This window comes from Streptomyces sp. NPDC058221 (assembly GCF_042882365.1).
Lineage (GTDB): Bacteria > Actinomycetota > Actinomycetes > Streptomycetales > Streptomycetaceae > Streptomyces.
Genome location: NZ_JBHVWF010000049.1, coordinates 1 through 51196, shown reverse-complemented (window position 1 = coordinate 51196; position 51196 = coordinate 1). Strand labels below are relative to the sequence as shown.

52 protein-coding genes are annotated in these 51196 nt (G+C 68.3%); 34 read left to right on the top strand and 18 right to left on the bottom strand.

Translation table 11 applies throughout. The features are described from left to right. Window positions 1-296 precede the first annotated feature (296 nt). The 4 genes from ACFVW8_RS17865 (at window position 297) to ACFVW8_RS17850 (ending at window position 3995) form a co-directional block, all read left to right on the top strand. Window positions 297-1139 (top strand): CPBP family intramembrane glutamic endopeptidase, encoded by an 843-nt coding sequence (locus ACFVW8_RS17865; protein ID WP_389690938.1) that lies wholly within the window; start codon window positions 297-299, stop codon window positions 1137-1139. Beyond that, the gene (locus tag ACFVW8_RS17860) at window positions 1136-2290 is read left to right on the top strand and encodes a sensor histidine kinase (protein ID WP_389690936.1); all 1155 of its coding nucleotides are present in this window, start codon (window positions 1136-1138) and stop codon (window positions 2288-2290) included. Before ACFVW8_RS17865 ends, ACFVW8_RS17860 begins: the two co-directional genes overlap by 4 nt. Continuing rightward, window positions 2287-2949: a response regulator gene (locus ACFVW8_RS17855; RefSeq protein WP_389690934.1), complete on the top strand. Its 663-nt coding sequence runs from the start codon at window positions 2287-2289 to the stop codon at window positions 2947-2949. Before ACFVW8_RS17860 ends, ACFVW8_RS17855 begins: the two co-directional genes overlap by 4 nt. Window positions 2950-3101: 152 nt before the next feature. After that, entirely contained in the window at window positions 3102-3995 is an 894-nt protein-coding gene (locus ACFVW8_RS17850) for a serine protease (protein WP_389690932.1), read from the top strand. Between the two features lie 55 nt (window positions 3996-4050). On the opposite strand, the gene ACFVW8_RS17845 is transcribed toward ACFVW8_RS17850, so the two are convergent. Both ACFVW8_RS17845 and ACFVW8_RS17840 read right to left on the bottom strand, forming a co-directional pair. Continuing rightward, window positions 4051-4899 carry a DUF1206 domain-containing protein gene (locus ACFVW8_RS17845; RefSeq protein WP_389690930.1) on the bottom strand — a complete coding sequence of 283 codons (849 nt, stop codon included), beginning with the start codon at window positions 4897-4899 and terminating at the stop codon, window positions 4051-4053. Between the two features lie 122 nt (window positions 4900-5021). After that, a complete protein-coding gene (locus tag ACFVW8_RS17840; RefSeq protein ID WP_389690928.1) occupies window positions 5022-5846 on the bottom strand; it encodes a TetR/AcrR family transcriptional regulator C-terminal domain-containing protein in 825 nt (274 codons plus the stop codon). Between the two features lie 90 nt (window positions 5847-5936). Here ACFVW8_RS17840 and ACFVW8_RS17835 point away from each other — a divergent pair, with 90 nt between their 5' ends. Then, a complete protein-coding gene (locus ACFVW8_RS17835; protein WP_389690926.1) occupies window positions 5937-6776 on the top strand; it encodes a siderophore-interacting protein in 840 nt (279 codons plus the stop codon). 9 nt (window positions 6777-6785) lie between these two features. Here the strand turns inward: ACFVW8_RS17835 and ACFVW8_RS17830 are convergent, their stop codons facing one another. Together ACFVW8_RS17830 and ACFVW8_RS17825 are read right to left on the bottom strand one after the other, a co-directional pair. After that, on the bottom strand, window positions 6786-8405 hold the full coding sequence (locus tag ACFVW8_RS17830) for an amidohydrolase family protein (protein WP_389690924.1): 1620 nt from the start codon (window positions 8403-8405) through the stop codon (window positions 6786-6788). Window positions 8406-8528: 123 nt separating this feature from the next. Continuing rightward, window positions 8529-9827 (bottom strand): alanine racemase, encoded by a 1299-nt coding sequence (locus ACFVW8_RS17825; RefSeq protein ID WP_389690922.1) that lies wholly within the window; start codon window positions 9825-9827, stop codon window positions 8529-8531. Between the two features lie 168 nt (window positions 9828-9995). Between ACFVW8_RS17825 and ACFVW8_RS17820 the strand changes: the two genes are divergently transcribed. From ACFVW8_RS17820 to ACFVW8_RS17805, 4 genes are all read left to right on the top strand, one after another. Continuing rightward, window positions 9996-11105 (top strand): sugar kinase, encoded by a 1110-nt coding sequence (locus tag ACFVW8_RS17820; protein WP_389690920.1) that lies wholly within the window; start codon window positions 9996-9998, stop codon window positions 11103-11105. Next, window positions 11102-11860, top strand: coding sequence for an IclR family transcriptional regulator (locus tag ACFVW8_RS17815; RefSeq protein WP_389690918.1), 759 nt, complete (start codon window positions 11102-11104; stop codon window positions 11858-11860). The genes ACFVW8_RS17820 and ACFVW8_RS17815 overlap by 4 nt, the downstream gene beginning before the upstream one ends. Window positions 11861-11866: 6 nt before the next feature. Next, window positions 11867-12277 carry a RidA family protein gene (locus tag ACFVW8_RS17810; RefSeq protein ID WP_389690916.1) on the top strand — a complete coding sequence of 137 codons (411 nt, stop codon included), beginning with the start codon at window positions 11867-11869 and terminating at the stop codon, window positions 12275-12277. Between the two features lie 126 nt (window positions 12278-12403). Beyond that, the gene (locus ACFVW8_RS17805) at window positions 12404-13879 is read left to right on the top strand and encodes a GntP family permease (protein ID WP_389690914.1); all 1476 of its coding nucleotides are present in this window, start codon (window positions 12404-12406) and stop codon (window positions 13877-13879) included. Between the two features lie 138 nt (window positions 13880-14017). Here the strand turns inward: ACFVW8_RS17805 and ACFVW8_RS17800 are convergent, their stop codons facing one another. Then, entirely contained in the window at window positions 14018-15088 is a 1071-nt protein-coding gene (locus tag ACFVW8_RS17800) for a chitinase (protein WP_389690912.1), read from the bottom strand. Between the two features lie 625 nt (window positions 15089-15713). Between ACFVW8_RS17800 and ACFVW8_RS17795 the strand changes: the two genes are divergently transcribed. The 15 genes from ACFVW8_RS17795 to ACFVW8_RS17725 all read left to right on the top strand — a co-directional run bounded on the left by ACFVW8_RS17795 (window position 15714) and on the right by ACFVW8_RS17725 (window position 28536). Then, window positions 15714-16598, top strand: coding sequence for a hypothetical protein (locus tag ACFVW8_RS17795; protein WP_389690910.1), 885 nt, complete (start codon window positions 15714-15716; stop codon window positions 16596-16598). Window positions 16599-16836: 238 nt separating this feature from the next. After that, a complete protein-coding gene (gene cpaB / locus ACFVW8_RS17790; protein WP_389690908.1) occupies window positions 16837-17544 on the top strand; it encodes a Flp pilus assembly protein CpaB in 708 nt (235 codons plus the stop codon). Between the two features lie 7 nt (window positions 17545-17551). Beyond that, entirely contained in the window at window positions 17552-18823 is a 1272-nt protein-coding gene (locus ACFVW8_RS17785) for a CpaE family protein (RefSeq protein WP_389690906.1), read from the top strand. 16 nt (window positions 18824-18839) lie between these two features. Next, window positions 18840-19244, top strand: a complete 405-nt coding sequence (locus ACFVW8_RS17780) for a TadE/TadG family type IV pilus assembly protein (protein WP_389690904.1) — start codon at window positions 18840-18842, stop codon at window positions 19242-19244. Between the two features lie 2 nt (window positions 19245-19246). Further along, the gene (locus tag ACFVW8_RS17775; RefSeq protein ID WP_389690902.1) at window positions 19247-19618 is read left to right on the top strand and encodes a TadE/TadG family type IV pilus assembly protein; all 372 of its coding nucleotides are present in this window, start codon (window positions 19247-19249) and stop codon (window positions 19616-19618) included. Between the two features lie 61 nt (window positions 19619-19679). Continuing rightward, window positions 19680-21017: a CpaF family protein gene (locus ACFVW8_RS17770; RefSeq protein WP_389690900.1), complete on the top strand. Its 1338-nt coding sequence runs from the start codon at window positions 19680-19682 to the stop codon at window positions 21015-21017. A gap of 11 nt (window positions 21018-21028) precedes the next feature. After that, window positions 21029-21967 (top strand): type II secretion system F family protein, encoded by a 939-nt coding sequence (locus ACFVW8_RS17765; RefSeq protein ID WP_389690898.1) that lies wholly within the window; start codon window positions 21029-21031, stop codon window positions 21965-21967. Window positions 21968-21983: 16 nt separating this feature from the next. Next, a complete protein-coding gene (locus ACFVW8_RS17760) occupies window positions 21984-22871 on the top strand; it encodes a DUF5936 domain-containing protein (RefSeq protein ID WP_389690896.1) in 888 nt (295 codons plus the stop codon). 30 nt (window positions 22872-22901) lie between these two features. Further along, window positions 22902-24224 carry a sensor histidine kinase gene (locus ACFVW8_RS17755; protein ID WP_389690944.1) on the top strand — a complete coding sequence of 441 codons (1323 nt, stop codon included), beginning with the start codon at window positions 22902-22904 and terminating at the stop codon, window positions 24222-24224. A 40-nt stretch (window positions 24225-24264) separates the two neighbouring features. After that, window positions 24265-25344, top strand: coding sequence for a response regulator (locus tag ACFVW8_RS17750; protein WP_389690894.1), 1080 nt, complete (start codon window positions 24265-24267; stop codon window positions 25342-25344). A gap of 252 nt (window positions 25345-25596) precedes the next feature. After that, window positions 25597-25836 (top strand): hypothetical protein, encoded by a 240-nt coding sequence (locus ACFVW8_RS17745; protein WP_389690942.1) that lies wholly within the window; start codon window positions 25597-25599, stop codon window positions 25834-25836. Further along, on the top strand, window positions 25833-26516 hold the full coding sequence (locus tag ACFVW8_RS17740) for a pilus assembly protein TadG-related protein (RefSeq protein WP_389690940.1): 684 nt from the start codon (window positions 25833-25835) through the stop codon (window positions 26514-26516). The genes ACFVW8_RS17745 and ACFVW8_RS17740 overlap by 4 nt, the downstream gene beginning before the upstream one ends. Window positions 26517-26597: 81 nt before the next feature. Further along, entirely contained in the window at window positions 26598-27146 is a 549-nt protein-coding gene (locus ACFVW8_RS17735; RefSeq protein ID WP_389690892.1) for a hypothetical protein, read from the top strand. Between the two features lie 8 nt (window positions 27147-27154). Continuing rightward, the gene (locus ACFVW8_RS17730) at window positions 27155-27805 is read left to right on the top strand and encodes an OmpA family protein (RefSeq protein WP_389690890.1); all 651 of its coding nucleotides are present in this window, start codon (window positions 27155-27157) and stop codon (window positions 27803-27805) included. A gap of 218 nt (window positions 27806-28023) precedes the next feature. After that, a complete protein-coding gene (locus tag ACFVW8_RS17725) occupies window positions 28024-28536 on the top strand; it encodes an SMI1/KNR4 family protein (protein ID WP_389690888.1) in 513 nt (170 codons plus the stop codon). A 131-nt stretch (window positions 28537-28667) separates the two neighbouring features. On the opposite strand, the gene ACFVW8_RS17720 is transcribed toward ACFVW8_RS17725, so the two are convergent. Then, window positions 28668-30200, bottom strand: a complete 1533-nt coding sequence (locus ACFVW8_RS17720) for a S1 RNA-binding domain-containing protein (protein ID WP_389690886.1) — start codon at window positions 30198-30200, stop codon at window positions 28668-28670. Window positions 30201-30250: 50 nt separating this feature from the next. Continuing rightward, window positions 30251-30520, bottom strand: coding sequence for a hypothetical protein (locus tag ACFVW8_RS17715; RefSeq protein ID WP_389690884.1), 270 nt, complete (start codon window positions 30518-30520; stop codon window positions 30251-30253). A 127-nt stretch (window positions 30521-30647) separates the two neighbouring features. On the opposite strand from ACFVW8_RS17715, the gene ACFVW8_RS17710 reads away from it, so the two are divergent. Next, window positions 30648-31541, top strand: a complete 894-nt coding sequence (locus tag ACFVW8_RS17710) for a GNAT family N-acetyltransferase (protein ID WP_389690882.1) — start codon at window positions 30648-30650, stop codon at window positions 31539-31541. 477 nt (window positions 31542-32018) lie between these two features. Here the strand turns inward: ACFVW8_RS17710 and ACFVW8_RS17705 are convergent, their stop codons facing one another. Further along, complete coding sequence (locus ACFVW8_RS17705) at window positions 32019-32855, bottom strand: NAD(P)H-binding protein (protein ID WP_389690880.1); 837 nt, start codon at window positions 32853-32855, stop codon at window positions 32019-32021. Window positions 32856-32936: 81 nt separating this feature from the next. Between ACFVW8_RS17705 and ACFVW8_RS17700 the strand changes: the two genes are divergently transcribed. Both ACFVW8_RS17700 and ACFVW8_RS17695 read left to right on the top strand, forming a co-directional pair. Beyond that, the gene (locus ACFVW8_RS17700) at window positions 32937-33881 is read left to right on the top strand and encodes an AraC family transcriptional regulator (protein ID WP_389690878.1); all 945 of its coding nucleotides are present in this window, start codon (window positions 32937-32939) and stop codon (window positions 33879-33881) included. A gap of 219 nt (window positions 33882-34100) precedes the next feature. Further along, window positions 34101-34733, top strand: a complete 633-nt coding sequence (locus tag ACFVW8_RS17695) for a DUF2461 family protein (RefSeq protein ID WP_389690876.1) — start codon at window positions 34101-34103, stop codon at window positions 34731-34733. Window positions 34734-34805: 72 nt separating this feature from the next. Here ACFVW8_RS17695 and ACFVW8_RS17690 read toward each other — a convergent pair whose 3' ends face one another. Then, the gene (locus ACFVW8_RS17690) at window positions 34806-34997 is read right to left on the bottom strand and encodes a hypothetical protein (RefSeq protein WP_389690874.1); all 192 of its coding nucleotides are present in this window, start codon (window positions 34995-34997) and stop codon (window positions 34806-34808) included. Window positions 34998-35008: 11 nt separating this feature from the next. Continuing rightward, window positions 35009-35860 carry a helix-turn-helix domain-containing protein gene (locus ACFVW8_RS17685; protein WP_389690872.1) on the bottom strand — a complete coding sequence of 284 codons (852 nt, stop codon included), beginning with the start codon at window positions 35858-35860 and terminating at the stop codon, window positions 35009-35011. Between the two features lie 308 nt (window positions 35861-36168). On the opposite strand from ACFVW8_RS17685, the gene ACFVW8_RS17680 reads away from it, so the two are divergent. The 4 genes from ACFVW8_RS17680 (at window position 36169) to ACFVW8_RS17665 (ending at window position 41942) form a co-directional block, all read left to right on the top strand. After that, complete coding sequence (locus ACFVW8_RS17680) at window positions 36169-36708, top strand: ATP-binding protein (protein WP_389690870.1); 540 nt, start codon at window positions 36169-36171, stop codon at window positions 36706-36708. A gap of 1721 nt (window positions 36709-38429) precedes the next feature. Next, on the top strand, window positions 38430-40703 hold the full coding sequence (locus tag ACFVW8_RS17675; RefSeq protein ID WP_389690868.1) for a Tox-REase-5 domain-containing protein: 2274 nt from the start codon (window positions 38430-38432) through the stop codon (window positions 40701-40703). A 31-nt stretch (window positions 40704-40734) separates the two neighbouring features. Further along, window positions 40735-41448 (top strand): hypothetical protein, encoded by a 714-nt coding sequence (locus ACFVW8_RS17670; protein WP_389690866.1) that lies wholly within the window; start codon window positions 40735-40737, stop codon window positions 41446-41448. Beyond that, a complete protein-coding gene (locus ACFVW8_RS17665; RefSeq protein WP_389690864.1) occupies window positions 41442-41942 on the top strand; it encodes a hypothetical protein in 501 nt (166 codons plus the stop codon). The genes ACFVW8_RS17670 and ACFVW8_RS17665 overlap by 7 nt, the downstream gene beginning before the upstream one ends. A gap of 150 nt (window positions 41943-42092) precedes the next feature. Here the strand turns inward: ACFVW8_RS17665 and ACFVW8_RS17660 are convergent, their stop codons facing one another. Further along, on the bottom strand, window positions 42093-43208 hold the full coding sequence (locus ACFVW8_RS17660; RefSeq protein ID WP_389690862.1) for an alkene reductase: 1116 nt from the start codon (window positions 43206-43208) through the stop codon (window positions 42093-42095). A gap of 69 nt (window positions 43209-43277) precedes the next feature. On the opposite strand from ACFVW8_RS17660, the gene ACFVW8_RS17655 reads away from it, so the two are divergent. Then, on the top strand, window positions 43278-43634 hold the full coding sequence (locus tag ACFVW8_RS17655) for a MerR family transcriptional regulator (RefSeq protein WP_389690860.1): 357 nt from the start codon (window positions 43278-43280) through the stop codon (window positions 43632-43634). A 645-nt stretch (window positions 43635-44279) separates the two neighbouring features. Here ACFVW8_RS17655 and ACFVW8_RS17650 read toward each other — a convergent pair. The 4 genes from ACFVW8_RS17650 to ACFVW8_RS17635 form a co-directional block, all read right to left on the bottom strand. Beyond that, complete coding sequence (locus ACFVW8_RS17650; protein WP_389690858.1) at window positions 44280-44933, bottom strand: hypothetical protein; 654 nt, start codon at window positions 44931-44933, stop codon at window positions 44280-44282. Between the two features lie 301 nt (window positions 44934-45234). Next, on the bottom strand, window positions 45235-45771 hold the full coding sequence (locus ACFVW8_RS17645) for a hypothetical protein (protein WP_389690856.1): 537 nt from the start codon (window positions 45769-45771) through the stop codon (window positions 45235-45237). A 2-nt stretch (window positions 45772-45773) separates the two neighbouring features. After that, complete coding sequence (locus tag ACFVW8_RS17640; RefSeq protein ID WP_389690854.1) at window positions 45774-46496, bottom strand: hypothetical protein; 723 nt, start codon at window positions 46494-46496, stop codon at window positions 45774-45776. Between the two features lie 46 nt (window positions 46497-46542). After that, a complete protein-coding gene (locus ACFVW8_RS17635) occupies window positions 46543-46857 on the bottom strand; it encodes a Tox-REase-5 domain-containing protein (RefSeq protein ID WP_389690852.1) in 315 nt (104 codons plus the stop codon). Window positions 46858-47199: 342 nt separating this feature from the next. On the opposite strand from ACFVW8_RS17635, the gene ACFVW8_RS17630 reads away from it, so the two are divergent. Further along, window positions 47200-47469: a hypothetical protein gene (locus ACFVW8_RS17630; protein WP_389690851.1), complete on the top strand. Its 270-nt coding sequence runs from the start codon at window positions 47200-47202 to the stop codon at window positions 47467-47469. A gap of 170 nt (window positions 47470-47639) precedes the next feature. Here ACFVW8_RS17630 and ACFVW8_RS17625 read toward each other — a convergent pair whose 3' ends face one another. Continuing rightward, the gene (locus ACFVW8_RS17625; protein ID WP_389690849.1) at window positions 47640-48074 is read right to left on the bottom strand and encodes an Rrf2 family transcriptional regulator; all 435 of its coding nucleotides are present in this window, start codon (window positions 48072-48074) and stop codon (window positions 47640-47642) included. Between the two features lie 128 nt (window positions 48075-48202). On the opposite strand from ACFVW8_RS17625, the gene ACFVW8_RS17620 reads away from it, so the two are divergent. Next, entirely contained in the window at window positions 48203-48940 is a 738-nt protein-coding gene (locus tag ACFVW8_RS17620; RefSeq protein WP_389690847.1) for an SDR family NAD(P)-dependent oxidoreductase, read from the top strand. A 369-nt stretch (window positions 48941-49309) separates the two neighbouring features. On the opposite strand, the gene ACFVW8_RS17615 is transcribed toward ACFVW8_RS17620, so the two are convergent. After that, window positions 49310-50200 (bottom strand): hypothetical protein, encoded by an 891-nt coding sequence (locus ACFVW8_RS17615; RefSeq protein ID WP_389690845.1) that lies wholly within the window; start codon window positions 50198-50200, stop codon window positions 49310-49312. A 54-nt stretch (window positions 50201-50254) separates the two neighbouring features. Further along, window positions 50255-51196, bottom strand: a 942-nt coding sequence (locus ACFVW8_RS17610) for a helix-turn-helix domain-containing protein (protein ID WP_389690843.1), incomplete at its 5' end; no start/stop codon positions are given.

Genomic DNA, 51196 nt, shown 5'->3' with positions numbered 1-51196 from the left:
AGGAAATGGCGTACGACCCGGCCCCCCTCTCGGACCCGGGTGAACACGCCATTTTTGAGGAGACGCCCCGGAGGGGCACCGCCCCCCACCCACCGCGCAAGGGCGCACCCCCGCGGGGCACCCGCACCAGAGCCTGTCCGGCGATTGAGGACGGAACCGGTGAGCCCGGGCCCCGCCGTCCCCCGTGCGAGCTACGCGCAGGTGTCCACCGTGCGGTGACGATTCCGGACCGCCGGATCCGTAGCGTTCGAGCGAAGCCGCGGCGGGGTGTCCGCGGACCTGGCAAAGGAGTTCGCATGAGAGTCGTCTGGCAGCTGCTGACCGTCGTGGCGGTGTGGATGATCGGAGGCCAGTGCGTTGCGGCGGTCGACGGGAACCCGTGGCTCACGCTCGTCGGCGGCCTGCTGACCGCCGTCCTGGCCGTGTTCGCCTACCGGTGGGTGGTCGGGCGGACCGAGCGCCGTACCGTCGCGGAGATGTCCTTCGAGGATGCGGCGCCGGCCGTCGGCCGCGGGGTGCTGATCGGCGTCGCCCTGTTCGGGGCCGTCATCGTGAACCTGGCCTTCGCCGGTGACTACAAGGTCAACGGCCTGGGCTCGGTCACCGGCGCGGTGGGGCTGTTCGGCTTCATGGCGGCCGCCGCCGTGACGGAGGAAGTGGTGTTCCGCGGCGTCCTGTTCCGGCTGATCGAGGAGCGGGCCGGCACCTGGCTCTCACTGGTGCTGACCGGTGCGCTGTTCGGCCTGATGCATCTGCTCAACCCGAACGCCAGCCTGTGGGGCGCCGTCGCCATCGCCATCGAGGCCGGCGGCATGCTGGCCGCAGCGTATGCCGCGACCCGCAAGCTGTGGCTGCCCATGGGCCTGCACTTCGGCTGGAACTTCGCCGCGTCCGGCATCTTCAGCACCGAGGTCTCGGGCAACGACACCCAGAAGGGGATACTCGACTCCGCCACCTCGGGCTCGAAGTGGATCACCGGCGGTGACTTCGGCCCGGAGGCGAGTGTGTACTCCGTACTGTTCGGTGTGCTCCTGACGGCCGCGTTCATGTGGCTGGCCCACCGGCGCGGCAACCTGGTGCCCCGCCGCAGCCGGCGTGTTACCGAGACCGCGGCCGACACCACTACAGTCTCCCGGTGACCAATCTTCGGAAGTTCCCGGAGCTGTGGCGCCGGTTGGACGTCACGGTTCGCGATCTCCCGCTCGGGCTGGCCTTTTTCGTCGCGTCGCTCGTACCGGCGCTCCACAACCGTGGGACGGACGTCGGTGGCGTGCCCGGCCGGTCCCTCGATGCGCTGGCCGCCGTCGCCATCGCCCTCCAGTGCCTCCCGCTCGCCGTCCGGCGACGGTTGCCCGTGGTCTGTCTCGCGCTGGTCTCGCTCGGCTTCGCCCTGGACCAACTCCGCGGCTACCACCTGCTCGCAGGGACCGCGCTGCCCATCGCCCTGCTGAGCGCGGGGTCCCATCTGGAACGGCACCGGCGCGCCACCGTGCTCGTCCTCTCGGGGGCGTTCGTAGCGCTGGCGGTCGCGCTGGCCCAGGTCGGGCCCGGTGAGCCCGTGACCGACTACGTGGCGTTCTATCTGGCGCTGGCGCTCGCCTGGGGAGCCGGGTCGTGGCTGCGCTACACCCGCACCCTGGAGGCCGAACGCCGCCGCCGCGTCGCCGAGGACACCATCGTCGCCGAACGCACCCGCATCGCCCGTGAGTTGCACGACGTGGTGACCCACCATGTGACGGCGATGGTGGTGCAGGCCGAGGCGGCACGGTATCTGACCGCCGCACCCGAGCGGCTCGACGAGACCCTGACCACGGTCACCGACACCGGCCGGCGGGCCATCACCGACCTGCGCCACCTGCTCGACCTGCTCAACCCCGACCACGGCACCGAGGCCAGGACGCCGACCGTCGGCAGGATCCTCACCCTCGTGGAGCAGACCCGGCGGGCCGGACAGACGGTGGAGTTCACCGAGGAGGGCACACAGGCGGCATCGACCGGAAGCGCCGACCTCGTGGCCTACCGGGTCGTGCAGGAAGCCCTGACGAACGCCCTCAAGTACGCTCATGGAAGCCGTACTTCGGTGCAGGTGCAGCACAGCGAAAGAGAGATCACCGTGGAGGTCAGCACGGACGGCTCCGGATCGAGGACCAGGGTCCCCGGCGGGAGCGGGCGGGGCCTGGTGGGTCTCCGCGACCGGGTCGACGTCCTGGGCGGCGAATTCAGCGCCGACCCGAGCACGGGCGGCGGCTTCGTCGTCCGGGCCCGGATACCCGCGGGGAGCGCCTCATGACGGCCCCCCCGATCCGGGTCCTCATCTGCGACGACCAGGTGCTGGTCCGCACCGGGCTGGCCACGATCATCGACGCCCAGCCCGACCTCGAGGTGGCGGGCGAGTGCGGGGACGGGCAGTCCGCGGTCGACCTCGCCCGTGAACTGCGGCCGGACGTCGTGGTGATGGACATCCGCATGCCGGTGCTCGACGGCATCGAGGCCACCCGTCTGCTGGCCGGTGCCGGAGTGCAGCACCCGGTCAAGGTGCTCGTCGTGACCACGTTCAACCTGGACGAGTACGTCTACGAAGCGCTGCGCGCCGGGGCGAGCGGCTTCCTGCTCAAGGATGCGCCGCCCGCCCAGCTGCTGCACGGGATCCGGACCGTGGAGACGGGCCAGGCGCTGCTGGACCCCGAGGTGACCCGGAAGCTGGTGGGCAGGTACGCGGCCCGGATCAGGCCGACCGGCGACACCCCGGACGATCTCCCGCTGACCCCACGCGAACTGGAGGTCCTGCGGCTCATCGCGGACGGCTTCTCCAACAGCGAGATCGCCGTGACCCTGCTGATCAGTCCGGAGACCGTCAAGACCTTCGTCTCGCGCATCCTCACCAAGCTCGGACTGCGTGACCGTGTGCAGGCGGTCGTCTACGCCTACCGCCAGGGCCTGGTGACCTGAGCGCCCGGCCGGAAGCGTCGAAGCTCGCGCGGCCTGAATCCACCCCTTGTGCGACTCCCCTCAATGCGCCAACATGCGCATGTCAAAAACGGAAGAACTCCGGGCGCAGAGACCCCACATGCTCTGCGCAGGTCACTAGAGGGGACCCCCACATGCACAAGCCTCTCGTCGGTGCGCTCTTCGCCGTGCTGCTCCTCGGAGCAGGCACGGCGCCCGCAGTCGCGGCCACAAGCCACGACGCGGCAGCGCCCAGCACGGTCAAGGCATCGGCTTCATCGAGCCATGCCGCCGTCAAGAGCAAGGCCAGGACCAAGGCGGTCGGCTTCGCCGGCACCGTGGCACTCAGCAACTGTTCGGGCTCGGTCATCCGTACGCCCGACTCCCAGCCGGACGACCCCGCGCTCGTGCTGTCCAACGGGCACTGCCTGGAGTCCGGCTTCCCGGGACCCGGTGAGGTCGTGCTCGACCAGCCGTCCACCCGGAGCTTCACCCTGCTCGACGACGCGGGCGGCGACGCCGGCACGGTGCGGGCGAGCAAGGTCGCGTACGGGACGATGACGGACACCGACATATCGGTGTACCAGCTCACCTCCACCTACGCCCAGATCGAGAGCGACTACGGGATCCAGGCGCTGGAGCTCGACACCGCGCATCCGACGCAGGGCACCGCGATCACCGTGGCGTCCGGCTACTGGAAGCGCACGTACAGCTGCAACGTCGACGGGTTCGTCTACCGCCTCAAGGAGGGGGAGTGGACCTGGAAGGACTCGGTCCGCTACACCTCGGCCTGCGAGACCATCGGCGGTACGTCGGGCTCGCCGGTGATCGACGACGCCACCGGCAAGGTCGTCGCCGTCAACAACACCGGTAACGAGGACGGGCAGGAGTGCACGGACAACAACCCGTGCGAGGTGGACGAGGACGGCAAGGTGACGGTCCGCCAGGGCATCAACTACGCCCAGGAGACCTACGGCATCGTGCCGTGCATCGGCGCAGGCAACGCGTTCGACCTGGACCGCGAAGGGTGCGAGCTGCCCAAGCCGTAACACCGCCGAACGCGAGGGGCGGGGCGGGAGAACACTCCCGCCCCGCCTCGTCTCCTCAGATCCTGCGCCACCGGGCATTCGCCCAGGAGAAGAGGCCGAAGGCGGCCAGGCCCACCGCGACCAGCGCCAGCAGCCAGGGGCCGGCCGGTGTCGAGCTGAAGGAGCGCAGGGTGTCGTCCATGCCCTTCGCCTCACCGGACCGCGCCTTCACCGCGGCGGCCACGGCGAATCCGCCCGCGACGGCGAAGAGGACGCCGCGGGACACTCCGCCGAAGACTCCGGTGATGTCCACGCCACGTCGCTGGCCGGGTGACATCTCGCCCATCCGCAGATGCTTGTGGAACTTACGGAGCGCGGCCCGGCCGGCTATGTACAGACCGGCGCCGGCGACGGCCGCTCCGGCGGCACCCACCAGCCAGCGGCCGCCCGGCATGTCCAGCACCTTCGCCGTGACGTCCTGCGACCGCGCGTCGCTCGAACCGCTGCCGCTGCCCTTGTCGCCCGCGGCGAACATCAGGACCGAGTAGGAGACGAAGCCGTAGAAGACGGCGCGTCCCGCCGAGGCCAGCCGCTTGGACGCCTTCTGTCCGTCGGGGCCCGTGACCCCGAACGCGGCCTCGGACAGCCGCCACAGGGCCATGCCCACGAGCGCGATTCCCAGGACCCACAGCAGGACGGAACCGAAGGGCTTCTGGGCGATCTCGCTCAGCGCCCCGCCCCGGTCGGCCTGCTTCTTCCCGCCACCGCTGTCGGCGAATGCGATGCGCAGGGCGAGCACGCCGACGAGGACATAGATCACCCCGCGGGCCACGAATCCCGCACGGCCGCCCGCCTCGACCGTCGAACCGTTTCCTGCCCGTCTTGCCTTTCCGTGACTTTTCCGGGCTGTCGCAGAGATATTCATTCCACCCGGTTGCCCGGCAAACCGGAGGAGAAACCGATGCGGTCATGGGGTGTGGGATGCCCGGACCGGGGCACTCGCAATTCCGAAGGCTGATAAAGCGGTTCCTCCGGTGAACCGATGGGTCAGGGCGCGCCGGTGCGTCCGGCCCCCGGGGCCCGCCGGACCGCCGCCGCGATGCCGTCCAGCAGGACGTCCAGGCCTGCGGCGAACGTCTCCCTCGCCTCCCGCTCGGGATACGGCACCCCGTCGTCCCCGGACGGCTCCGGGGGCGCCGACTCCCGCTCCATCCGGCTCAACTCCGGGTAGCGGTCCCCGAAATCCGGGACCAGCTCGACGAACACCGCCGAGCGGTCGTACCACCACTCCTCGTCGGGCCGCCCCGTCGCCGACGCCGCGTCGCGCGCGTCGGCGACGGTCTGCGCGGCCCCCCGCACGCAATGGAACAGCGTCCCGACCAGGCGGCGCAGCACCCCGGCGTCGAGTCCGGTGCGGTAGAGGATGCCCACGAGGGTGTCCAGGCCCGCGTACTCGTGCGGGCCGAGCACCGGGCGGGCCTGGGAGACCTGGAGCACCCAGGGGTGGCGCAGCAGGAACGCGAGCGTGTCCTGCGCCCAACGCGTCAGATCCGTACGCCAGTCGGCCCCTTCGGGGTAGTGGGCGGGCAGCTCCGCGTGCACCGCGTCGTACATCAGGTCCAGCAGCTCGCTCTTGCCGGGAACGTAGGTGTAGAGCGCCATCGCCGTGCGCCCGAGCCGCTCGCCCACCGCCCGCATCGAGAGCGCCGCCATCCCGCCCTCGTCGGCGACGGCGACGGCGGCGGCCACGATCGTGTCCACCGTCAGCGCCGGCCTGGGGCCGGGGCCGCGGGGCGGCGGCTCGGGTGCGGGTGGGCGCCACAGCAGGGACATCGACCGTCGGGCATCGCCCTGCCCGGCATAGACCACCACGTGCGACTCCTTACGTCGTAAACTACCTTCGGTGCGGCAATTCCTTATGCCGTAAAGTACCAAAGTCGACGAGAGGCTGGTGTGGCAGTGGTGGTGCAGGGATTGGCCGTGTCCTATGTGCGGGTGACGGATGCCGAGCGGATCAGCCCGCGGATGCTGCGGATCCACTTCTCCGGTGAGGCACTGGCCCGGGTCATGGAGGACCGGCCGGATCAGCAGATGAAGCTCTGCTTCCCGAGGCCGGGACAGCGCGTGCCCCGGCTGCCGGAGCCCGACGCCGACGACACCTACGGGATGCGCTGGTACGAGGCGTTCCTCGCGATCCCCGAAGCGGAGCGGCCGCTCATGCGGAGCTTCACCGTCCGCTCGTACGACCCCGGATCGGGCCGGATGGCCGTCGACTTCGTGCTCCACGGCGACGGCGGGCCCGCCACCCGCTGGGCGTCCGGCGCGGCGCCCGGGGATGTGCTCGGCATGGTCGGCCCGTCCTCGGCGTACGCGCGCCCGCTGCCGCGGGCCGGCCATCTGCTGCTGGCCGGCGACGAGTCGGCGCTTCCGGCGATCGGGACGATCCTCGAATCCCTGCCGGCCGGAGCGCGGGCGACGGTCTGTGCCGAGGTGGCCGACGCGGCGGAGGAACAGCGGTTCGCCACCGCGGCCGAGGTGACCGTGCACTGGGTGCACCGGGACCGGGGCGGGTCGCTGCCGGACGCGGTCCGGTCGGCCGTACTGCCCGAGGGGGATGCGGCCGCCTGGCTCGCCGGGGAGGCCGGCACGGTCCGCGCCCTGCGCCGCCATCTCGTCGAGGAGCGCGGACTGCCCAGGACCGCCGTCGAGTTCAGCGGCTACTGGCGGCGGGCCCTCACCCAGGACGACGCACCCACCGAGGAAGACCTGGCATGGGCGCGGGAGCGGGCGGGCGAGGCCTGAGGGGGGCGGTTACGGGCGGCGGGCGGACCGCACCGACCGGCCGGCCAGGACCTGGGTCCGCTTCCCGTCCTCGATGACGAACCGGCCGTCGATCAGTACGTGCGGGATGCCGACCGGCAGGGTGCGCGGCTCGTCGAACGTCGAGCCGGCGGCCACCGTCGACGGATCGAAGAGGACCAGGTCCGCGCGGTAGCCCTCGCGCACCAGGCCGCGATCGGCCAGCCGCAGCCGGGCCGCCGGGCGTGAGGTGAGGTGGGCCACGCACTCCTCCAGCGAGAGGATGCCCAACTCCCGCGTGTACCGGCCGAGATACTGCGGAAAGGTGCCGTAGGCGCGCGGATGCGGCTTGTCGCCCTGGAGGATGCCGTCGCTGCCGCCGGTGTGGACGCGGTGGCGCATGATCTGCCGCACGTTCTCCTCGTGGCCCACGTGCTGCAGGATCGTCGTGCCGAGCCGGTCGTCGAGCAGCAGCTGCCGCGCGGTCACCCAGGGCTCCTCGCCGCGCAGCCGCGCGGACTCGGCCACCGTACGGCCGACGAGAGTGCTGAGGCCCGGCACGCTCACGCCGGAGATCTCGATGGCGTCCCACTCGATCGGCACCCCGTGGCAGCCGTCCGAGCCGACGACCTCCATGTCGTGACGGATCCGCGCGGCCGTCGCGTCGTCGGCCAGCCGGGCCAGGATCGGCTCGGGACCGCCCTCGCTCGCCCAGCTCGGCAGCATGGCGACCAGCGTCGTGCAGCCCGGGGTGTACGGGTAGGTGTCCAGTGAGATGTCGGCGCCCGCGTCGAGGGCCCGGTCGAGCAGCGCGAGGAGATCCGGCGCCCGGTCCTTGTTCACACCGAAGTTCATCGTGGCGTGGGCGAGGTGCAGGGCGCAGTCGGCGGTGCGGGTGAGCTGCACCATCTCCTCGTACGCCTCCAGCGCGCCCGCCCCGTAGGAGCGGTGGTGGGGGCAGTAGTAGCCGCCGTGCGCGGCCACCACCCGGCAGAGCTCGGTGAGTTCGGCGTCGTCCGCGTACATGCCCGGGGTGTAGGTGAGCCCCGATGACATGCCGACGGCGCCCTCCTCCATGGACTGCGCGACGAGCTGCTTCATCCGGGTCAGCTCGGTGTCGGTGGCGGGCCGGTCGTCCCAGCCGACCGCGTACATCCGGACGGTGCCCTGCGGTACGAGGTAGGCGGCGTTGACGGCGATGCCCTGGCCGCCGAAGTTGCGGTCGAGCCGGTCCAGGTACTCGCCTACGGTGCGCCAGTCGAAGTCGATGTCGCTCCCGTCGCCGTTCCACCCGGTGATGGCGCGGCGAACCTCGGCGCGGGTGCGGTCGTCGACGGGGGCGTACGACAGCCCGTCCTGGCCGAGGACTTCGAGGGTGACGCCCTGGGCGGCCTTCGCGCTGTGGTCGGGGTCGCGGAGCAGGGCCAGGTCGCTGTGGGCGTGCATGTCGATGAAGCCGGGGGAGAGGGCGAGACCGTCGGCGTCGAGGATGCGGGCGGCGGTGGGGCGCGGCCCGGGGGCGCCCTCGCGGTGGATCTCCGCGATACGCCCGTCGCGGACGGCGACATCGGCGCGGTAGGAGGGGCTCGCGGTGCCGTCGATGACGCGCGCGTCGCGGATGACCAGGTCCATGAAAGGTGCCTTTCGGGTTTCCGCCTCGCGTCATCCAGCCTCGCCGGCGTTTGAGGCGCGGGGTCCGGGGCGGAGCCCCGGTTACGGGAAGGGGCGGGGTGGGGGAAAGCACCCCGCAGGGGATCAGAAGAACGTACGGATGTAGTCCGTGACCGTCCCGTCCGCCGCGACCAGCGGAATCAGCTGCCACTTGTCGAAGCTCGTGCACGGGTGCGAGAGCCCCATCCCCACCCAGTCCCCGACCTCCAGCTCGGCGCCGTCCGCCGTCCGCACCCACGCGTGCTGGTCCGAGAGCCCGGTGACCTCGACCCCCGTGGCCGGCCGCACCGAACCGTCACGCCCGGACCGCACGACCTGCGCCTGCGGCAGATCGAGGTCGTACGCCGCGTCCCGCTTGCCCGCGTTGAGGAACGCCTGCTCGGCGGTCGGCCGCGACACGACCTGCGCCCAGAGCCGGAAGGCGGGCTGCAGCGCACCCTCTTCGGGGACCCGGTTGAACGGCGTCAGATGCCGGTAGTGGCCGTCGTCGTGCGAGACGTACGCCCCCGAGCGCAGCAACTTGAGTACGGGGAGCGAGAGTCCGGGAATCTCCGCGAACACGTCCGCCACCGCGTCGAACCACGCGCTGCCGCCCGCGCTGATCACGATCTGCTCATCGGCGCCCAGCGCGCCGAACCGCCCCTGCGCGTCGAAGGCCGCGGCCAGCGCGACGAGCCGGCGCAGCCAGTCCCGCACCCGCTCGCCGGACGCATCCGGCACCTCGCCCTCGTAACCGGCCACGCCCACCAGACGCAGACTCCCGGCCGCGGCCACCGCGTCGGCCACCGCGGCGCAGTCGGCTTCGGTGCGGGCACCCGTGCGGGCGCCCTCGCCCGCGCCGAGCTCCACGACGACATCGACCGGACGGAAGGCACCGGCCGCGCGCAGGGCCTCGTCCATCAGCTCGACGCCGCGCACCGAGTCGACGTAACAGACGAACCGGAAGTCCGCGTCGGCGTTCAGCTCGCCCGCGAGCCACCGCAGCGCGGCCGCGTCGACGAGCTCGTTGGCGAGGAAGATCCGCTGGATCCCGTAGGCCCGGTAGACCCGCGCCTGGTGCGGCACCGCCGCGGTGATGCCCCACGCGCCGCGCTCCAGCTGACGGGCGAACAGCTGCGGGGACATCGACGTCTTGCCGTGCGGGGCGAACGCGAGGCCGTGGCGCTCGGCGTACGTCTCCAGCAGGGCGAGGTTGTGCTCGACGGACTCGGCCGACAGGGCGAGCACCGGAGTGGTGAACCCGCCGGTGAAGAGGTCGCGCCGCTCGGCGGCCAGTGCGCCGACGGTCAGCCCCTCCGCATCGGGCGGGAGCGCCTTGAACCGGTGGTCGACCCGCTCATCGGCGAGTCCGGCCAGTCCGGCCACGGGACGGTCGGCAGCCATGGGGGCTCCTTCTTGATCGAAGTAAGGCGTCGTACGTCGTCGCACAGCGTTGACGTTGCAACATATGCAACACCCATTGCGTATATCGCTCAGGGCTGTCTAACATCCGAGCCGACGCCCGGTCAATGGTGAGAACCGGCGCCGCCCGCTGACCAAGAGGAGCCCCGAGTGTCCGGAACCCCGGCCAGGACCGCCGCCGACGCCGCGACCGCTGATGTCGTGTGCCTCGGCGAGTCCATGGTGACGTTCCTGCCCTCGCAGCCGGGACGCCTCGCCGACGTGCCCTCCTTCGGCCGCGGGATCGGCGGAGCCGAGTCCAACGTGGCCTGCGCGCTCGCCGCGGCCGGGCACCGGGCGGCCTGGGTCAGCCGGGTCGGCGCCGACGGCTTCGGCGACCACCTCGTCGACGCGATCTCCGGCTACGGGGTCGACACCTCGGCGGTCCGGCGCGACTCCGACCGGCCCACCGGCATCTACTTCCGTACGGCGACCGACCGCGCGGAGGGCGTCCACGAGGTGGCGTACTACCGGGCCGGATCCGCGGCCTCCGCGATGTCACCCGCGAACGTCCCGTACGAGGCACTGCCCGCCGGCCGGGTCCTGCACCTGTCCGGCATCACGGCCGCGCTCTCCGCCGACTGCCTGGCCCTGCTGCGCGCGCTGACGGCCGCCAGGCCCGGCCGCCCGCTGGTCTCCTTCGACGTCAACCACCGGCCCGGGCTGTGGCGGGGGAGCGACGCGTCCCCCGACGTCCTGCTCGACCTGGCCCGGGGTGCGGACCTGGTCTTCGTCGGCGAGGACGAGGCGGAGGAGGCCTGGGGGATCGTGGGAGCCGAGGCGATCCGTGCGGCGCTTCCGGAGCCGGAGGTTCTGGTCGTGAAGCGGGGCGCGGAGGGGGCGACGGTCCTCTCGGGGTCCGAAAATCAGCCCGTCCGGCGATTGAGGACCGGGGGTCCGGGGGCAACGCCCCCGGTTGCCGGCAACGACACCGTCACCACCGTCCCCGCCCTCCGGGTGGACGTCGTCGCGCCCGTCGGCGCCGGCGACGCCTTCGCGGCCGGTTTCCTCTCCGCCACCCTGCGCGGACTGCCCGTCCGCGACCGCGCCCGGCACGGCCATCTGATGGCCGCCGCCGTCCTCACCGTCCCCGGCGACCTCACCGACCCGCCCGCCCGCGACCGGGCCGACCACCTCGTGGCCCTCGACGACGCCGCCTGGGGGAGACTGCGTCTCGGCCCCGGGTGGACGGGGGACGACATGGAGGTACGCCGTACATGAGCCAGACCGTCGACCGGGCGCTGAGCATCCTGCCGCTGCTCGCGCAGGGACCCGCAGACCTCGGGCAGGTGGCCGAGCGGCTCGGCGTCCACAAGTCCACCGCACTGCGGCTGCTCCGCACGCTCCACGAGCACGGACTCGTCTACCGCCAGCAGGACCAGCGCTACCGCCTCGGCGCCCGGCTCTTCGCGCTCGCCCAGGAGGCCGTCGAGAACCTCGACGTCCGGGAGATCGCCCACCCGCACCTCGCCGAACTCAACGAGAGCTGCGGACACACCGTCCATCTCGCGGTGTACGAGGAGAACGAGGTCCTCTACATCGACAAGGTCGAGAGCCGCTACCCGGTCCGGATGTACTCCCGGATCGGCAAGCCCGTCGCGATCACCGTCGCCGCCGTGGCCAAGCTGCTGCTCGCCGATCTGTCCGAGCCGGAACGGCGCGCCGTCGCCGAGAAGCTCGACTACCCCATGTACACGTCCCGTTCGACCCCCGGCGCCGGTGCGTTCCTCAAGGAACTCGCCGCCGTACGCGAACAGGGCTGGGCCACCGACCTCGGCGGCCACGAGGAGTCCATCAACTGCATCGGTGCCCCCATTCGCGGTGCCGACGGGCGGGTCGTCGCCGCGATGTCGGTCTCCGCACCGAACGTGGTCGTCACGGCAGAGGAACTCCTCACCCTGCTCCCACTGGTCCGGCGCACCGCCGACACCATCAGCCGGGAGTACTCCGGCACCACCCGACCCAAGAAAGCCTGATCAGCGATGACCGACAAGACCGCACTCACCCCGAGCACCCACACCACCCCGCCGGCGAAGTTCTCGCACGGAGTGAAGAAGGGGAACATCCTCCAGGTCGCCGGCCAGGTCGGCTTCCTGCCCGCCGTGGAGGGCCAGGCCCCGACCCCGGCCGGTCCCACCCTGCGTGAGCAGACCCTCCAGACCTTCGCCAACGTCAAGGCGATCCTGGAGGAGGGCGGCGCGAGCTGGGACGACGTGATGATGATGCGCGTCTACCTCACGGACGTCGACCACTTCGCCGAGATGAACGAGATCTACAACACCTACTTCGGCGAGCAGAACCTCAAGGCCGTCCCCGCCGCCCGCACGACGGTCTACGTCGGCCTGCCGAAGGGCCTGCTCATCGAGATCGACGCCCTCGCGGTGCTCGGCTGAGCCTGATCAACACCTTGCCGCACCCGCACCACTGCATCACGTACGGCACGGCGCCCCGCCCCACCGGGGCGCCGTGCCGCGCTCCCCCGTACCCACCACATCCCATGGACGACAACGGAGTTACCCATGCTGCTCGCCGCAAGCCCCCCACCGGCCGAGACACCACCCCACACCGGTGGACTCCTCCTCCTGATAGACGGCACGGCCGGTCTGCTGACCGTCGCCGTACTCGGAATCGCCCTCCTCCTCTTCCTGATCATCAAGGTCAGGCTGCAGCCGTTCGTCGCGCTGCTCGCCGTCTCGATAGCCGTCGGCCTGGGCGCCGGACTCTCCGTCACCGAGCTCTTCGGGACGGTGCAGAAGTCCGCCGCCGTCTCCGTCATCGAATCCGGCATGGGCGGCATCCTCGGCCATATCGCGATCATCATCGGCCTCGGCACGATGCTCGGCGCGATCCTCGAGGTCTCCGGCGGAGCAGAGGTGCTGAGCGCCCGCCTGCTGAAGAGCTTCGGTGAGAAGCGCGCCCCGCTCGCCATGGGTCTGACCGGTCTGATCTTCGGTATCCCGGTCTTCTTCGACGTCGGCATCTTCGTCCTCGCGCCGATCGTGTACGCCGCCACCAAGCGCTCCGGCAAGTCGATCCTGCTGTACGCGATGCCGCTGCTGGCGGGTCTGTCCATGACCCACGCGTTCCTGCCGCCGCACCCCGGCCCGGTCGCCGCCGCAGGGCTCTTCCATGTCTCCCTCGGCTGGGTCATCCTGATGGGCGCCGTCGTCGGCATCCCGTCCGTACTGGCCGCCTGGGTCTACGCCGCCTGGATCGGCAAGCGGATCTTCGTCGAGGTCCCGCAGGACATGGTCGAGGCCGCCGACGAGGCGAAGGCCGCGGTCGTCGCCGAGCAGCGCGCAGCCGGAGTCACCCCGCACGAGGCCCCGGTCGGGCTCGGCACCGTGCTCGCGATCATCGGCACCCCGCTGATACTGATCCTCGCCGCGACGTTCTCCTCCATCGCACTGGACCCCTCGACACTCCGCTCGGTCGTCGAGTTCTTCGGCAACCCGTTCGTCGCCCTGACGATCGCGCTGATGCTCGCGTACTACCTGCTCGGTATCCGGCGCGGCTGGTCCCGCAAGTCCCTGGAGGCCGTGTCGACCTCCTCCCTCAAGCCGGTCGGCAACATCCTGCTGGTCGTCGGCGCGGGCGGCATCTTCGGTGCCGTCCTCAAGAGCAGCGGGATCGCGGACGCGCTCGCGGACACGTTCCACGACGTCGGCCTGCCCGTCATCCTGCTGGCCTGGCTGATCTCCGCGGTGCTGCGCATCGCCCAGGGTTCGGCGACGGTCGCCATCGTCACCACCGCGGGCATCGTCGTCCCGCTGGTCGAGGGCCAGGGGATGTCGCAGCCGCATCTGGCGCTGATCATCATGGCGATCTCGGCCGGCTCGATCATCGCCTCGCACGTCAACGACGGCGGCTTCTGGATGGTGTCGAAGTACTTCGGCATCTCGGAGCGCGACACCCTGAAGTCCTGGACGGTGCTGGAGACGGTCCTGTCGGTCGCGGGCTTCGTGGTGGCGGCGCTGCTCAGCCTGGTGATCTAGGGCCTCTGGTCCGGCCCTGGGCCCTCTCCGCCGGGCCCGTCCTGAGCCCGGACATGAGCCCGGACATGAGCCCGGACATGCAGCAGCGCCGCCGGGGGAGCGGCGGCGCTGCTGGCCATGGATGCCGGCCGAGGCCGGTTACGGCAGGCCGTGGACGTGCGGGCCGACCGCGCTCGACCAGGCGTTGCCCGACGAGGCGTCCCAGTTGGTCGACCAGGTCATCGCGCCGCGGACACCCGGGTAGGTCTTCGCGGGCTTGAAGGTGCCGCAGTCGGTGCCGGCGGTCAGACAGTCCAGGGCCGCGTTCACGACCGAGGGGGAGACGTAGCCGCTGCCCGCGCCACTGGTGGAGGCGGGGACGCCGATGCCGACCTGTGACGGGTCCAGGCCGCCCTCCAGCTGGATGCAGGCCAGTGCGGTGAGGAAGTCCACCGAGCCCTGCGAGTAGACGTTGCCGTCGCAGCCGAGCATCGAACCGCTGTTGTAGTACTGCATGTTGACGACGGTCAGGATGTCCTTGATGCCGAGCGCCGTCTTGAAGTACTCGGTCCCGGTCGACTGCATGTCGATGGTCTGCGGCGCCATCGTGATGACGAGACCCGATCCCGCCTTCTCGGACAGCGAGCGGAGCGCCTTCGTCATGTACGTGGAGTTGACGCCGTTCTCCAGGTCGATGTCGACACCGTTGAAGCCGTACTCCTGGATGAGCGAGTAGAGGGAGTCGGCGAAGTTGGCGGCGGACTCGTCGCTGTTGACCGAGACCGAGCCCTTCTCGCCGCCGACCGAGATGATGACGTTCTTGCCGTCCGCCTGCTTCGCCTTGATGTCGGCCTTGAACTCGTCGACGGTGTAGCCGTTCAGCCCCGCCGAGTCCAGGTTGAAGGTGACACCGCCGGGCGTGCTCGTGGCGTCGGCGAAGGAGACCGCGATGATGTCGTAGTCCGCGGGCACGTCGCTGAGCTTCTGCACGGCCGCGCCGTTGTTGAAGTTCTGCCAGTAGCCGGTGACCGCGTGCGCGGGGACGGATGCGGCCGAGACGCTCGATGTCGTGGCGGCGTCGGCGTCGGCGTCGTTGGCCTGGGCGCTGCCGACGAGACCGGCGACGCTCAGTGCGCCTGCGGCGACGACCGCCGCGGCCGCGATCAGTCCACGGCGGGGGCGGCGTCGTGTGTGGCGTCCAGTGCGGCGGATTGTGGGGGAATCTTCCACTTGCTGCCTCCGTGGGGGGAGTTGGGGATGCCGGGTGTGGAAACGAGGAACGGTGGCCACCGCTGGCCGATAAACTGGTCCAGACCAATCGAGTTGTCAAGACCTCTGACAGTTACGGGTCTGCGGGCCGCCTCGTGCGATCGGCCCGCACGACGGATAAACGCTTCGAGTTCCGGCCGCGCCATATCTGCACGCAGCCTGCACGTCATGTACACATGTCGCCCGCTTATGGGTGACGGCCCGTCGTCCGGTGTGAGCACCCACTCGCGGGTGACGTGGGCAACATGGCCGGACAGTGACGATTTTCAGCCATCTCGACGTGGTGCGAACATGCCAAAATGCACATTGACGTGCGCAAATGAATTTCAACGGACCGCAAATGGGAATGCCTGTCAGTAACCCTCCGCAGTGGTACAGAGGTTAACAACTTTCGGTTTGGTCCGATTTAGTACGTAGGTGTTGTGTGGCTGATGCAAGGGTGTTGCCGTACCGGGTTCTGCTGGGTGTTCTCTGCCGTGTAGGACGCGGTTAAAGTGCTGGAGCAGAAGCTGAGGCAGAAGCACGGAGCAGGAGCGATTGCGGCCGACGTCACGGCGACGTGGGCCGGAGCCGAACGGGGAACAGCGTGCCGACCGCAATAGCAGTGACCAGTGCTGATCTGGTCCTACCGCCGACCGACCAGCAGACGCCGACAGCGGCCCTGCTGCAGGCGCCTGATGCCCAGGCGATGGACCTGGCGATCGGCGACATGCATCTGATGCTGGAGCAGCACGGATACGTGGTCGCCGTGTACCCGACGGGCATCTCCCTCGCGCACGAGCGGCGACTTCACGCCGTCCGCTCGGTGCTGGAGAGCGACCGCATCGCGCTGCTCAAGGTGGATCTGCCGCCGCTCGGCGTGGCCGTTCTGGTCAGGCAGCTGCGCCAGCTGTCCATCTGCGACTTCAGCCCCGGCGTGGTGGCGTCCGCCGCGCGGCTCCTGTCCCATTACATCCATGCCGGTGCCCTGCTGAACTCGGTGACGAAACTCGATCGCGTCCCCGTCAGCCTGAAGACGCACGCGAAGTCCTGGGTGCCCGGGTCCCAGTTCGCCGTACTCGCGGGGCCGAATCCCCAGCTCACCAAGGTCGGCCCGAGTGCGGAGCCGCTGGCGGGACCGGAGTTCGGCACGCATCTCGTGGTCGCCAAGGGTCAGTTGCAGTCCGAATGGGTGCAGCAGACCCTGGCGCCCGCCTGGAAGGTCCAGGCGGTCCAGGAAGCACCGCTTCCCGCCGATTCGCCCCGATGGTGGGGAACCGGGAAGCTGGTCGAATTCGCCGCATACCTTCCGGATATCTCCGTCCTGTACCAACTCGTGTCCTCGGTAAGGCGAGAGACCTGTCACTGGTGCGGGATGGAGCTCATCGGTGATCGTTGCGGGTTCTGCTCCTCACCGCTTCCCGCTCCCGAGAACCGAATGCCGCCGTCCGGTGTCCTGAACCATGGAGCGCCTGCACCGCCACGGTCGTAGCGCCCGCGGACTCCTCCTCCGCGGACGCCCTCGCGACACGGACGACGTCCATGCCGCACACCCGGCTCAGCCCGCTCTCCAGACAGCAGTCCCCACACGGCAGTCCCCGCAAAGCAGTCCCCGCAAAGCAGTCCCCACAGAGCAGTCCCCAACGCAGCAGTCCCCACCACAACAGTCCCCCCGCGCATACTTCTGTCTGCTGCCCCACGCATCCGACCCGAACGAGGTTGTCCGGCCCATGAACTCCCGCCAGCGCCGCGGCGTGATACTCCTGCTCCTCTCGGTCCTGTGCGCCTTCGGCGCCTTCGCCGGAGTGCTCTCGGTGATCAGCGACGTCAACTCGAAGGTCGGACCCGAGGTCTCGGCCTACAAGCTGAAGAGCAACGTCGCCCCCTTCACCAACTTGACTCCGGACAAGTTCGAGAAGGTCTCGATGCCGAAGCGGTGGCTCTCGTCCAACGCGGTGACCGACCTCTCCGAGGTCAACGGCAAGATCGCCCTCACCACGCTCAAGGAGGGTTCGCTGCTCCAGTCCGACATGATGGAGGCGCGTCCCGCACTGCAGCCGGGTGAGCAGGAGATCGCCATCATGATCGACGCCGCCACCGGCGTCGCGGGGAAGATCACCTCCGGTGCCACGGTCAACGTCTACGCCACGTTCGCGGGTGAGAGCGAGGGCGACCCGGCGCAGTCGAAGGTCATCGTCTCCAACGCGAAGGTCCTGGACGTGGGCAAGCTGACCGCCCTGGACCCGAGCAGCGACGGCAAGGGGAACCAGGCCACCGAGGCCGTCCCGATCACCTTCGCCCTCAACACCCTGGACACCCAGCGCATCGCGTACGCGGAGTCGTTCGCGGAGCACGTACGCCTCGCACTCATCGCCACCGGCAGTGACAGCAGCATCCGTCCGGGCGACCGCACCTACACGCTCGACAAGGACAAGTGAGGCTTGGATGACCACCAGGATCCTCCCGGCCGTCGGTGACGCCGACGCGGCCAGATCCGTCACCACCCTGCTCAGCCAGCTCCCCGACGCGGAGCCGGCCGCTCCGGTCGGCGACTCGACCCAGCTCATCGACACACTCGCGCGCCTCGCGGGCGAGTCGCTCGACGAGCTGCCCGAGGTCGTGCTGGTCCACGAGCGGATCGGTCCGGTGCCGGCTCTGGAACTGATCCGGGAGGTTTCCCTGCGCTTCCCCGCTGTCGGGGTCGTGCTCATCACCGTCGACGCGAGCCCCGGACTGTTCTCCGCCGCGATGGACTCCGGGGCCCGTGGCCTCGTGACGCTGCCGCTGAGCTACGAGGAGCTGGTCAACCGGGTCCAGTCGGCGGCCCAGTGGTCCGTGGGCGTGCGCCGGCACCTCGGTGCCAGCGGCGATGTCTTCACCGGGCCCGGCGGAACCGTCGTGACGGTCAGTGGTGCCAAGGGTGGCGTCGGCGCGACCGTGGCCGCCGTGCAGCTGGCCCTGGCGGCCCAGGCCTCGGGACGGACCGTTGCGCTGGTCGACATGGACCTGCAGTCGGGTGACGTCGCCTCATATCTCGACGTGCAGTTCCGGCGCTCGATCGTGGACCTGGCGGCGATCACCGACATCTCGCCACGCGTCCTGTCCGACGCGGTGTTCAGCCACAGCACCGGAATCTCACTGCTGCTGGCGCCCGGCGACGGCGAACGCGGCGAGGAGGTCAGCGACCGGGCCGCCCGGCAGATCGTCAGCGCGCTGCGCTCGCGGTACGAGATCGTGGTCATCGACTGCGGCGGCCAGATGAACGGCGCCAACGCCGCGGCCATCGAGATGGCGGACACCGCGCTGCTGGTCACGACACCGGATGTGATTGCGGTACGCGGGGCGAAGCGCATCGTGCGGATGTGGGACCGGCTCCAGATCCGCAAGGCGGAGGAGACGACGACGGTCGTCAACCGGTTCAACCGGAACACCGAGATTCAGCCGCCGCTGATCCAGAAGATCACCGGAACGAAGATCGCGGGAACGGCAATTCCCGCGAACTTCAAGGAACTTCAGAGCGCGGTCGATGCGGGACGGATGCACGAACTCGACCCGAAGAGCATCGTGAAGCAGGCACTCTGGGCTCTGGCGGGCGAGCTCGGTCTGGTGAGGACACCGGAGCGTGCCGAGAGCGGCGCCAAGGCACGAAACGACCGAGGCTCGATCGGCCGTCCGCGCAGGCGGGGCGATTCCGCGGGCCATGGCAAGACCGACTGAGGGGGCAGGTTGATCCATGGCAACCATGGAGATGGCGGAAACAGGCATAGGCAGGAGGCGTGACCGCGACCGCGGACAGACCGCGATCGAATTCGTCGGGGTTACGCCACTGATCATCCTGCTGCTCGTGGCGCTCTGGCAGTGCGCCCTGATCGGCTACACGTTCAGCCTGGCGAGCAATGCCGCCGACGAGGCAGCCAGGGCGGCCTCGGGCGCGGAGCGGTACCAGCAGTTGGCGTGCAAGCGGGCGGCCAAGGAAGACCTTCCCGAGGTCTGGAAGGGCGCGTCGAGAGCTCACTGCCGTCTGGATCGTGGACTGTACAAGTCCACGGTGAAGCTGAGGGTGCCGGTGCTGGTACCCGGCGTGCTCAACTTTCCGTTTCCGGTCGAGGGCAATGCCGCCTCGGTGCGGGAGGGATAACCATGACCAGGAGCACAGGCAGGACGCGGCGCGAACGCGGCCAGGTCGCCATCGAGTACATGGGATTCATCCCGTTGCTGCTGCTGGTGGGCCTCTTCGCGATCCAGCTCGGTGTGGCGGCCTACACCGTTAACCAGGCGGGCACGGCGGCCCGGGTGGCTGCCCGCACAGCCAGCCACGACCGGCCGGAGCGGACCCCGCAGGACGCCGGCAAGGCGGCGATCAGCGATTGGCTCGCCGACGATTCGCGGTTCCGGCACAGGTGGGGATACGACGAGGTCACCTACACGGCCCGCGTCAAGATCCCGTCCCTGGTCCCGGGCATCGACGACTGGGGCTGGGCCGAACGCAGCTCCACGATGCCCCGCGACTGATCCCGGTCCGCAGGACACCCCCCACCGCATCACGAGCACGTCAGACCGAGGAGCAACGCACATGAGCCTGCGGGCACGCATCACCGCCCCCGAGGAGAACGGCGGGGGGCGGGAGGACGGCCACATGGTCGCCACCTACCGGGCCAAGCTGCTCGAGGAGATCGACCTCGCGGAGATGTCCTCGCTGGCCACCGCCGACCGGCGGGCCCGTCTGGAGCGCGTACTCGGCCACATCATCAGCCGTGAAGGACCGGTCCTCTCGACGGTCGAACGCTCACAGCTGATCCGCCGGGTCGTCGACGAGGCCCTCGGCCTCGGCATCCTCGAACCACTCCTGGAGGACGCGTCCATCACTGAAATCATGGTGAACGGACCGGACCAGATCTTCGTCGAGCGCAGCGGCAAGGTCGAGCAGCTTCCGATGCGCTTCGGCTCGCACGACCAGCTGATGCAGACCATCGAACGCATCGTCTCCACCGTCAACCGCCGTGTGGACGAGTCGAACCCGATGGTCGACGCACGACTCCCCAGCGGTGAGCGTGTCAACGTGATCATTCCGCCGCTCTCGCTGACCGGCGCGACGCTCACCATCCGACGGTTCCCGAGGGCCTTCACGCTCCAGGAGATGATCGCCTTCGGCTCGCTCGACGAGCAGATGCTGATCCTGCTCTCGGGACTCGTTCAGGCCAAGCTCAACATCATCGTCTCCGGCGCCACCGGCACCGGCAAGACGACCCTGCTCAACGCGCTCTCCGGACTGATCCCGAACGACGAGCGCATCGTGACCATCGAGGACTCCGCCGAACTCCAGCTCCAGCAGAACCACGTCATCCGGCTGGAGTCCCGCCCCGCGAACGTCGAGGGCAAGGGCCAGATCAGCATCCGCGACCTGGTCCGCAACTCCCTGCGTATGCGGCCTGACCGCATCGTCGTCGGTGAGGTCCGTGGCGGCGAGTCGCTCGACATGCTCCAAGCGATGTCGACCGGTCACGACGGCTCCCTCGCGACCGTGCACGCCAACAACGCCGAGGACGCTCTCATGCGTCTGCAGACCCTGGCCTCGATGTCCGAGATCAAGATCCCCTTCGAGGCGCTGCACGACCAGATCAACAGCGCCGTCGACGTCATCGTCCAGCTGACCCGTCACGCGGACGGCAGCCGTAAGGTCACCGAAATCGCGATTCTCGACTCTCATGGCCGGGACAACTACCGGATCGTGAGCGTCGCGCGGTTCGTGGCCCAGCCGATGGCCGCCGACGGACGGATCTACGGCCAGTTCCAGTACCTCCCGCTCCCGCGCAAGACAGCCGAGCGCCTCTATATGGCCAGCCAGCCCATCCCGCAGGCCTTCGGGGTTGCCACGTCCGAAGAACAGCTCGCCACCCGAGAGGCCAAGTAGGTACCCGCGTCATGACCAATCTCCCCCTCCTCACGATCGGTGTCACGCTCATCTGCTGCGTGCTCGGCGTCATGGGTCTGCACGTGTACTCCGGTGGCAAGGCCGACCGCGACGCACTCGTCGACCGTCTCTCGCACACCAGCCAGATAGAGACCGTAGGACGCCACCGCCGCTTCCGCGGTATCGACCGCAGGCTGCGCACCACAAAACTGGGCCGCAAGATCGAGTTGAAGCTCGCCGCGACGGGCCTGGAGATCACCCCGGGCGAGTTCATCGTCTACGCGGTGGCCGCCATGGCGGCCCTGTGGCTGATCGCGTCCTCGCTGCTCGCCAGCTTCTTCGGACCCGTCGCCGCCCTGATCGGTCTCTGGGGTACGAACGCCTTCCTGAACTGGCAGCGGGCCAAGCGCACCGAGCGCTTCATCAACCAGCTGCCCGAGCTCTCCCGCATTCTCGCCAATGCCACCCAGGCGGGACTGGCGCTGCGCACCTCGATCTCCATGGCCGCCGACGAGCTGGAGGCCCCGGCCGGTGAGGAGCTGGCCCGGGTCTCACGCCGTCTTGCCGTCGGAGAGTCCCTCGACGACGCGCTCAGCGAACTGACGGACCGGCTGCCCTCGCGCGAACTGGTCGTCCTGGTCACCACGCTCGTGCTGTCCAACCGAGCGGGCGGTACGGTCGTCAGCTCCCTGCGTAACCTCACGGAGACGTTGGAGGAGCGCAAGGAGACCCGGCGCGAGGTCACCACACAGCTCTCGCAGGTCACGGTCACCGCCTACGCGGTCCCGATCTTCGGTGTCGGCGCGCTGATGCTGCTCAACACGATCATGCCGGGTGCCCTCGACCGAATGACCGGCGCTTTCGTCGGTCAGGCCGCAGTGATCGTTTCAATCGCCCTGTACGCGCTCGGGTTCATGGTGATCCGCCGCCTGTCCCGCATCGACATCTGAGAGAGGAGGAACCGACATGGAACTGCTACTCGCGTTGGTGGTCGGTCTCGCCGTGGTCGGTGCTATCCAGGGCATCCGCATGTACCGGGCCGACGCCAAACTGCCGGGCGACCTTGCCGTCGCACTGGAGGTCGGATCCACCCGCACCAGCGCGGTGGGGTCCGGCATCGACCGGCTGGGCATGCGCTTTGCGCCGACGGTCCTGCGGATGATGGGCCCCAAGGCCGTCAACAAGAAGCGCCGCCAGATCGACATGGCGGGTAATCCGGGCGGTCTCACGATCGACCGCTACGCGGCGCGCCGGGCGGTCTACGGCGCACTCGGCCTCGCCGGTGCCTTCTCGATGATCATCCGCGGTCAGGTCGTCATCTCCCTGGTCATGATCCTCTTCGGTCTGTTCTGGGTCGAGGCCGGCATCTGGTCCGCGGTCAAGGCCCGCAAGGAGCACATCGAGCGCACCCTCCCGGACTTCCTCGACGTTCTCGCGGTCGTCGTCTCCGCCGGGCTCGGCTTCCGGCAGGCACTGGACCGTGTCGCGGACAAGTACGAAGGCCCCTGGGCGGACGAACTCCGTATCACCCTGCGACAGATGGACATGGGTGTCAGCCGTCGCCAGGCCTTCGAAGAACTGCGCAAGCGCAACGACTCGGAACAGGTCGCGATGTTCGTCACCGCCCTCCAGCAAGGCGAGGAGCTGGGTGCACCCATCGTCGACACCCTGATCGCCATCGCCAACGACATGCGCCGCACGGACGCGCAGGCGGCACGGCGAAAGGCATCCAAGGCCGTGCCGAAGGCGACCTTTGCGGTCACCACCTTCCTGCTGCCCGGCACGCTCATTCTGCTGACGGTCGGCTTCATCTACGGAACGAACGTCGACTTCGCCTTCCTCGGCGGCGGCTGACGATGACGAGCAGAGGGAGGTGACATGACCATGGGGTTCCAGCTCGGCAGCACCCAGGCAGGTGTGACGGAGGAGGTGCAGCACGCGATCGCCGACCCGGCGTCGCAGCCCGCGTTCACGCTCCAGGTGAACGCGCTCCAGGCGATGTGCCGTCAGGTTTTCGGCTTCCGTCTTGCCATGATCGCCGTGGCGACCCCGTTCGCCATCGACCGGACGGCGCCCGGACTGGCCACCTGGTTGATCGGATCGGCGATCCTGGTCACCTTCATGGGCTCGTACGTGCTCTTCCGCGACTGGGAACGCTTCGGGCCGCTGCTCCTGCGCCACCCGTGGATGCTGGGCATCGACGCCTTCTTCGGAGCGCTGCTCCTGATCACCGCCGGGCCCGAATCCACCCTCGCCTACGTGACGGTCTGTACGCCGCTCCTGGCTGGCCTGGTGTACGGCTGGCGCGGCTCCGCGGTCTTCGCCGTCATCCAGGTCGTGATCGTCTTCTTGGTCTACGGCTCGGACATAAAACTGGAGGATGCTGACGGCACTGTCTTCCTGCTGCCCGGCTTCTGCGTGATCGCCGGTGCGGTCGGCGTCACCCTGCGCAATCTGCTGCTGCGGTTCGGCACGGCCAGCCAGGCCCTGACCGACACACGCGCACGGCTCGCGGTGAACGAGGCGGTGGAGGGCGAGCGCACCCGGCTGGCCCGCGAGATGCACGACTCGGTCGCCAAGACGCTGCACGGTCTGGCCATGGCGGCCGAGGGCCTCGCCTCCTCGTCCGACCGGATGGACCCGCTCACCGTCAGGCATCAGGCCGAACTGGTGGCCCGCTCCGCCCGCCGGGCCGCGGCGGAGTCCCGCGAGCTGCTCTCCGACCTGCGTCGCGACTCGGGCCTCGACGCCGGAGTGGACGTCGTCAGCGAACTCCAGGCGCGCACCGACGACTTCGCCCGCAGACACGGCATCACGGCGACGTTCCGCATGCTCAGCGAACTCGCGGTGCCACCGGTGCCGCAGGTCGTCGGACGTCAGCTGCTCACCATCGCCTCCGAGGCGATGGAGAACGCCCACCGGCACGCCCGCCCCACCTACGTCGTCGTACTGGCAGGCGTGAAGGGCGACGTCCTGCGGGTGAGCGTGTACGACGACGGGCGCGGTCTGCCCGCCGGCACGACGCTCGACGATCTCAAGCGCGCCGGACACTTCGGTCTCGTCGGAATGGTCGAGCGCGCCGCTTCGATCGGTGCACGCATACGCATCGGCAAGGGAAGAGCGGAGAAGGGCACCGAAGTACGCCTGGAACTTCCGCTGGCCGCTCTGGGCGCCGCCCCGAGCACATCCGTACCGCAACTGACCTGATCCATCCCGTCCCCCCACCCTCTGAGAGGAGGTCGCAGAAATGCCGGATGACATCTCCCGTGCGTCAGGGCAGAACTGGGCAGCCCAGAACCACGCCTCCCAGCACACGTCGTCGCACGCAACCCCGCTCAACTCGGAGCACAGCTCCTCCGGATTCCCTGTTCCCCAGCAGAACGCGGCATCCGAGGTGATGCCGTCGTTCCCGGCAGCCCCCGAACCCGCCGCGCCCGCTCCCCTGCGCGTCGTCGTGGCCGATGACAACCCGGTGGTCCGGGCCGGGCTGGGCGTACTGCTCTCCGGCCGTCAGGACATCGAGGTGGTCGCGGAGGCCTCCGACGGCCGCGAGGCCTACGAAGCCGCTGTCCGGCACCGCCCCGACGTCGTCCTGCTCGACGTCCGGATGCCCGGCGTGGACGGCATCTCGGCCCTTCCGCACCTGGTGCAGGTTGCACCCGTGATGATGCTGACCTACAGCCGCGAGAGCGAGATCGTCCACGAGGCCTTGCGCCTAGGCGCGGGCGGATACCTGGTCCACGGAGAGTTCACCGCGGACCAGTTGGTGCAGGCCGTCCGCGACACGAAGAGCGGCCGGGCCCATTTCACCGCCACAGCCGCAAACGCCCTGCTCGCCCACATGCGGCAGGGATCCGCGCAGCCCGGACAGGCTCTGCCGGAGGGGCTGGGAGTAGCCCTGACCACGGGTGTCCCGTACGCAGGCGGGGTCTACGACGGCCATCCGCCCTTCGTTCAGCAGCACGGTCTGCCGCCGCATCTGCCGGGCCACGACCCCAGGGAAATGACGCCGCGCCCCGCTCAGCAACCGCCAGGTCTTTCGCAACTGCAACCGAATGTGGGACAGTCTTCTCTGGCCGGGTCCTCCGGCGCCGTCAATAGGCAGCAGTTCGGGCTGAGTTCCAGGGAGGTGGAGGTCATGGAGTTGATTGCGTCCGGAATGAGCAACCAGCAGATCGCCGCCACCTGCTTCATCAGCGAGAAGACCGTCAAGAACCACATCAACCGGATCTTCACCAAACTGCACAGCGGCAGCCGCAGCGAGGCGATCGCCCGCTGGCTCGGTACCGCGCCGCCCTCCGGGGCCGGCACGAGAGGGGACAGGTAGTCATGGCCGATCGGGGGAGCCGACGCATCGTCGTGGGTGCGGCACGTGGGGCCCAAGGCTGGGCCGGGAGGGCCCAACTGATGCTTTGGGCCCGCGAATGGGCCCTGGGGCCCTCTGGTGGGCAGGGTGTGCCGCCGTATGTTTCTCATGTCGCCAACGGCACCGGCCAGGAGGAAGCCGGTAACGGAGGCGACACCACAGAGACTTACGCGTCGGCCTGCCAATGGTCGGCCGATACCGAAGGGGTACACCATGCCGAACGACACCATTCTGAAGGCCGCAGTCGACACCCAGATCGCCGTCACCGGCTGGCGCAACACGGTCGTCCGGCGGATGACGGACCCCTCGCGCTCGAAGGGTCAGACGGCGTTCGAGTACCTGGGCATCATCCTGGTGGTCGTGGCGATCATCGGTGGTATCGCGGCCTCGGGCATCGGCGGGGACATCAAGAAGAAGATCAGCGAGCAGGTCGACAAGGTCAAGGCCGGCTGATCCTGAGCCGCAAAAGCGCCGACCGAGGGCAGGCCTTCCCCATCTACATCGTGATGGTGGCGGGCCTGCTCTTCGTCGCGTTCGCTTTCTTTGCTGTCGGTCAGGCCTCCGCCACGCGCAACGGCGCACAAGGTGCCGCGGACGCTGCCGCCCTTGCTGCCGCCCAGGACGCCCGTGACGGGCTGGGGCCGCCTTTCCTCGCCGCTCTGCAGAACAACGCGCTCGACGAATTCCTGCGTGACTACCGGTATGGCCCGATCCCCTGTGTCCAGGCCCAGCGCCTGGCCTCGGACAACCGCGCGGATCTCACCCGCGACGGCCTGGGCCGCAGCGGCTGCTCGTGGGACATCGGCTACCTGCAGGACAAGGTGACCGCCGAGGTCAAGACCCGTTACACGGTGGGCTCCTCGGTCATCCCGGGTACGGCCAAGAAGCATGCCACCGCGCATGCCACGGCCGTGATCGAGTTCCGGTGTTCCTGGAAGGCCAAGGACGCGCCGGGTACCGGGTCGGGCTCTGATGACGACGAGGGTGAGAAGGGTGACAAGGGCGACAAGCCGGATCTCCCGGTGCTCACTTTCGACTGCGACGGCCGGGACGGTGTCGATATCGACCCTGCCGATCCGCAGCCTTGGGCGGAGCTGGGCAAAACGCTCTTCGCCGTGCACCTGATCGACTGACAGCAAATAAGGAAACGAGGAACGGTATCCATGAGCATTCGGCGTACTACGAAGGCCCGAAGGGGAGCCACGGCCGTCGTGATGGCAGCTGCTTTGGCCCTCGCCGTGGCCGGCTGTGGTGGGGACGACGGCGGCGAGAAGACGGCGAAGACTCCGTCCTCCGAGAAGTCCGGCAGCAGTGATGGCAAGCAGCAGGACACAGCCGCAGGTGAGCAGACGGACCCCAACGCGAAGCTCGCCGTCCTCAAGGGCGCGGACTCGATGGAGTACACCGTCACCTCGGTGGTCCGCGACAACGGTGGATTCGTCACCGTGACCGGTCAGATGAAGAACACCGGTTCCGAGAACTTCTACGGGGTGCCCTCGTGGCGCGGCAATGAGAAGGAGATTCTGCTCGGCAGCGGTGACGCGGTCAGCGGCGGAACCCTCGTGGATCAGCAGGGCAAGAAGCGCTACTACGTGCTGCGTGACACCGAGGGCCGTTGCCTCTGCTCGACCGGGATCTCGAAGATCGAGGCCGGCAAGTCCATCCCTGTCTTCATGCAGTTCCCGGCTCCGCCTGAGGGCACCAGCCAGGTCAACCTGTCGATCCCGACCTTCGACTCTGTCGCGATCAAGATCTCCGGGTGAGTGCCGACATGACAGAGACTCACCGGAACCGTTCCCTTTCCCGACTGACGCTGACGGCCGTCACCGCGGCCGTCATTCTGGCCGGAGCGAACCTGGCCACGGCCGGCTTCGCGGCGGCGGATGAATCCCCGAGCACGCCTCCTGGGACCGAGGAGTCGGCGGACCCGCCCGTCAAGGTGGATGCCAACGACCCGGACCTGAAGATGCCCGAGGGCGGCACCCTCGCGCCGGCGAAGGTCCTCAACATCAAGTCCGTGGTAGAGGACATGGGCGGCGAGGAGCGGCGCGAGGACACCAACTCCACCGTCAAGTTCGCCCTCCAGGCCGAGGTGCTTTTCGGCAAGGACAGCGCGAAGCTGAGCAGTGCGGCCAACTCCCGTATCTCGGCCATCGCGGACGAGGTCACGAAGCAGAAGGCCACGAAGGTCAGGGTCTTCGGGTTCACCGACGACCTCGGCTCCTCGGAGCACGGCGACGTGCTGTCCAAGCAGCGTGCCGAGTCGGTGAACAAGGTGCTGTCCAAGGAGCTCGGCTCGACCGTCACCTTCGAGATCCGCGGCTACGGCGAGCAGTACCCGATCGCCGACAACAGCACGGAAGAGGGCCGCAAGAAGAACCGCCGCGTGGAGGTCTCCTTCCCGCGCGGCAGTTCCTCCTGAGGCACCGCGCCTTTGGGTGGCCCGGACTTCGGTCCGGGCCACTTCGGCAGTGATCGCTGGCACCGTGGTTTCGCAGGCGAACGCCTGCGAACCGGGGGGTGCGGGATGGGAATCGCTGCTGTGACCGTGAGTGTCTGCCGTCGAGATGGCACGGCTGTGGAGGATCGGGCGTGCGCGACAACTCCCCAAGCCTTGGGCGGGGTTCGTAGGATGCGTTCGTGGCGCGATTCGATGTGGTCAAGGCGACGTTCTGGGGCGAGGGCCGGTACGGGGTGCAGCCGCCGTTGACCGACGCGGTTGTTCAGGGCGCCGAGCGTCGGCTCGGTGTCCGTCTGCCTGCTTCGCTGCTGGAGATCCTGCGGGTCCGGAACGGCGGTGCGGTGGCAGAGTCGTGGAACGCGTTCCCGACCGATGTGCCGACGTCGTGGAGCGAGGACCACGTTCCCCTCGACGACATGATGGGCATCGGCCGTCACGGTGGTCAGTCGTCCTTGCTGGACACTGCCTATCTGGTCGAGGAGTGGGGTCTTCCGTCGCCTCTGGTCCTGTTGTCGGGTGATGGCCACTGCTGGATCACTCTCGACTATCGGTTGTGCGGGAAGCGCGGAGAGCCTTCCGTGACGTGGTTCGACGTGGACGACGGCACGGAGCTCCCACTGGCTGTGGACTTCCAGGCGTTCGTTGAGCGTCTGACCGCGGCCACGTCGCTCGACTCCGCTCGACTCCGATGATTCGGACGGTAACCGTCGGCGTCATGATCTCGTTCCGGCCGAGCCTGCCGTGTGCGCGGCGCCGGGACAGGAACGTGGGAATCAGCGGATGCCGATGCTCTGCGCGGTCCGGCTGCGGGGGTACGTGCGTATCAGGCGTCGGGTTCGTCCTGGCCGGGTAGGAGCGCTTGCCGGTGCGAGAGGGTGATGCGGCGCCGGGCCGTGTCGATGCCCAGGATCTTCACGGGGAGTGCGTCGCCGACTTGGACGACCGACTGCGCACGGTCTGCGTGTCCGTCGCCCAGTTCGGTGTTGTGCACCATCCCCTCGAAGCCGTTCTCCTTCTCTTCAATGCGTACGAACACGCCGAACGGCACGAGCTCGGTGACGCGGCCGACGACGGTCTGGCCCACCTGCCCGGCGAGCAGTGGCATCGGATCTTTCTGCAGGGCCCTGAGCGACAGCGACACACGTTCGCGGATCGGGTCCACATCGAGAATTTGGGCGCTGATCTCCTGGCCGACGGTAACGACGTCGGAGGGATGGTCGAAGGGGCGCCATGACAGCTCGGGGATATTGATCATTGCTTCGAAGCCGCCGATGTCCACGAAAGTGACCAAGAAGTCGGCGATCAGGGTCACCCGGCCGGTGACGATCTCACCTCGGTGAAGGGTCTTGAGGAAGGCCCATGTCCGGGTGCTCGGGGTGGCGTCGATCTCCCAGCGGGCTCGTACCACTCCGTCGCTGTCGGGCATGACGGCGGCGAGCAGCGGGACGCGGTCGTCGGCGTACCTGGACAGGATCATCGCGGCGGAAGCGCTGGAGAGACGGGCGGTCAGCTCCGGGAACTCGTCTTCGTCGGCGGTGGCGCTGTGCATCCGCCCGTCTGTGCCCTGCCAGACACACTCGACGTGGCCGTCGGCGGGGAGCGTGGCGAGCACCGCGTCGATGTCGCAGGACAGGTCCGGCCAGATGGCCAGCCGGGCTCGGGGAGCGAGTCCGGCGCGGATCGTGTCGATGTTGTCGGGGGTGAGCCGGTGCCATCGCCCGGAGTTGTAGGCGGACTGCTCTTCCAGGACCCTGGCGTTGGCCCCCGCCATCGACCAGCGCACCTGAGCCCAGAATTCGTCGTCGGCCGGCCGCTGGGGGCCTTCGTCCTCGGCTTCGAAGTCGTACGGCGAGGCATCGATCCGCTCTGGGAACAACCCGAGCGCGCGGGTCCGGGCCACCGCGGTTTCGCAGGGCCGACTGCTGCCGATGTACATGTACTGGTCCCAGCCCACGTGCACCGAGAAGGTGTCCTCCACTTCCAGCCGGCACCAGGCGCCACCGTCGCGCAGCATGACCCGTACAAGATCCATCGCGGTGCCGACCGAGACCTCCGCACCATCGTGGAAACCGTCCGGCCCGGCCGGGAAGACACCGTCCAGCCCGAAGCCGTCCATCGGTGGCTCCAGCCCGAAGTTCACGAACGGCAACGGGAGCTGCGGCTCGCGCACCGCCAGGCGCTCGATGCCGGTGTCCGCGGCGAACGCCTCGATTGCTTGAAGGTAGGCGCCCTCGACCCGGCCGTGGTCGCTGACCGTGTCCTCGGCGCCGGTGTAGCGGCCGTGTTCATCACGGTCGGCGGGGTCGTACTTGGTGACGCGATAGACGTAGGGCAGCACGCCCCCATCTTCCAGCATGGTTCGGACGCGGCAACGAGCACTGCCACTACGTATCGAGGGGCAATCGCTCAGTCCGCGAGTTCCGAGCCGACGTTGTTCCACATGAAGTCGCGTCTCCAGTCCGTCTCGCCGGCAGCCCAGCCGAGCAAGGCGGTCAGGACCCTCTCCTGGGAGATGGTCCGCGTCTGGTAGTGCTCGGCCGCTACGCCGTCCCGGAACTCGAGTTGGTACGTGTTGTCGTCGCGCAGCAGCACCTGGATGTACCAGCTGTCCTCGTTTTCCTCCCCCACGTTCTCCAGGATCAGATGTGCGTTCCCACGATGGAGGTTCGCCAGCATTCTGCCTATTGCCGGCTTCGAGGGCGTCTTCGTCACTCGCCCAGCCGCATTGGTTGCAATCAGCATGGAGTGATCCTCCAGCACGGCTCTGACATTGCCCCGATGAGCACGTCAGTGATGATGAAGCATGCGTCTGGATGACTGGCAACTGACCGAAGACATTGATGACTTCCTGGCCCGTTCAGGAGGCTTCCTGCGCTCGCGCCCGGCCCTGCACAACACGCCGTTGACGGACATCGAGAAGCTGCGGACCCGCGGCGCAAGGGTGGATGGTAGCCGAGCCACCGTCTTCGGTCGGTTGGAGGCAGGAGGTGGTATCCGCGCTATCTTCTATCGCGTTCCCAACGGTCGTCTGACCCTCACCCCGCTCTCTGTCGCGCAGGCCGGCACCCTCGCCAGGCACCTGGCGGGCATCGGCCACTACTTTTCCAGCGTCATTGCGGACCACGACACTGCCCTTGCTTTTGCCGAGGCGTGGCAGCAGCACACGGGCGCAGCGACGGTTCCGTTCTGGCGAGCGCGCCTCTACCGACTCGGCACACTCACCGCTCTGGAGCCGCAGCCGCAGGGCCGGGGCCGGCGCGTGGACGAGGAGGAGCAGGAGCACGTCGTGCGGTGGTGTCGGGAGTTCTGCGTCGATACCACAGAGAGCGTCTCCATCGCCGCTATCGACGCCGGTTCGTGGGCAGGCACGCGTTTCGCGGACAAGGACTTCACCTTCTGGGAGACCTCGGGGGGTGTGCCCGTAGCCATGGCGGGCTCGACGGCGATAGTCGGCGGCCTGGTCCGGGTGGACCCCGTCTACACCCCGGCCCATCTCCGTGGCCGGGGTTACGCGGGTGCCGTGACGGTGGAGGTGAGCAGAGCCGCGCTGGCCGCCGGCGCGACGGACGTCGTCCTGTTCGCTGACCCGACCAACCCCACCAGCAATGCGCTCTATCAGCGCATCGGATACGTTCACGTCACCGACTTCACCGGGTACAGGTTTTCCACCCCCGCACCGGAGACGGGCCAGGCCTGAGGGCGTAAGGACGGAACGACGACTCGCCCGGACGGCAGTGGTAGCCGGGACCTCTGAGCATGCATTCCGGCTCGCTGCGCTTCGCACCGGCGACAACCGCTCAGGACATTGGCCAAGACCTGCTCCAGGGCTCTCGCACCCGCCCCCTCCGCCTCCGTCCCAGGGACGGAGGGGGCCCGTGGCACCATGCAACGTGGGCAGAAGTCTGTTGCTGAAGAAGTGACACCCTCCCGGACGTCATTGATAACGGACGGGCCAACTGGCGCCATGGGGCCTGCCGTGAAAGCCGGACCGTTTGAGTTCGTCACCGGCCGGCAGTCCCAGAACATCCGACACCCATGCAAGTCAGCGTCACGCCAACCGCCGCCTGAGCTGCGACAGGACGGCCAAGCTCCAAGCTCCAGTCCTGACACCGACCGCCTGGCGTACCCGCGGCCGGTGCCGGCGGGGGTGACCGCCAGCCATAGGTGGGCTGCGTCAGTTCCAGTGCCCCGCGGCGGCGGTCTCCGTGACGTAGTCCTCGAACCGCCGGGCCGGGTGGCCGAGGGCTCGTTCCACGCCGTCGGAGACCGCAGAGCCCCGGCCGTCGCGAACAGCCACGAGGAGGTCACTGAGCAGGCGCGCGACATCGGCCGGGACGCCGACAGCGGCCCAGTGCTCGACGAAGGCCTCCGGGGCGATGTCAATGTGACGGACCGTGCGCCCGGTGGCCTCGCTGATGAGGGCGGCCGCCTCACCGAAGCTGATCGCCCGCGGACCGGTCAGCTGGTAGATCTGGCCGCTGTGCCGGTCTTCGGTCAGCGACGCCGCGGCGACCTCGGCGATGTCCTCCGCGTCGACGAACGGCGTGCGCCCGTCACCGGTGGGCAGGGACAGGGCTCCGTCAAGGACCCCCGGCAGCCAGGAGGATTCGCTGAAGTTCTGCGAGAACCAGTCCGGTCGCAGGATGGTCCAGTCGACGCCGCAGCTGCGCACGGCCTGTTCGGCGATTTTGAGGGGGTGACTTTCGTCGGCATCACCGATGCCGTGGGCCGACAGCAGTACCAGTCGATGCACGCCTGCGGCGACTGCCTCGGCCACGAGTCTCGGCATGCGTGCCTGGTGGTCGACATCCGTGCGCAGATTCGGCTCCATGAGGTAGACGGCGGCAACGCCGTCGAGCGCCTGTGCCCAGGTCGTCGGGTCGTCGAGGTCGAAGACGGTATCGCCGTTGGAGCGGGACGCCGTGCGGACCGGCCGGTCGGCGGCCTTCAGGCGCCGGACGATGCGGCGACCGGTCTTGCCGGTGCCACCGAGAACAAGGATCGTTTCCATGCCTCCAGGGAACTCCGGAAATGGAAGACGATCCATGGGAGAACGTCGCAGATACCTTTGTGAGCGTCTAGCGTCGTCGGTATGGACGTTCTGAGTGACGTGCTGCACCGGGCCCGTGCCAGGCACGCTCTGATCAGACAACTGATCCACCGCCCGCCCTGGTCCTTGACCTTTGCGGACGCTCCTCCGCTCACGGTCGTGGCCACGCTCGGCGGCCACGCATCGGTCCGGCTCCACGACTCAGACGCCCCTCCGGCTCTCCTGACCTCGGGCGACATCGCCCTCATCACCAAGACCGGCCGGTACACGATCGCGGACCACCCGAGCACCCCACCTCAGGCTGTGGTCCATGAGGGAAAGAAGCACGTCCTCGGAGGAGGGGCAGAGGAGGCACGTACCCATCACAGTCTGGCCCCCCGCACCTACGGCGACGGCCTGCCCGGCGCCACCACCATGCTCCGGGGCGCGTACGAATTCCGCGGCGACGTGGGCGACCGCCTGCTGGACATGCTCCCGCCGCTGTCGGTCGTGCCCGCCGGACCCCGCACTCGTGCGGCGCTGGACATGCTCGCCGCCGAAGTCGCCCGCGACGAACCCGGCCAGGACGCCGTCCTGCACCAGCTACTGGACCTCGTACTAGTGCTGGCGCTGCGGGCATGGTGCGCCAATACGCAGACAGCGCCCCCCTCCTGGTACCGGGCGCTGACCGCTCCCGCCATCGGCGACGCGTTGCGTCACCTGCACGAGGAGCCCGCCCGCCGGTGGACGGTCGCCGAACTGGCGGCAGGCGTCGGGATGTCGCGCGCTGCCTTCGCCGCACGCTTCACCAGCCTGGTCGGCGAGCCACCGCTCACCTACCTCACCGGGTGGAGGATGATCCTGGCGGCGGACTCACTCCGCGATACGGACGCAACCGTCGCAGCTGTGGCCCGCGAGGTCGGGTACGAGGACGCGTTCGCCTTCAGCGTGGCGTTCAAGCGCGCCCGCGGAGTCAGCCCCTCGGTCTGGCGTCGGCAGACGCGCTGACCCCCATGCCTCCACGCCTGACCGGGTGAACAGACGACAGGTCCTGCTCAGGGCGCTGGACCGCCTCGTGCCAAAACGAGTTGCGCGCTGCCATCAACACATCAGGGCTCCGCCGGGCGATGCCGGCCGGGCTGAGCCGACAATTGGCCCGGATCTGCACCACCCTCGGAAGCCAGAACCCTCTCCACGCGTGGATCATGGGTGAGCTATCCTGCGCGCATGCGCGGACAGTTCACCGGCTGGCCGGAGCAGGCCATGGACGTGTTGTGGCAGCTCCAGGGCGAACCGACCCACGCGACCCGCGAGCGCTACCGCGCGGACCGCGAACGCCTGGTCCGGCAGCCGATGATCGCCCTGCTCAACGAGGTCGCGGACACCGACCCCCGGTACGAGGACTTCTCCGTCTGGCACTACCGCACCGACTCCTGGTGGTGGCAGCACCAGAGCGCGGTGATCCGGCTCGGCCGCAAGATCGAGATCGGTCTCCGGTTCTCCCTGGACGGCCTGCGGATCCAGGGCGCCTGGTGGTACCCCGATCCCGGCCAGGTGGACGCGTTCCGCAAAGCGGTGGCCTCCGAGGGGAGCGGCCGTGAACTGTCCGCCATCGTTGAGGAGGTGCGGAAGAAGGGCTACGACATTTCGGGGGACGTGATGAAACGCCCTCCGCGTGGCTATCCGACAGACCACTCCCGTACGGACCTGCTGCGCCACCGTTCTCTGATCGCGGCCCGTCCCCTCGGCTACGAGGAGTGGCTGCACACCCCCGAGGCGGTCGACCGAGTGCTCTCGGCCGCCGCCGACCTGGACGCCCTGCTGATGTGGCTGGTCCGCCATGTGAAGTCTGCCGCCTGACATCACGAGGGCCCCGCGCGGCACGGAAGGAACGAGGCCCTGCCGTCGATCGGTTCGGCTGAGGTCGACTTCCTACAGCAGGTGGTCGGCCTTGCCGGCTTTGATGTCGCGGATCATCTGCTGGAGCGACTCGCGGCTGTCGGTGAGGAAGCGTTCCTCGGAACCGGCGACGGCGATGTAGCTGTTGCCCTGGTCATCGGTTCCGATCCGATAGCAGGAGTTCCCTTCGCCACAGAATGACTCTTCCCATATGACGTCCGGCACCGGTCATCTCCTCAGAGTTGGCGTGCGATGTTGTGGATGAAGTCCTGCGATTTGCCTGGCGGGAGCGCGATTCCTTCCATCCAGTCCAGGTGGGCCCGGTACTTCGCCAACTGCACATCCGAGTGCACAAAGTGCGGTCCGTGCGAGTTGTCGATCTGCACGGTGTCGAGCTGCGGCACCGGCCCCTCGGCGTACAGGACTGTCTGCCCGGCTCCGGGGAATGCTCCCGCATCGAAGGGGACGACCAGAAGCGTTACGTTGGCCTGTTCCGACCGCTTCAGCAAGTGTTCGAGCTGGGCACGAGCAACGCTCCGCCCACCGAACTGCATGCGGAGCGCGGCCTCGTGGACGATGCCGGTGTACGGCGGTGACGCATCCCTGTCCAGAACCTCTTGGCGTTCCACGCGATGGGCAAGCCGGAGCGCGATCTCGCGCTCCGGAAGCTGGGGAATCACCACTCGGAAGAGAGTAAGGGCGTGGTCCGAGGTTTGGAGAAGGCCCGGGATATGCATCGAATACGCGGCTCGCATGCCGAGTGCGTGCTCCTCCAGTTCGGAGATGTCGAGCAGGCCTGGCGGCAGTGCGCCTCGATACTTCTCCCACCAGCCGCGGCCGCCGGGGCGGGCCATCTCGACGAGCCCCTTGAGGTACGCGTCGTTCGTACACCCGCAGTTCAGGGCCAGTGCGTGCAACCGATCCGCACTGATGGGCCGGGCACCAGCCTCGATATTCGAGATCTTTCCCCGGTCCGTGCCGAGCAGGACGGCCGCAGACTCGGCCGAGACGCCGGCCGATGTGCGCATCCTCCGGAGCTCGGAACCGAGCCGTTTCTGACGTTCGGTAGGAGACGTCCTGGCTGCCATGCCGTTCCTTTCCGCAGGCGATCAACGGCAGTCTGCCGCGTGAGTGCACTGCTCGACCACGAAAGGGTTCAATCACCAAGGGGCGGGGGTTAATTTACCCTCCATGCGCTACGTTAGGTAACGCACCGCTCACGCAGCGCCGAGCAAGAAGTGCATCGCGCGGTCCTGCCCGCATCCTCCTTCCCTGGGAGGGGCGGTCCCGCGCCAGGGAGACAGGCCACTGCTCGTCCGTCAAGCGAAGCCACTCGTGCGCACCCATGAGGAAGAGAGATACCGCCAACTCGCCACCCTTATCAGGGGAGTCAGCCATGAACTCATCTCCGCTCACCGTGCTCTGCCCGGTCGCCGCCGAGACGCGCGCGCCGGATCCGTACCTGTATCCGCCGCATACCACGCCCCGGAGGGGAACGCAGCCCTACCTCCGTCCGAGGGGCCGCACGAGGCCGGAGCTCTCCCTGAGCTTCACCCTCCCCGGCGACATCCGTAGCGCATGCATCGCCCGTACTGCGACCGCCGCGGCGCTGGAGGCGCACGGGCTTGCCCCGTACGTCTGGCCGGTGACGTACGCGGTGACCGAACTCGTCTCGGTTACCGCCCGCATGAGCCCCGGCAGGGAGCTCTATGTATCCCTGCGGCACCGAGACGAAGCGGTCCGTCTCCTGGTCTGGGACCAGCACGAGCACCCGCACCACGCCGAGCCCGACCTCACCGCCCTCTGCGAGGCACGGCGCCGACGGGCGCTCTGGTTGCTGGCGGCTGTGGTGGAGGACTGGGGAGGCCAGTGGGGGATGTGCGAGGCGACGGAGCCGCAGCGGGGAACCAAGTCCTGGGCGGCTTTGCCGCGTTGACGTGGGCGTGCCATTGGATCCCCTCATCACGTTCTACTCAAAGGCGGTCCACATACTGCATGCGGCCCATCCTGCGATGGTGAAGTGGAGAGGTCGGCGGCCGTTGCCTGTCAATTGTCTAGCTCGGTGATGGCAAAGGATCACCGGGGCATGACCGTCGCATTGGTTGCGGATACCGCGAACCACCGCTTCCCGTCTCCGTATTCCGACCCCGACGGGTCCATGCCCCCACGCGGCCGCACCGCCGAGGAAGTCTCCGTCGTGCAGTGTCTGCAACGGCAGCGGCATGGGCTCGTCGTCGCTCTTCCGGTTGATCGGCGCGGCCATCCCGGCGGCCGCTCGGGAATGGGTCCAACTCGACTACTGGGGTGGACAGTTGGCCCTAACCGGCCTTCGCGGCGTCTTCGATGCGGAGTCGCGGAGACCCATGATGCTGTCGGGCTCCCAGGATGGGGCGATCGGAAAGCCCTCGCCCGTGATCAGGGTCCATTCCTCAGTGCAGGCAACCTGCCCTTGCTCGTCAGCTCGGTCTTCGGCAGGGGTGGGCGATCTCGAACGTCTCGCCTCCTCGGGCGGTCATGCTCGCGGAGTGGACCTTCCGTCGGACGAGGGAGGGGCTGGAGTGCTCGTGACTCGCGTATTTTCAGGTGGCCGCGGACCACTACCTCTACGTCACCGTGTGGCGCGATGTTGAGAAGCACCACCGCTATGTACCTCTTCGGCGGCAACTGCCAGGTCATAGGGCGCCGACGCGGCGCGCCCGGGAGGCAGATGGCTGGCCCAGCAGACGGAACGCTCACCCCGCGCGGGGCGGGGCTTTCGTGCACGAGTATGTCGCCTGGTGCAGACATGGGCCATGTGGCTCTTTACCATAGCAATCCAATGTGAGCGCCCTTCCGGTGGCGGGCTTCCCTGTGCGTCATGAGCGCCAATGGGGCGGGCTCGCTCCGCGCAGGCACAGGCGAGGGAGTGCTCTCGTCGGCCTGGTCCCGAGGTTCCGGTGTTCAGTGATCGACCCCACTGCAGAGGGAGTTTGGGACATGCGCCCGCGTGCGGGTCGCTGCTGACCGGTGGCAGCCACTGTCTTGGGCGGCTGCGACTGGGGCGGGCGTGTCGCGGCGGGCGAAGTGCGGCGACAAGAGGCGATTGCCGACGAGACATTGCGTGTGCGAATATCTCATTCCGAGAGTGGGGTCGGTGGCTGGGTGGGCAGGTGCCGTACTGCCTGACGACGGGAAGGTGCGCATGGCGAGCGAATTTGTGGCGAGGGTGTCCTGCGGTCCATGGTCGGAGCCGCTGGGAAGTCCAGCCGAGGCGGGGATGCTGAAGCCCGTGCCTGCATCCGAAGCTCGGCCGCGGCTGAACCCGAGTTCAATGAGCTCCGGGCTGTCGCGGACAGTTCAGGGATCGGTCTCGACACTCATCGTCGCGGTCAGGCCGAGTGCGGCCGGCCAGGGCGCGCCGCTTCTGATCGCCTCGTCGGCTGTTCTGTTCCCGACTGCGTCGATGTGGCGTGACATCGCCAACACGCACACGGTGGCACTGAAGTTGGGTTCTTGGCCCAGAGCTGATGTGGTGCTGCGTCGCACGGCAGTGCGTCGCTTGCGTCCGAGCGTGACAGGTTGAGGTCGGACATGTCCACTTTAGGTTCCGTCCCCGAGCATGGCGGCACTTGGCAGCCACCAACGTCGGCGCGCCGCGACATGCCGCAACTCCTGAGGGTGGCTCGCATCCTCATCCATGTGCTATTTGCCGTCACGGTGTTCGGCGGCATTGGCCTGCTGCTCTCGGCGGCCGCGGCCGATGTACTCGACGGCACACTCCTCGCCCTGGCACTGTATGGTGCCGCGCCCGGAGTCACCGGCTGGGTACTGGTGCGCAGGATGTCGAGCGGCGGCGTGTGGCTGTGGCGCGGCCTGCTCGCAGTGCAGGTGTGGTTGCTCCTGGGGGGCCTGTCCAGTCTCCGGGATGGATCACTCCGCGGGCTTACTCAGATGTTCCTGCCCCTGGTGATCCTGGTGTTCCTGACTCGGCCGGAGAGCCGGGAATGGTTTCGGCTGGATGCCCGGGACTGGGAGCGCGGCAAGGAGCGCTCGTTCTCCCAGCCGTGGATGGACACATGGCGGCGGGACCGCGGGCAGACGGCGATGGAGTACCTCGGTCTGATCGCTGTGGTCGCGGCGATCATTCTGGGGCTGGTGCTGGGTGGGGTAGGCGGGCAGATAACCAACGGCCTTCAGTCGGCCCTCTGTTCCTTGACCGGGAGCTCATGCCCAGCCGACGGATCCGACAACAAGGCAGCCGAGGTCGGCGGGGATGCCACGGGCGGGGTCGCGGGACGACCTGGCCCGGACAGCGGTGGACGTGCGTCGGCCGGGGGCACGGGGGGCGCTGGTGACTCGGGCGGCGCGGCCGGTGCGGGCGGTTCCGGCGGCGACGGGGGTGGCTTCTCGGCTGGTGGGTCCGATGCGTCCGGCGGGTCCAACGGGTCTGCTGGGGGCAGCTGGCCTGGAGGTGGGGACGAATCCGGCGGTGCGGGCGGGAACACCGGCCCGAGTGGTACTGACGAAGACTCGGTGACCGCCGTTGAGGTGGAGTCCGACGAGGACAAGAACGATGCGGCCGAGGACGAGCCCGGCTGGGAGGATGACGAGGAGGCAGCCGACGACGGGGGCGACGACGGGAGCTGCTTTTCGGGCTTCGGCGCATTCTTCTCCTGCGCGGGCGACAAGGTCTCGCAGGTCGGTGGTGGGTTGTTTGTCGACGGTATCGGGGGCGACCTCACTGGCATCTGGGATACGGTCACGGACCTTCCCGGCACCTGGGACGGTCTCAAGGGCTACGGCAGCTCGTTGGGTGACCAGTGGTCGAAGGCGACGGACGGCGCCGGCGACAAGTGGAAGAAGGGCGACTACTGGGATGCCCTGACCGACTGGGGCGGCGCCTCCGTGGGCACCGGCGTGACGGCACTCGACGGCATGTTCGTCGGCGATGACGTCAAGGACAAGTGGAACAACGGCCAGAAGACGCGCGCCGCCACCAATGTCGTCTGGAACATCGGATCCCTGTTCATCCCCGGCTACGGCGAGGCCAAGGTCGGACAAAAGCTGGGCAAGCTGGGCAAGCTGGGGAAGCTGGGCAAACTCGGTGAGGCAGCCCAGAAGGCAGGCAAGGCCACCGAGCGGGCGCGGAAAGCTGCGGAGAAGGGGGACGCCGACGGCGCAAAGAAGGCGGCGAACGAGGCACAGAAGCACGCCGACGACGCAGCCGATGAGCTGGCCGGCAAGGGCTGCGTGATCGGCTCCGGGCCGCTGGGCGCCGGACAACGGAAGCCCGTCTACTCAGGCGGCACGAACGCGGCGGGCAGTGTCGGGGCGGCCTACCGTGTTAATGGCACCCCCGTCCTCCTCTTCGCGGAGAAGGCGTGTGACGGGGTCGACCAGGAGGAACTCGACGCAGCCAAGCAGGCGCAGAAGGACGCTGACGCAGCCAAGAGAGTTGCGAAGGAGGCCAGTCGCAAGAAGGTTGCCAAGTGGAAGAAGCCATCCTGGTACGGAGACCTCAAGAACCCGCGCAAGGGCTCCAAGGATCTCGGGGACGGAAAGTGGAAGGCGAAGAAGTCGGTCGCGTACTGGCCGGGCATGGAACGCTGGATGCGCTACCAGGAACAGGTGTCCGGAGTGAAGCGCGGCAAGGAGTACGCCGCTAAGGACCCCAGGACGGGCCGTGACGTCGACTTCGACGGGTGGGACTCCGCCACGCAGACTTACAAGGAAGCGAAGTTCGGATATGGCAAGAAGGTGCGCGCGGACGGGACTCTTGAACCGAAGCAGGCCGAGAAGTTCGTGGAGCAGGCACTGCGCCAGCAACGTGCGGCCGGGGGCAAGCCGCTGGAATGGAACTTCTCCAACAAGAAGGTGGCTGCCGCGGCACAGAAGGCATTCGATGATGCAGATGTGGACGCAATCGTGAAGCACACTGAGGTAAAGAAGTAGACGGCAGAGAAGCGTGAAGTTGGAGACACAGATGTCGAGCGATGTCGTGGTGAAAGCGTCCTGGGGTCCGCGGCCGGAGTCGCCACCAAGGCTGGCGGAACGCTGGCTGGCGACTCTCGGAGCATTGGGGAAGCTGTCGGACAGTGTGGAGGTCGAATGGCGCTGGGACGTTGACGGAGATGATGCAGGTCCGCCCGTCCCCAAGGACGCCGAGGGATTTGCAGCCGCAGTCGAAGCCGGGGGGCCGGAGGAGGATGCCGACATCCTGGGCTGGACGGCCGCTGCGGTCGGTTCCTGGCGCAGTGGTGGCTACGTACGTGCGCGAGTGCGGGCAGGAGGCTCCGACGAGTACACGCCGTTTACTGCTGTGCTCAACCTGTTCCCGGCTGCCGGCGGGCAGCCAGGTCCGCTCGCGGACAGGTTGCCCGAAGTGCTGGCTGCCCTCGCCGATGTTTGGGACGCCGATACCGGGCTGACCTACGACCGAGACTTGTTCAATGCGGTCAAGTCCGCCTACGGGCTTCGCAATTCTCATCCACGCTGCGGGTGGGCGGTGTTCCTTTCGGAGAATCGCGCTGCCCTGGTCCCGGCGGGCCTGGCCCCGCGCCGGATCGAAACCGCGAAGGGAGGGCTTGTCCTGGACTTCGGACGCTCAACCGATTTGGTATTGGCCGCGCAGCGGACGCTGGCCGAGGCAGGAGCGTTGAAGCCCCTACCTGTATCCGGGGCGCGGCCCAAGTGGTGAAGAATCCACTGAAGTTCAAGGAAGTTGTGGATGCGCACCTCGAATTGATCGAGGCGTTGCGGGTAGGTCCGTACGCCCCTCCCTGGCCGGGGTGCGCGGACCCTGGCCGCTCGGCATCCGGCGAGGACTTCGCCGTGGTCGCATTGAAGGTCAGCGAGGACTTCTACGCAGCCGAGGACGACGGCGAAAGCCTGGACGCGGCGTACGAGGAGATGGAGACCGAGCGCTGGGCTGTGGTGCTGGCGCTGGACACACGCTGGGGGCCTCACCGCACCGAGTCCTTGCAGATTTCTGCTGAGCGGGAGGCGGCGGGTCTGGCCGTGCCACCGCCCTTGTGCGCGCTGTGTGAGCTCGGGTACTTCGACGACCTACAGGTGTGGGAATCGGGCGCGCGTGCTGTCGCGGTCGGCGTCGGCCAGATGGACAAGGAGGAACCGATCGTGCTCTTCGCTGTGGTGGCCGGGTCGGCCGGGGCATTCGATCCCACCGATTGACCCGTTTCCCGGTCTGGGAGGTGGAGAGGCAGGCTGCCGTTGTCGCCCAGAACGTCTCGTCTGGATCACTGTGCCGCCAGGTGCCAGCGCAGCACCGGCCGAAGTCGGAGACATTGAGGCACCGTTGCCCAGCACGTCTGGTGGAGCCGTTCACTGTGTCGCTGCGGCGGTGAGCTGCCTCGCGCGCTGGTCTTCGAGCGTCGGGTAGTCCGTGTAGCCCCGTGCGCCGTGTGTGTAGAGGCGCTCCGTGTCCATCGGTGTGGCGAACGGGTCGTTCGCAGCGATGCGCGCGGGCAGGTCGGGGTGAGTGAGGAACGCGCGCCCGAAGGAGACCAGGTCCGCGTGGCCCTGTGCGAGTGCTTGTTCTCCCTGGCGCTGGGTGGTGGGCGCGTGGTTCTCGCCGACGTTGGCGATGAGGGTGCCGTTCCAGCGCGGTCGCAGATCTGCCAGGGCCGGGTAGTCGTCGTTGTCGGTGAGGTGGAGGTAGGCCAGGTCAAGCGGGGCCAGGGCGTTGAGCAGTGCGCGGTACACGGGGGCCGGGGAGCGCTCTGTCATGCCGAATTGTGGGTTACCGGGCGAGAGGCGGAGCCCGAGCCGGTCCGCTCCGATGGCCTCGGCGACCGCGGTGACCAGTTCGACGGCGAACCGGGTCCTGTCGCGTCCGTACGCGTCTGTGCGGAGGTTGGTGTTGTCCGCGAGGAACTGGTGGATGAGGTAGCTGTTGGCGCCGTGGATCTCCACGCCGTCGAAGCCTGCCCACAGGGCGTTGCGTGCGGCGGCCACGTGATCGTCGATCGCGGTCAGGATGTCGTCCTGCGTCATCTCGCGTGGTATGGGCGCCTCGGCCTTGCCGTCCTTGACGTGCACGGGCCCTGGGACCGGCACAGCGGACGGCCCGGCCGGGACGTCGCCGAGCAGCCGTGAGCGCTGGTGCCCCTGGCGTCCTCCGTGCATGAGCTGAGCGAAGATCCGCCCGCCGCGTGCGTGTACGGCCTCGGTCACCACGCGCCAGCCGGCGATGTGGGTCTCGGTCTCCAGCCCAGGGATCCGCCAGCCGCTCTGTCCCCGGCGGTGTGGCCAGATGCCCTCCGTGACGAGGAGTCCGGCTTCCGCGCGCTGCGCGTAGTAGTCCGCGACCACCGGGAGCGGCGTCCCGTCCTCGTGCGCGCGGAACCGGGTCATCGGGGCCATCACGAGACGGTTGGGGAGCGTGAGTCTGCCGGAGGAGTAGGGGGCGAGGAGCGGAGAAGCGGCTGTGTTCGTCATGCGGGAACCGTAGGATCTGACACCGGTGTCAGGTTCAACCCGTGAGTCGAGTGAGGGGCCGGAAACCCAATGAAGATCGGCGAGCTGTCCCACCGTACGGGCGTGAGCGTGCGGTCCCTGCGCTACTACGAGCAGAAGTGCATCCTTGCCTCCGACCGCACGGCCGGCGGACACCGGGAGTATCCGGAGGCAGCCGTCGACCGGGTGATCCTCATTCAGCAATTGCTGGCCGCCGGGCTGAGCGGCGACAAGATCGCGAGTGTGCTTCCCTGCATGCGGGACCACGACGGGGGCCCGGCGGAGACGGCGACTCCCTGGCTGGTCGACCAGCTGGAGGCGGAGCGTAGTCGGATCGACCGGTCGATCGAGGACCTGCGCTACACGCGTGAAGTCCTGGACCAGGTGATCGCGACGGCGGCGGGCTGACGAGCCCGGGGGCCGGCAGACGCCTCCGGGAATTCGCGTCTCGGTCGACCCGCGGGGCGATGAACCACCACTGCCTCAGCCGGTCGGCCACCGCCGCCGAGGACGGGTTCCCCGGATCTATGACTCCCCGGTCCGGGCCGTTCAGCATGTTCGGGCCGAGCCGAACGAACAGCACATGGTCCTGCACGTGTCGGGCGACTTCCAACGGGGCCAGCGCGGGCTCTCCCCTGCGTGATGCCAGAGCTGCGGGGACACCGAGCGGGGGAAGTTGAACTGATCCAACCGGCGGTTCCTGAGGTCTGCCCTGGACCTCCCGCGCATGGTGGAGATCAAAGCGCCCTCGACGACAACCGCCGTTGCTGAGTCGCCGCAGTCGAGCGCCTCCACCGAGTACTCGCCACTGTCGATGATGGATCCGAGTTCCGCGTTGGGGTCGTCGGTCCCGTGCGACTCGTCCCGCCCCGCCGTCCCACGCCCTACGTAGACGGGTACTTCATCCTTGCCGGCAGTGCTGAGGTGGATGTGGACGAAGCGCGACTTCCCCGCCCCCACCTTCTACTCCTTCCCGGACGTTGTACCGGAACACGACTGCACATCGAACCTCGGCCCCACGCGTTCCGGTACTGGACAACCTTGATCAGCTGTTCATGACCACCGTTCAAATTCGGCGTCGAGACGCGTGTCGGTGCGCACCCAGACTTCGCCTTCGGCGGCCTCGGCCGGGGCGTCGACTCGTTCGATACCGAGGAATTCGAGCAACTTGAGCAGTTCGGCTCGTTCAGCTCGGTCATCGCCGACATCACACGAGTCGAAGAAGACGTAGTACTGGTTGCCCGGGTCCACGATGCCCGAATCCCCCCAGATCCGGGCGACTTCTTCGATTGCCGCGGCTTCGGTCGTGATCGCGGCGGCGCGGGTGGCACCGCGAGTCTCCGGCGACGCGTCGAGGTCGGTGAGGTCCGAGAGCCATTGGCCGAAGCGGTTGAGCCCGGCATATCCGTTCTCGAAGAAAAGCATCGCGCTCGGCAGGTAGCGATTGGCTCTGCCGACCTGGAGGTATTCCGACCGAGGTCGGTCCGCCGTTTCGATCCGGGCGATCACACCTCGACCAGGCATGAGCACCAAGCTTTGGCCCGCCGGTGCATCCTGGATGGTGTAGGTGTCAGAGTCTCGATCCCGGAAGAACGCGGAGAACGCTACATAGGCTTCCTGGGGGTCGCCCACGGAGACCTGCTGGTCGTTGCCATCACCGGCAACGAAGACGAACTGTTTCGGTCCGGGGTGGTAAGGGCGTGCCATATATGTCCTTCGTTCAGATGTGATAACTCCGCCGGCGCAGTCGGATCGGAGCAGACAGACCTACCGTTCATCGCCGGCGAATCGCCAGAAGAACTGGCTGCTCCGTGGGTCCCGCCTGATGTGACCGTCGACGCCGCAGTGTGGCACCAAGGTCTGGACTTTTCAGCTTCGTTGATGCGGGTGTTCGTTGAGGCAGGTGCGCCTTGAGGTGCGCTCCCCGCGTTCTGTTCAATGGTTGCTCATGAGGCGTACAGGACTGATCGTGCGATGGTGAAGTGGGGAGGCCGGCGGCCGTTGTCGCCTAGTCGTCCAGCTCGGTGATCGGCTGGTCGGTGATGGCGACCGTCAGGATCATCGGGGCGTCGCCGTCGCATTGGTTGACGGAGACCGCGACCCACCGGTCTGCGGTCTCCGTACCCGGGGCCGGAGGGCCCACTGGGCCCCATAGCGACAGGTCACCCTCGAGGTCCGCGTCGCACAGAGTCTGGAACAGCAGCGGCATGGGCTCGCCCGTGATCTTTCGGTTCATCGGCACTCGCATGCATGCCTCGTGGTGCGGCCCCCATCGACGGTCCAACTCGGCAACCAGGGCAGTCAGGTTGCCCTCGCCTGCCTCTGAGGCTTCTTCAAATGCGGACTCGTAGAGACCTGTGAAGCTGTCGCTCTCCCAGAGCGGGGCGATCAGGAGCCCCTCGCCTTTGATCAGGGTCCATTCCTCAGTGACAGGCAACCTGTCCTCGCCCGTCGGCCCTGTCTTCGGCAGGGGGCGGGTGAGGAGCTCGTCGATGTCGGAGACAGCGCGAGCGATCTCGAACGTCTCGCCTCCGCGGGCGGTCATGCTCACAGCGTGGCCCTTTCCATGGGGTGGGGGAGGGGCTGGAGTGCGCCTGCCTCGCGTAGTTGCTCATTGGCTCGGAGTACGTCGTCGGTGTTGCCGGGCGCCGCGATGTTGAGCAGGATGCCTCCGCCGGGCAGTACTTTGCGGGTGGCCGTGAAGCTGTCGGGAAGCAGGGCGGCGCGTGCGGGGGAGAGATAGCCGACCCAGCCGACGGAAGGTTCGTCGGGAGCGAAGCCGGCATCGTCTTCCAGGGCGTCGAGAACGTCGTCGTTGCTCACGTCACCGAAGTCGGGCTCCCACAGCTCAGCGACGAGGGTGAGGAGTTCGACGTCCGGAACGTCCACACCTTCCGGCGACTCGACGGCGATCGTCATCGTCTGGAGAAGGAACTCCGGGAGGCCCCCCGCCCTGCCGCTCATGCTGACTTTCCACCCGGGTTCGCCTGCGATGACGAGCGGGATTCCGACGCCCGTTCGGTCCGACCAGTCGTTGGCTGCTTCAGCCTCCTGCAGGGCGGAGCGCAACGTGTCCTCGTCAGGTCGCAAGTCCGCGGCGGGGCCGGACGGCCGGACGTGCTTCCACGTCCACATGTCCCCGGCGCCGGAGCCTGAACCGGCGGCCGGCAGAAGCTCGGCAAGCCGGTTCAGGGTCAGCTTCCACCGTCCGGCCAGAGCCTCGGTCGATTCCTCTCGGGGGCCCCAGGCGCCCCGAATGACGCGTCGCATCTCACGCCTCCGTGTTCTCGATTCTTGACGCCGCGGGCCGTCCACGCTAGTCGAACGACACGGGCTTTCTGGGGCCCGCCGGCTTCAATGTGGTGTGGGGGACCGTAATAGGCAGACGTTCCGCCCCGAACGCCTTGCGGGCGGCCTTGGCCACGTTGGGGTCGGAGAAGTGCCGTTCGACGGCATGTCCGCCGGAGGCCTCGACCTGGCGAGTCGCTTCGGCTACGAACTTGTCCCTTCCGGAGTCCGTGAGAGTCCGGCTGTCGCCTTTCACGAGGTAGCTGCCATATCCGTTTCTGGCTTTTAGGAACGTCTGACGGCTGGAGTCCCACCCGTCGCCTACGGGCTTGGCAATTCCCATCCACGCTGCGGGTGGGCGGTGTTCCTCTCGGAGAATCGCGCTGCCCTGGTCCCGGCGGGCCTGGCCCCGCGCCGGATCGAAACCGCGAAGGGAGGGCTTGTCGTGGACTTCGGACGCTCAACCGATTTGGTATCGGCCGCGTAGCGGACGCTGGCCGAGGCAGGGGCGTTGAAGCCCGTCCCTGTACCCGGGGCTCGGCCCAAGTGGTGAAGAATCCACTGAAGTTCAAGGAAGCCGTGGATGCGCACCCCGAATTGACCGAGGCGTTGCGGGTAGTCCGTACGCCCCTCCCCGGCCGGGGTGCGCGGACCTGGCCGCTCGGCATCCGGCGAGGACTTCGCCGTGATCGCATCGAAGGTCAGCGAGGACTTCTACGCAGCCGAGGACGACGGCGAGAGCCTGGACGCGGCGTACGAGGAGACGGAGGCCGAGCGCTGGGCCGTGGTGCTGGCGCTGGACACACGCTGGGGGCCTCACCGCTCCGCGTCCATGCAGGTTTGTGCTGAGCGGGAGGTGGTGGGTCTGGCCGTGCCACCTTCCTCGGGCGCGCTGTGTGAGCTCGGGTACTTCGATGACCTACAGGTATGGGAATCCTCGGATGGCCCCCGGTGACGTCCCACCGCAGGCCGGAGCCGGGTGGGGAATCTCGGTGAGCAGGTCTGGTCACCCCGTGGCGTGGGGGGATATTCAGGAGCCCCATCACCACATGGTTTGCGGTCTCCGTACCCGGGGCCGGAGGGTCCACTGGACCCATAGCGACATGTCGGTGCGCAATGGGGTGGCTAGCGAGGTTCCGCGAGAACGTCCCGGAGTACGTTCTCGAGCGTGACGCGGGCCAGCTCGTGCTTCAAGGTCTCCTCGATGCCCTCGTAGATGCCCTGCATCGCCGGCTGGATGCCGTGACCCACCACGCATCCCTGATCGGGGGTGGTGCGGTGCATCGCGAACAGGGGGCCGGGTTCCACTGCCTCGTACACGTCGAGCAGGGTCATCGACCCCAGCTCGCGCGCCAGCGACCAGCCCGCGCCCACCCCCCGCCGGGATTCCACGAGCCCGGCCCTGCGCAGCTCGCCGAGCAGTCGTCTGATCACCACGGGGTTGGTGTTCGCGCTGGAGGCGATCTGCTCCGAGGTGGCGACCTCGTGGCCCTGGCGCTGGTAGAGGCCGATCCAGGCCAGCGCGTGGGCGGCAATGGTCAACCTGCTGTTGGCGCTCATGAACCCCTCCTCTCGGCAGCAACGCTTTATGTTACGACAGCTCAGTCGTAACAGTGAAGGTTGCAACAAGGTGTCGTAACAATTAGTGTTGCGACTGCTGGGAAGGGCCAATCAACGAGGTGAAAAGAATGAGCAAGTCACTCATGGGCAAGGTCGCCGTGGTCACCGGGGGTAGCTCCGGCATCGGATTCGCGACCGCACGCGCATTCCGCGACGAGGGCGCCACGGTGTTCATCACCGGTCGCCGCAAGGACGCGCTCGATGCCGCGGCCGCCGAGCTCGGACCCGCCGTCACGGGCGTGGTGTGTGATGTTTCGGTGCCCTCGGACCTCGATGCGTTCTACGGCACCGTGCGCGACCGGGCCGGTCGCATCGACGTGCTGGTCGCCAACGCCGGCATCGGCACCGCGGCTCCGTTCGGCGAAGTGACGGAGGAACTCATCGACTCGCTGTTCGCCACCAACGTCAAGGGAACGATCTTCACCCTGCAACAAGCGCTGCCGCTGCTCAGCGCCAACGCTTCGGTGATCCTCACGGGTTCGACCGCCGCGACACGGCCCGACCAGGGACTCGAGGTCTACGGAGCATCGAAGGCCGCAATCCGCAACCTCGCCCGCGGGTGGGCCCTCAGCTCGCGCACGCATGGCTTCCGGGTCAACGTCGTGTCCCCGGGCGGTACGCGCACCCCTGGTCTGCTTGAGTTGGTCCCGCCCGAGGTTCTCAAGCAGGCCGAAGGCGAGGTCCCGCTTGGCCGGCTCGCCGAACCCGAGGAGGTCGCCGCCGTGACGACGTTCCTTGCCTCGGACGCGTCGAGTTTTGTCAACGGTGCCGAGTTCTTCGTGGACGGTGGTTACGCGCAGGTGTGAGCGCTCCCGTGAACCCATGCGAAAATTCCGGCCCCGTTGCTCGGCCGTGCTGACCGTCCCGCCGCACAACCGCGACAGCGGGCAGTTCATTGCCGACTTGGCCGAGGAGGCTCAGTACTGAACGGCCGCGCAGTTCTCGTGCGCTGCCACTCCAGCTGCAACCGCTCCGGCCTCGTCGTCGCACAGTCCTTGACCGAGCCGGGTCAGGAGCCATCACCGCCATCGCGCTCATCCGGCACAGATGATCGCCCTGGGCTCTGCACAACCAGACCTTCGAGCAGGACCTCAATACGGGGCTGGACGTCGCCTACCTCCTGGCCGGGCTCGAAACCCTCAGCTGACCACCGGCTCAGAGGATGGATAACGAGCTCAGTGACAGTCTGCGAAGACCTCGTCGGTGGAGGTGGCGGTGGCGGCGCGTTGGATCCACTGGTCCAGGAGCTGGGAGTCGTTGCAGTCGGCGATCCTCTTGCGGGCTTCGTCGGTGAGGGGGACGCCACGCGCTTCGAGGACCAGGAGGATGCCCTTTGCCTGGCCTTCGACTCGGCCTTCGTCTCGGCCTTCGTCTCGGATCTCTTCGGACATGAAGGATGTGTAGAAAGAGGTATCCACGGCCACCAGGTTCCTCCATTGTTGTGCGGCCGGGCGGTTGCCCAGGCCCTGTGCGGTGAGTTCGGCGATGGGTTCGGTGATGTTGTCCGGCGCCTCGCGCAGCGCGGCGGAGAGCGTTTTCAGTATGGCACCGACGTCCGGATTGTCGGCGTGTGTGATGGCGGCGAGGGTGGCGAGGGCGAGGTCTTTACGGGCCTCGGCGACGTTTGTGATGACGGGCATGTTGTGGGGTCCCGCGACGATGGGGTTGAGGGTGAGGGTCTGCCATCGGGGGACGCCGATGGTGATGGGGGTGGCGGCCCATTCTGCGGTGGTGTGGTCCTGGCAGACGATCAGGAGCAGGACGGGCAGGCCGCCGTATTTGTTGTGCAGGTAGGTGACGTAGTAGGGCCAGCTGGTCGATTTGCGCAGGTCCTTCTTGCCTTGGGCTTCGATGGCGAGGAGGAAGGGGCCGTCGTCCTGCGTTTCGATGCGCAGGAGGGTGTCGACTCGGCGTTCGACGGGGCTGTTTTCGGTGAGGTCTGTGGGCAGGAGGGTGGCCGAGGTGGGTGGTGGGATGTCGATGCCGAGGACTTCGGAGACGCGGGAGAAGAGGCCCGGGTACTCCTGGAAGATGCGGTGCATCGCCTCGTGCGGTGAGCTGACCATGCAGGTGCCGTTTCGGGGTTGGGGGTGGGAGCGGCCGGTCCCTGTCGGGCGCCGTCAGGCCGCTGTTGTGTGCAGGTCCGGGTGTTCGGTTCGGCAGTCGCGGCAGTGTCCTGGTTCCGTTGCGCGGAAGGCGCGTTCGCAGGTTTCGCAGTTCTGGAGGGGGATGACGACGGTCTTGCGGCGCGGTGCGGTGAGGTCTGTGGTGCCGGGGAGTGGGGCGGGGATGCGGGTGGTGATCCGGTGGCGGAGCAGTTTTGCCGGGTGTTTCAGGGGGACCGGGAGGTCTGCTGTGAGGGCGTGGCGGATGGTGTCGGGGTGGGCGTCGCGTTCGAGCCAGGTGGCGACGCCGGGGGTGAGGGTGCGGATGTCGCCCTCGGAGAGGGTGAGTTCGGGTGCATGGCGGCGGAGGTCGGCCAGGAGGGCGGCAGCCGTGCGGTGCAGGCCGTCGGCGGGTGTGTTGTGCGGCTGGGGGAGTGGTGGGGGCAGCGTTGTGGTGGGGGTGGTGGGAGCAGTGGGGGCCGGCACCGGGGCAGGGACAGGAGCAGCGGCCGGGGCGGGCGGCTGTACGGGTTCCGGGGCCAGGAGCGGAGGCGCCTGCGCGGGCCGCGGCTCGGGTGGTGCCGCTTGCGGCGGGGTGGTGGGCCGGGGTTGTGGCGCGGGGATCGTCGAGGTGTCGATGCTGCCCGGCTGGTTGTACGAGACGGTGCGGGTGACCACGCGGCCCTCGGGGAGGCGTACGCGGCTGCGGTGCAGGTAGCCCTTCTCCTCCAACTCGCGTAAAGCGGCGGCGATACGGGCTTCGCTCTCCGGGAAGCGGTCGGTGAGGACCTTGATGCCGACCTTCGCCCCGGCGGGCAGCGACTGGATGTGCACGGCGAGCCCGATGGCGACGAGGGAGAGCTCGTCGTGCTGGGCGAGGTGGTTGCCGATGATCACGAAGCCGGAGGCGTGGCGGGTGTTGACGTGGATGACACCGGATGTCGGTGTGACGTCGCG

What these genes read in the sequence shown, in the direction of transcription:
- ACFVW8_RS17780 (WP_389690904.1), top strand. Translation starts at nt 18,840, where the DNA reads ATGGCAACCATGGAGATGGCGGAAACAGGCATAGGCAGGAGGCGTGAC.
- ACFVW8_RS17805 (WP_389690914.1), top strand. Translation starts at nt 12,404, where the DNA reads ATGCTGCTCGCCGCAAGCCCCCCACCGGCCGAGACACCACCCCACACC.
- ACFVW8_RS17710 (WP_389690882.1), top strand. Translation starts at nt 30,648, where the DNA reads ATGCGTCTGGATGACTGGCAACTGACCGAAGACATTGATGACTTCCTG.
- ACFVW8_RS17760 (WP_389690896.1), top strand. Translation starts at nt 21,984, where the DNA reads ATGGAACTGCTACTCGCGTTGGTGGTCGGTCTCGCCGTGGTCGGTGCT.
- ACFVW8_RS17730 (WP_389690890.1), top strand. Translation starts at nt 27,155, where the DNA reads ATGACAGAGACTCACCGGAACCGTTCCCTTTCCCGACTGACGCTGACG.
- ACFVW8_RS17750 (WP_389690894.1), top strand. Translation starts at nt 24,265, where the DNA reads ATGCCGGATGACATCTCCCGTGCGTCAGGGCAGAACTGGGCAGCCCAG.
- ACFVW8_RS17810 (WP_389690916.1), top strand. Translation starts at nt 11,867, where the DNA reads ATGACCGACAAGACCGCACTCACCCCGAGCACCCACACCACCCCGCCG.
- ACFVW8_RS17755 (WP_389690944.1), top strand. Translation starts at nt 22,902, where the DNA reads ATGGGGTTCCAGCTCGGCAGCACCCAGGCAGGTGTGACGGAGGAGGTG.
- ACFVW8_RS17830 (WP_389690924.1), bottom strand. Translation starts at nt 8,405, where the DNA reads ATGGACCTGGTCATCCGCGACGCGCGCGTCATCGACGGCACCGCGAGC.
- ACFVW8_RS17655 (WP_389690860.1), top strand. Translation starts at nt 43,278, where the DNA reads ATGAAGATCGGCGAGCTGTCCCACCGTACGGGCGTGAGCGTGCGGTCC.
- ACFVW8_RS17635 (WP_389690852.1), bottom strand. Translation starts at nt 46,857, where the DNA reads ATGGGAATTGCCAAGCCCGTAGGCGACGGGTGGGACTCCAGCCGTCAG.
- ACFVW8_RS17720 (WP_389690886.1), bottom strand. Translation starts at nt 30,200, where the DNA reads ATGCTGGAAGATGGGGGCGTGCTGCCCTACGTCTATCGCGTCACCAAG.
- ACFVW8_RS17815 (WP_389690918.1), top strand. Translation starts at nt 11,102, where the DNA reads ATGAGCCAGACCGTCGACCGGGCGCTGAGCATCCTGCCGCTGCTCGCG.
- ACFVW8_RS17670 (WP_389690866.1), top strand. Translation starts at nt 40,735, where the DNA reads ATGTCGAGCGATGTCGTGGTGAAAGCGTCCTGGGGTCCGCGGCCGGAG.
- ACFVW8_RS17850 (WP_389690932.1), top strand. Translation starts at nt 3,102, where the DNA reads ATGCACAAGCCTCTCGTCGGTGCGCTCTTCGCCGTGCTGCTCCTCGGA.
- ACFVW8_RS17865 (WP_389690938.1), top strand. Translation starts at nt 297, where the DNA reads ATGAGAGTCGTCTGGCAGCTGCTGACCGTCGTGGCGGTGTGGATGATC.
- ACFVW8_RS17745 (WP_389690942.1), top strand. Translation starts at nt 25,597, where the DNA reads ATGCCGAACGACACCATTCTGAAGGCCGCAGTCGACACCCAGATCGCC.
- ACFVW8_RS17695 (WP_389690876.1), top strand. Translation starts at nt 34,101, where the DNA reads ATGCGCGGACAGTTCACCGGCTGGCCGGAGCAGGCCATGGACGTGTTG.
- ACFVW8_RS17645 (WP_389690856.1), bottom strand. Translation starts at nt 45,771, where the DNA reads ATGACCGCCCGCGGAGGCGAGACGTTCGAGATCGCTCGCGCTGTCTCC.
- ACFVW8_RS17615 (WP_389690845.1), bottom strand. Translation starts at nt 50,200, where the DNA reads ATGGTCAGCTCACCGCACGAGGCGATGCACCGCATCTTCCAGGAGTAC.
- ACFVW8_RS17700 (WP_389690878.1), top strand. Translation starts at nt 32,937, where the DNA reads ATGGACGTTCTGAGTGACGTGCTGCACCGGGCCCGTGCCAGGCACGCT.
- ACFVW8_RS17825 (WP_389690922.1), bottom strand. Translation starts at nt 9,827, where the DNA reads ATGGCTGCCGACCGTCCCGTGGCCGGACTGGCCGGACTCGCCGATGAG.
- ACFVW8_RS17845 (WP_389690930.1), bottom strand. Translation starts at nt 4,899, where the DNA reads ATGAATATCTCTGCGACAGCCCGGAAAAGTCACGGAAAGGCAAGACGG.
- ACFVW8_RS17765 (WP_389690898.1), top strand. Translation starts at nt 21,029, where the DNA reads ATGACCAATCTCCCCCTCCTCACGATCGGTGTCACGCTCATCTGCTGC.
- ACFVW8_RS17660 (WP_389690862.1), bottom strand. Translation starts at nt 43,208, where the DNA reads ATGACGAACACAGCCGCTTCTCCGCTCCTCGCCCCCTACTCCTCCGGC.
- ACFVW8_RS17705 (WP_389690880.1), bottom strand. Translation starts at nt 32,855, where the DNA reads ATGGAAACGATCCTTGTTCTCGGTGGCACCGGCAAGACCGGTCGCCGC.
- ACFVW8_RS17620 (WP_389690847.1), top strand. Translation starts at nt 48,203, where the DNA reads ATGAGCAAGTCACTCATGGGCAAGGTCGCCGTGGTCACCGGGGGTAGC.
- ACFVW8_RS17680 (WP_389690870.1), top strand. Translation starts at nt 36,169, where the DNA reads ATGAACTCATCTCCGCTCACCGTGCTCTGCCCGGTCGCCGCCGAGACG.
- ACFVW8_RS17715 (WP_389690884.1), bottom strand. Translation starts at nt 30,520, where the DNA reads ATGCTGGCGAACCTCCATCGTGGGAACGCACATCTGATCCTGGAGAAC.
- ACFVW8_RS17785 (WP_389690906.1), top strand. Translation starts at nt 17,552, where the DNA reads ATGACCACCAGGATCCTCCCGGCCGTCGGTGACGCCGACGCGGCCAGA.
- ACFVW8_RS17770 (WP_389690900.1), top strand. Translation starts at nt 19,680, where the DNA reads ATGAGCCTGCGGGCACGCATCACCGCCCCCGAGGAGAACGGCGGGGGG.
- ACFVW8_RS17650 (WP_389690858.1), bottom strand. Translation starts at nt 44,933, where the DNA reads ATGGCACGCCCTTACCACCCCGGACCGAAACAGTTCGTCTTCGTTGCC.
- ACFVW8_RS17625 (WP_389690849.1), bottom strand. Translation starts at nt 48,074, where the DNA reads ATGAGCGCCAACAGCAGGTTGACCATTGCCGCCCACGCGCTGGCCTGG.
- cpaB (WP_389690908.1), top strand. Translation starts at nt 16,837, where the DNA reads ATGAACTCCCGCCAGCGCCGCGGCGTGATACTCCTGCTCCTCTCGGTC.
- ACFVW8_RS17775 (WP_389690902.1), top strand. Translation starts at nt 19,247, where the DNA reads ATGACCAGGAGCACAGGCAGGACGCGGCGCGAACGCGGCCAGGTCGCC.
- ACFVW8_RS17685 (WP_389690872.1), bottom strand. Translation starts at nt 35,860, where the DNA reads ATGGCAGCCAGGACGTCTCCTACCGAACGTCAGAAACGGCTCGGTTCC.
- ACFVW8_RS17640 (WP_389690854.1), bottom strand. Translation starts at nt 46,496, where the DNA reads ATGCGACGCGTCATTCGGGGCGCCTGGGGCCCCCGAGAGGAATCGACC.
- ACFVW8_RS17855 (WP_389690934.1), top strand. Translation starts at nt 2,287, where the DNA reads ATGACGGCCCCCCCGATCCGGGTCCTCATCTGCGACGACCAGGTGCTG.
- ACFVW8_RS17735 (WP_389690892.1), top strand. Translation starts at nt 26,598, where the DNA reads ATGGCAGCTGCTTTGGCCCTCGCCGTGGCCGGCTGTGGTGGGGACGAC.